A 57,409-nucleotide genomic window follows, 5' to 3' on the forward strand; every position below is an offset into this window, starting at 1 on the left:
GTTTGTTTCTTTCCCAATCAATAAGAAAGAAACCGAATTGACTTCAGGCTATTTTGTTTAGTTTTCAAGGTTCGAAATGTTCTTTGTGTTTCTTCGCTTCAAAACAGCGACTTTATAAATGTAACACGCATTCAAGTTTGCGTCAATACTTTTTTTGAATTTGTGTTAGCAACTTATTTAGCTGTTTTTGCGACGCTTATAAATATAGCATGGAGTATTTATGGAAGTCAATAGATTTTCTCTTCTTTTTTTCACTTTCTTAGATCACCCCCATTAACTACCGGTTCTCCAGTCGTTAAATGATTTCTCATTCTTTCATTCTCGCAACTATTTAATGCAAATGTCTACTCGATGCAACTTCCCTTTCAACTATCGGTCTCCTGATCCTTCTCTCACTTGCTCAATATATGCCGCTTCTTCTTCCTCACTCATAACGCCATAAGCTTCACCGACGGTTCCATTCTGCATTCGCCATATTGTATTATGGTCTTCATCGGCTTGTGAAAAATCTCCATTAGACCAGCGAGTCAGTATATCACGATAGATATCTTCATTATTGATTGATATTTCATCCAACCCATTCAATAGCCAATCAATTCTTTCTTGTGTGATTAAATAGAAGCCCCATTTTTTATTGGCCTTTACTTTTTGGTGCGACATCCCATGAATATACTCTCTGTAATACGCTTCGTTCAATTCGCTTTGCTCGCGTTTTTGACCGAAAGGGTTTTTACCTTCTTTTTGATATTCTTCAATCTCTTCTTCTGTTACATCTTCTTTTGCTTGTTCTCTTGCTTGCTCAATTTCTTCATCCACTTCTGGTTCGGTCTCGTTACTTTCCCCTAAAAAATTTGGATTCATCCAATAGTATGTACCAGCAACGACTATTGCAACAATCAAAATTGGTAAAATCCATTTCCATATTCCCTTCAATATGATCCTCCTCAATGTGTCCTTGGTGATTGTGTAGGATGTTTTTTCATAATTGGTAGATACTTTCATTCTAGACAAAGCCAATTCAAAACGAAACCATTTTTTAGAATTCTTTCCTATAGGTAGGGTCTTTTTATCTTTTCGACAATCTATTGAATGTTCATTCTTCCATTAACAAGTTATGAGACAAATATGCTATACTTCTTGTGGAAAGAAGGAGGTTCACCATGGGGTTAAAATACAGTAGTAAAATTAATAAAATCCGGACAGTAGCTTTAGGGCTAATCTTTGCCGGAATGATCATTATGTATATTGGACTTTATTTCAGAAATATTGAATGGTTGTTAGTCACGTTGATGATTCTTGGCCTAATAGCCATTGGGTTGAGTACGGTTATTTACTTATGGATTGGCATGTTATCGACAAAAGCCATTCCGATTGAATGTCCGGAATGTGGAAAACCAACTAAGATGCTCGGACGAGTCGATGCTTGTATGCATTGCAAGCAGCCTCTCACATTCGACCGCAACCTTGAAGGTAAAGAATTTGATGAAAAGTATAATTCCAAAAAGTATTGGAAAGAACAACAAGACAAATAACAACTTCATTCATATTTATTATGTGCATATGTAAAAAAGGGCTAATTAGTTAGCCCTTTTTTTGTGTCTTTCGTTATTACTCTAATGCTTTGCCAGTTGCTGGCAATCTTCGCAAGTGCCGTAAACTTCCATCCGGTGGTTCGTTACATCAAATCCTGTCACTTGTTCAGCAAGTTGTTCCACTTCGTTTAATGAAGGGTAATGGAAGTCGACAATCTTCCCACACTCATCACAAATGATGTGGTAATGATCGGATGTGTTGCAATCAAATCGACTGGAAGAATCTCCGTATGTTAATTCTCGAACAAGTCCGATATCTAAAAAAACGCGAAGGTTATTATAGACGGTCGCAACGCTCATGTTCGGAAACTTGTCTTCCAATGCTTTATAAATTTCATCTGCAGTTGGGTGCTTCATGGATTGCATCAAGTATTCCAACACTGCATGACGCTGTGGTGTAATACGTACACCTGATTTCTTTAAGGTTGTTAATGCTTCTTGTAATCTTTGCTCAGGCACCGTCATGCACCTCGCTTTCCTAAATAATAATATTCTTACATTAGAATGCTTATAATCTAGTTTACTAAGCGACTCCCATGATTGTCAATTAAATTGTATTCTTTCTAAATAAGCTAAGCAGTTCATTGCTTAAAAAGAGAGGATTGGATTACTTGAGATGATCCATTCTGTATCTAAGATTCCGTTAAATATCTGTATGCAAAGGTAGTTCCTCGCCACCTAAATGATAATTCACATATCTAGCTGCGACAAACAAGAAATCAGAAAGGCGATTTAAATAGGATTGTACCAATGGATTGGTCAAGTCATCACCCATGGAAATCGTGACACGTTCCGCACGGCGAGCAATCGTCCGAGCTACGTGCAGGCTCGCTGCTGCTGGATGGCCAGATGGCAGGATGAAATTTTTCAATTCATCTAGATCTTGATCCCATCGATCGATTGTTTCTTCCAAATGATCGATATGCTCTTGTTTCAACTTCCACATGACCTCTTTATCACTAGGTGTTGCAAGTTCTGCGCCGACATGGAATAAAATAGTCTGCACTTTATGAAGTGCATCAATGACTTCCTGCTTCCCTTCCCACGTTTCATTCACCAATTGACTAAGTGCCATGCCAACCATTGAGTTTGTTTCATCACAGGTTCCGTAGGCTTCAACCCGGACATCATTTTTAGGAACTCTTTTCCCATAAATCAAGGAAGTTTTTCCTTTGTCACCTGAACGTGTATATATACGCATATTAATACCCCTTTCGAACATCAATTTGATTGAGCGGAAAAGCTTCCTTTTTTAAGTAAGCATCCAAGTTTTGTTTAAAAATCTCAAAACCCCGCGGTTGATAATGTCTAGAGATTCCAGATAAGTGCGGTGTAATAGTGGTATTTTCTAAACTCCACAATGGACTACTTTCATCTAGAGGCTCTTCTTCCATTACATCCAAAATCGCATGTCTTATTCTGTCTTCTTTTAAGGCATCGATTAACTCTTGTTCATTGACAGTTGTTCCGCGACCCATATTTAGAAAAACTGCATCATTTTTCATCGCGTTGAACTGTGTACCAGTAAAAACTTTCTCTGTCTCTTCTGTTGCCGGCAAAACATTAATTACATAATCAGCATTCCCTAATTGTGCATTCAGTTCATCCATTGTGTACGTTTCATCAAAGTTTTCTTTCGCACGCCCACTTTTTGAAATACCAATCGTTTTCATGCGAAAAGCTTTCACCAAACGTGCGACCTCCTGACCAATTGCACCCGTTCCAGCAATCAGCATCGTTTTCCCAGAAATCTCAACCATTTTTACCGCGCGTGACCATTCATGAGCTTTTTCTTGTTCATAAAGCTCCTTCGCTTGTCGTTCAACTTGGAGTAACATCGCAATTGCATATTCACCCATTGGCCCCGCAGAGATTCCTCGTGCATTTGTCACATCGATACCCTTCTCAGCAATCTTCTTTAACGGCATGTCATCAAGCCCTGCTGAGACAACCATCATCCACTTCAGCTTCTTTGCTTTCTCAATATGTTCTTCAGTCAAGTCCACACCATAAGTGACAACCACTTCTGCTTCATGCAATTCCGTTTCCGCTTCCTCAATCGATTCTTTCCATAAAAACTCGACTTGAGGGAATGTTTTTTCCATATCTTCCTTGATTGCTGCTTTCGTTTTGAATGTCGTTAGTACTTTCATATTGTTTTTACTCCTTTAAGTAGCATGTCTTATTGCAAATTGTTTTCGATGTATTGTAGTGCTTCTTCTACGTGATCCTTCACTTTAACTTTTCGGAATTCCTTCACTAGATTCCCTTCTTTATCAATGATGAAAGTAGAACGTTCAATTCCTTCATATTCTTTTCCGAAATTCTTTTTCAACTTCCAGACGTCATAGGTTTCAGCGACTTGATGGTCTTCATCTGCGAGTAGTAAAAACGGCAACTCATGTTTTTCAATGAATTTGTTGTGTCTATCAACTGAATCCGGGCTTACACCTAGAATAACTGCATCCAACTCGCTAAATTTCTCATATTGATCTCTGAAATCACAGGCTTGAGTCGTACAGCCTGGTGTCATATCTTTTGGATAAAAATATAAAACGACGTATTTCCCGCGATAATCCGCTAAGCTGACGGAATCACCGTTACTTGCTGGTAGTGTGAAATCAGGCGCTGTTTGTCCTACTTCTACTGTCATATAAAACATCCCCTTTATGATTGTTTGTACTATAAGATTACCGAAGTTTTCTGACAGTGACAAATATTTATATCGTTTACCGCAGCTTCATCGTCCGTTCGACAAACCTCCAGTGAACCTGGGAAATTTCCCGGGAAATAAGTTGCATCATGGCGACTAACCGAGGAGCTTGTACAAAAATGCTGCAGGGAGTAAATAACCGATCATCGCTTCAAATAAAGCGATTGGCTTACCGATGCCGATTGGTGTTACATCACCATAACCGACAGTCATTAATGTAACACCACTAAAATAAACCGAGTGAAAAAACCGCTCGAAGGACGTACCAGCTTGGAGCGGCTGATCGATGAGCAATGAAAACCCTGCTTCGGAAAGCAAGAAATAGAGCAGCGCAAAACCGAGCATCAAGATGAAGTAGATGGCTATAAACGAAGTGAACAGCTCTTTTGAAAAAGCACCCCGCACATCTTGATAATTTTTTATAAACACAAATAAGCTACTAATGATAATCAGTATGACGAGTATAGCAAATAAACGATCCATGTAATCACCAGTTTCTTCGTTAGTGCTTTATTATATGAAGTTTCTCTTCAAAAGATGTTCGCGAATCGTTATGCTAGAATGGTTAACGAGAATCTTTTAGGAGGTATGTTGTTATGAACCGATCTACATCTGAAAAACTTTATCAAGAAGCAAATGATTTAATCCTCGGCGGTGTCAACTCGCCATCACGTGCATATAAAGGGGTTGGAGGTGGAACTCCTGTTTTTATGGAAAAAGCGAAAGGCAGCCATTTTTGGGATGTCGATGGGAATGAGTATATCGATTATTTAGGTGCTTATGGTCCAATCATTACAGGACATGCACATCCACATATTGCTGAGGCGATTTCTACAGCCGCTTATAATGGTGTACTATATGGAACGCCGACAAAATTAGAGAATCAGTTTGCGAGAATGTTAAAAGATGCAATTCCAACGTTGGAAAAAGTACGTTTTGTAAATTCCGGTACGGAAGCAGTGATGACCACCATCCGTATCGCTCGTGCGTATACGAATCGAACGAAAATCATTAAATTTGCTGGTTGTTACCATGGTCACTCTGACTTAGTGTTGGTTGCTGCAGGTTCTGGACCCGCTACTTTAGGAACTCCTGATTCTGCTGGTGTACCTCAAAGTATCGCACAAGAAGTAATCACAGTTCCTTTTAATGACGTGGAAGCTTTCCGTGATGCATTAGATCGTTACGGCGATGAAGTGGCCGGTGTCCTAGTAGAACCGATTGTCGGTAATTTTGGCATTGTCGAACCCGCAGTTGGTTTCTTGGAAAAAGTGAAAGAGCTGACACATCAGAATGGTAGTTTGTTAATTTTTGATGAAGTCATTACCGCTTTTCGCTTTCATTATGGCAGTGCACAAGAATTAACCGGTGTGAATGCTGATATGATTGCGATGGGTAAAATCATCGGTGGAGGCCTTCCGATCGGTGCTTATGGTGGACGAGCGGATATCATGGAACAAGTTGCGCCGCTCGGACCTGCTTACCAAGCTGGAACAATGGCTGGAAACCCAGCATCGATGGCCGCAGGAATTGCTTGTCTTGAAGTTTTAAATGATCCAGCCCACTATGAGCGGTTAGACGAGATGGGTGCAAAATTGGAGAAAGGAATTTTAGCAAGCGCAAGCAAGCATGGTCTTCCGGTAAAAATTAACCGATTAAAAGGAGCATTTACCGTTTTCTTTACCGATGAAGAAATTACAAATTATGATCAAGCGGAAAATACCGATGGCGAAATGTTTTCTCGATTTTTCAAATTGATGTTGGATCGAGGAATCAACCTTGCGCCGTCAAAATTTGAAGCTTGGTTCTTAACGATTGCTCATACCGACGAAGATATCGAAAAAACATTAGACGCAGTTGATGATAGCTTTGCAGAAATGGCGAAATCCTAGTTTTATGTACTTTTATATGAAGCTCGACTAATCCGTAGTAATAATTGCTGATCATCTGCAATCGCAAGTAGGAGAACTCCAAGTCGAATTGATCACACTGAAGCGATGCTGATTAACACTGAAGGTTTGCGTATTAACACTGAAGGTTTGTGAATTAACACTGAAGCCACGCCGTTTAACACTGAAGCTTCGTGAATTAACACTGAAGCGACGCCGTTTAACCCTGAAACTTTACGAATTAACACTGAAGCGACGCCATTTAACCCTGAAGCAGAAGAAATTAACACTGTAGCGCAACGTCTCAGCCAAGAAAAATAGAAGAGTTTCAATCCGAGTGTTCGTGCAAAATACAAACATAAAAAAGTTTCCCCAAAAAAGCAAAAATAGTCTTGTTTTTTTCATTTAATGTGTTAATATATAGATAATTCAGAATTATTGGATTACCCCTTATTAAAGGAACGATGTTATGAAAACTCCCTTCCTTTCTGGTATTGCCAGATTGAAGTGTTCGCAATTTGTGCGGACGCTTCTTTTTTTGTTGCATATCAGATTGTTATAGGTAGTAGATTGTTATAAGATAAAAAGAGATACGACATTCGTTATAAACGAGAAAAAATTCTCGTCGTCGATATTTGAAAAGAAGTGGAGGTTGATTTAATGAAATTAGGTGCACGTGCATTCAAGACAGGTGTCGCAATTATGATCACGATGTATATCGCCACCTTGATTGGTTTTGAGGCTGGATTCTTTGCTGGAACAATTGCGGCCGCAACGTCACTACAGCCCTCCATCTATCGTTCCTTTCAAACGATGGCAGAGCAGATTCAAGCGAACATTCTAGGTTCAGCTATTGCAATCACGCTCGTCTTGACAGCTGGAAACGCTCCCTTCTTAATTGGTGCAGGTATTGTGCTCGTTATAGGTATATGTACGTTTTTCAAAATGAAGGAAGATACTACCTTTATCGCTATTATCGCTGTTCTCGCATTGATGATGGACTCTTCTAATGTCGTTTATTTAGAGTTTGCCGGAATGCGGTTCACGACTATTTTAATTGGTATTTTTTCTGCGTTCTTGGTGAATTTGGCTTTCTTGCCGCCGAAATATGAAATCCAATTGTTTAACCAAATCAGTGAGTTAACCTCCGATCTTTTGCAGTGGATTCGTGTGACGACAAGGCATCTAGCCGATCAGCCTGCTCTCAAAAAAGAAATTGAAATGCTAAACACGGAACTTTGGCAATTGGAGAACACGTATTTGTTATTCTCGGAAGAACGGACATATTCAAGAACAAAGGGAATCGAACGGGCAAGAAAGTTAGTCATTTTCCGTTCGCTTATTTCACTATCCCGAAAGTCTTATGATTTATTGACGACACTACACCGACTGGATTACGATATCGAGCATATTTCCAAAGATATCAGTAGGCGAATTTTAAAAGAAGTCGATAAAGTCATGCATACACATGAGAAGTTGATGCTGATGTATCAAGGCCGGATCCGCTCAAAGGATACCGACCCGCTCCATAGTGTTTCAACTCCTGATGTTAAGGGGTTGATTGTTGAATTGATCAATTATTATGATGAAGGTGACGAAGAAGCGCGGTTAAAATTAATCCCGCTTGCGTCGATGTTATATGATTATCATGAAGAAATGATGCATTGTAAAATGTTGATGAAAAGTTATTTGAAGAAAGCATCTGACCATGATTTCGACTAAACAAAAAAGAAAAGTAACACCATTAACGCTAGGTTCACAAGGTATGAATATTCGATTTGTCGTTCCGCTGACGTTGTTGCATCTGCAAATTTATGAACACCGGTGATCAATAGCAACTGCCATAAAAACGTGAAGTAATACAGTAATGCATAAAAACTAACACGGTGATTGAGCAATTCTGTAAATGAATCATTTTCAAAAGCAATGATGAGAGCAATGAACGATATGGTGAACCAAGCAAATATAATTGGTAACATTTTTTTCCAAGCTGGATGTTGTAAAAACGTCTGGCTTTTCTTTGTTTGAAAGAGAAAAATCAAGCACATGAGACCACTAATGAAAAGAAAACCGATCATAACCAATAACTGAGAAGTAACCATTCCCATCGAATCACCTATTTGATAATGGAGATCAACATCCAACTGATTAAAAATAATAGCACTTATGACTAAAGTGATAACGACGATTACTTGATAGATGGACCATTTATTCATTGTTGCTCTCCTTCTTGCCTTTTAACATTTGTTTCAGTACGGAAATGTCATTCTGAAATGATTTTATTTTGTTCTCATCATTTTTTTCGGCATAACGTATTTTTTCATAACGTTCGATTACTTGCTGCCGCTCTTTACCAAAGATTTGTTGCCGGTCAAGCCACTCGTCGATTGTTTCATCAGGGTAACGACCGAGCTTTTGGTTTGCAGCCCATTTCTCTAGTTGATAATAAATTTTTCGGATGGCATGTTTCGGTGCCTGTTGACGATTGCTCTTCCACAAGTGTTGCTCGGTCGTACGATTCTTTTGTACCGTAACCGTCTTTTCCTTCTGTGAGGCTTCTTCTGGTGTCAACTTTTTTCGATGCCTTAAAATTAAAAATAGAAGGATTAAGATCACTAGCCCACCGATTCCATATAAAAACCATTCAATATACGTACCAATCATCGTTGTCTCTGATTCCGGTTGTTGGGGACCTGTAACGATTTCAGTTTCATTTTCGATGGAAATAGGTTCCGGCGGCTCGATATCAATGTACTCTGTCAGCTTCATGATTGGTGAAACAATCCAAGCAAGAGCCATCAGCACGCCGTAAAAGACATATTCAAACAAAAAACGTAGATACGGATAAAGAAACGTTAGCAAATAGGTACCAACAAACAATACGAATCCAATACCTAAAAACCAAACCACTTTCTTTTTGCCGACACTGTTTGCGCCATCCGGGTCGCTAAGATAATAAAGCAAAAATCGTCCAAGCAAAAACGTAAACAAAAAGACAGCCGCCATCAATAAGTAGTCGTTCGCAAATGGGTAGCCATTCCCTATACTGAATAGATATGCGACTACGCTTAGCACCAACGTACTGACGAGAATGGTTTCTTCATGGTCTTGATCCGGTTTCATTAAATGAGATTCAATCCGAACGAATAAAACAACGGCCATGAATAACACCAGCAAAAAATGATAACCGAACAAAAATGCCAAGCCACCCGCCAAAATCGGGCCGAAAGCAATCAACGGTCTCCCTGACTTCAAAAAAACAAGCGTACTAACTGCATAAGCTACGATCGCTAGACAGAAAAGAGAAATCAATGACACCCCAAGATCATTTTGCATATGGAAAAAATAAACAACAATCCATAAAGGGAACAACTCTAAGACGTATTGATAGAATTGAGCATAACGATTAGGCAAATGATCCATCTGCAGCCACCCCCTCTTCTTGGAGATCTTCATGCTGCAAATGATGGACCCGAGATCCTTTTAGTTCGAACAAGCGATAATAGTAGCCATAATCCGGGTGATCCATCCCGGCTTGAATCACATCTGTCGTTAATGGTTCCTTCGATATGATTTGATTCAGCATGTTTTCAAACGGTACGGTAAATGTTCCTCCTTGGATGCGCGCCAATAGTTCAAGCGTATTCCCGAGATGCTTCTCCCCTTTTCCTTCAACTTGATGAATAAACGGCACACGATTCATCGATAAAATATTAATATATAAAGAGTAAGGAATCCCTTTTTTAGTAGCGTCAAACGCCAAGTAAGCGATTTGCTCGATCATATCTTCAAATGCATCTTTGTTCCCACGTGTTACCTTTACATTGATTAGAAACATCCGTGATAAGTGACTAACTCGCTCGTCAACTTTTACTTGGAAATCACCTGTCCTTGCGCTTGCTTTCCAATGGATTTGATTAAATGGATCACCAAATTCATACGGTCTTGTGCCAATGTTTCGAGCTCGATCTATGTATAAGGATTGCTGAGTTACATGTTCACCTTTACCTTTTGGCTGCTGAAGCAACAAATTGTGAACAGCTTTTTTCTTTGGAAAAACAACAACTTCCGTTAAGTTCAAATCCTCCAACTTCAAATAAATCTGATTCAAGTTGAATGGATTTGGTAAACTAATCTCCAGGCTACGAATATGCGATACGCCACGCTGCTTCGCCGTATAAGGAAACTCTATTGTTTTCTCTTCCCAAAACAATAGGCTGAATGGCTTTTCGATAAATGTTCGTTCTCTACGACGATGCATTTTACCCCCACTTAACTCAATGGCATCATCCATTTCCAACGAAATTTTGCCCATCAATAAAGGTAAAATACCCTTTTGCCGAATTGTCAACTCAATTGAACTGGTATCCCCCGGGTCCACTCGCTGCTGTTTTTGTGTAACTGAAACCTCCAAAAAGTCATCCACATGTTTTTCATAAAATAGACTCAATGCATAAATAGCAATGATGAGTATTGCCAGAAACAATAACAAAAAAGCATGCCCGGCTGAAGTGATTAACCCACCAACCAACAATAGTATAGAAATCACTGTTAGTGGACGAAATATACTATTTTCGAGAATGGATTTATGAAATGACATATCGCTCTTCCTTATGTAAGCTTTTCCCATACTATATCATGAATTCAATCATTTCTGAAAATAAATTTTATGATGTGGAAGCGTTCGGTTCCGTTTTGGAGGAATAAAAGAGGTCCCTGATCGGTTGGAAGTTTACACTGTTAAACAGTACTTTAATTTCAATATCACGACTGCCAGGAAGCGCATGGCGACTCCGATTTTAGAGTAACTTGCAATTATTATTCACAATCACACTCAAATTCCTTGAATTTATATTCCTTGTACAGTGTTAATTCCCCAATATCACTTGAAGCCGTCTCGTAAACTTTGACTAAGGGAGCAATGTCTTGTTCAGCAAACCTTTTTACTTGCTTACCCATATCAACAGAAGAATCTAAATTATATTCATTCATATCTTCATATAAATCATTATGTTCACAAACATCATATGTAACGGCAACATAACTTTTTGACATGATTAACACCTGCTTTGTCATTACTATTTAATAGTTGAGCAAGATTGTCTATTTTCTAATTTCATAGGTAAGTAACTTCATTATATAAAAAGATAGTCCAATTAAAGCTGTAATTACGCCGCCTATAAATGTTATTAAGGGTATAATGCTACTTTCTTCCTGGTTTACATAGAATTCTGGTAAACCGATCATAAGTATTTTTCCAATACCAGATAAAGCTATAATAATGAAGCCTGAACAAGTAAATATTGCTGCGATGTATTTATTCATTTTACTCCCACCTTATCTTTCAAAATGACTTGCTTATATAATTTCTTTTGAATTTCTTAATATCCTTCTTTAATAATTCTGTTCCGTCATAGTTCAATAAGTCTGATCCTGTTAAATGGCTAACAATTGAAAATTATGGGCTATTCGTCTCCAGATTTGCTTTCCGTAGTCCAAAGTGACATTCATTTTTGATAACAAGTTTCATATTCATCTTTCATAAGCCAACTCTGACAGGCTAATCCTCTGTCATGATAAATTTCTCTCTCCACGTCTAATTTAATACTTTTATTTAGTTCGGGGTACTCAGATGATTCATTTATAATGAATAGCGTATCTTTATCTACCCATTCAATTTTAAAGTTATTATTCACATCACTATAATAGATCGTTTTCTGTTCGTCTTCATCATTATGTTTTGTTATTTCTACCCATACATTAACTCCACCTGCTGCGCCACCATATGGTTCATAATATGCATTTGCCGTATACTCACCTGTGGGTGAAATTACAGGTCCGGGTCCTGTTTGGGTATATTCTTTATCAATATCGTTAAATGTAAAAAAATACATTATATATATGTAGAGAGAAGATACCAAAACAACTCCTGACAACGTTGCGATCAACATTTTTTTGGAAAAGGTTTCTTTTTAGCAAAGTATGTAAATAATTTTATACATAAAATCAAAAACATTATAATGGTAACAAAAGAAAATAAACCAAATACAATTATAATGATGCAACCTCCCCTTAGTTAGCTACTCAAAAATCGTTCATATATGTTTGTTTTACAATATACTTCGTTCGCTAATATTCGCGTTAATTCAATAAACCTTATTCCTTAATTAGTATCTTTATTAAAACAGCTTTCACAAATAAATTTCCCTTCGTTACTTAAATACGCCTTTATTTCAGTGAACCCCTTACGCTTTGGGTAGCGCATTCTTATAAAAACAACGTCATCAGCTTTAATCTCTTTACCACATTCAATACATTTAGGTTTATCCTCTAGCAAAATATCACTTCTTTCCTTTAAATTTCTTTATCATCTGGCTGCGTTTGATGAACATTTCAATTAAATGTTATATACATTTTATCAGAAACCCTCTATTTATCTGCAAAGAATTTAGCAAATTTTTCAGTCAATTGACTAAACCTCGCATTCCTGCTGGTCACGAAAACATTTATAACGCCAAAAAATAGAGGTCCAAGCCGTACGTGGCTTAGACCTCTTATTTGTAGGTTATTCTAACTTTAGCTTTCTTGAAGTACTCTATCGAATATTTCTCACTTTATTTTTCGTTAGCTTACCTTCATCATCCAGTTCTTGTACTTGATAAAGGTTATAATAAATTCCTTTTCTCCGCATGAGTTGCTCATGGCTGCCTTGTTCTTTTATTTGTCCATCTTCAATCAATATGATTCGGTCCGCATGGGTAATCGTTGATAAACGGTGAGCCACGATAAATGTCGTGCGGTCATGGGCAAGTTTGTTCATTGCCTCTTGAATTAAGTGTTCACTTTCTAAGTCAAGCGCAGATGTTGCTTCATCCAACACAAGTAGTGGTGGATTTTTCAAAAAGACACGCGCAATCGCAACACGCTGTTTTTGACCACCGGATAGTTTGACACCACGTTCTCCAACGAGCGTATCATAGCCTTCTGGAAGTTCCATGATAAAGTCATGGGCGTTTGCTGCTTTTGCCGCTTCAATCACTTCTTCATCAGTTGCATCAGGATTTCCCATTCGAATATTTGTCGCAACAGAATCACTGAATAAAATCGTGTCTTGGAGAACGAGTCCAATTTGGTCACGCAACGTTCGTGCTTGTACCTTTGTAATATCTATTCCATCAATCGTAATTTTCCCAAGACTTGGATCGTAAAATCGAGGGATCAAGCTGACAAGCGTTGACTTTCCTCCCCCACTCATTCCGACTAAAGCAACTGTCTCGCCTTCAGCGACTTTTAGATCGATATTTTTAAGTGCGTATGACTCATTTGGATTATATTTAAATGATACATTTTCAAAATGAACATCACCTTTGACAGCTTGCATTGGTTTGGCATTCGGTTCATCGGTAATGTCATATTCTTCATCCATGAATTCAAATACCCGGTCCATCGAAGCATGTGCTTGCGTCAATTGGGTCGAAGAGTTGACTAATCGTCGAAGTGGATTATATACACGGTCCATATATGCTGTAAAGGCAACCAATGTACCGAGCGATACGTTTCCATCGATGACAAAATACCCACCGACAGCGAGTAACAATAATGGCGCCAAATCTGTAATCGTATGCGTTACTGAATAAGATTTCGCATTCCAACTTGTAAACGCTAATGCGCGGTTTAAATAGTTAGCATTTCGATCATCAAATTGTTTTTGTTCATGATCTTCCAACGCAAAGCCTCGTACGACTGGCATTCCTTGTACACGCTCAGTCAAATGACCTTGCACTTCAGCGAGTGCTTGTGACCGTTCTCGTGTTAAGTTACGTAAACGTGAGTAAAAGTATTTTACCGAAAATCCGTACACAGGGAACAAAACGATTGCGACTAATGTCAACAATGGATCAAGCCAGATCATAATACCAATCGCAATTAGGATGGTCACCATGTCCAACCACAAATTCATGAGCCCTGTCATGATAAACGTTTTCGTCTGTTCAACGTCGTGAATTACTCGAGAAATAATCTCTCCAGTTTTCGTTCTGGAATAAAAGTTCAAACTCAACCGTTGAATATGATCGAATAATGTATTTCGAATATCATATAAAATTTTACTGCTTACCCACTGGGCGTAATATTGACGGAAATATTCAACTGGAGGACGTATAATTAGGAATAAGAAGAATGCAATTCCCATCGTCCAAAGCAGTTTATCTAACTTTTCACTGTTGCTCAATGCTTCAGCACCAACGATGTCGTCAATTACATATTTAATAATTAACGGCATCAATAGCGGGATACTGAATTTCACTATTCCAATTAAAATTGTAAAGAAAATTTTCCATTTATATGGCTTAACAAAGGCCAAATACCTCTTAATACTATCCATGTCTTCACCTGCTTGTAAGTTCAAAACAACTATTTATTTTTATAATCATGATATTTTTTCAAAAAAAGACTGCCTTTAGTACGATCCAGCAGTCTGTAGCATATTTATTATTGCACAATTCAATAAGTCAGATACTGTTCATACCAACGTTCTGTAAAATCAGGTGCAAATGGACCTTTCCGTTGTAGAATCCATTGTTCCAAAATGCCTAACTGCTTGTACAAAATCCGTTCAAGTACTACCGGATAATTCATTAACTGTTTATGTTCGATAAATTCATCTTCATCCAATATTTTATAAGTCATATCCGGAAAAACTTTTATATCCAAGTCATAGTCGATATATTTAACTGCGCCTTCATCGAGTACGTAAGGCGAGCCGATATTCGAGTAATAATGGACACCGTCATTTCGTAACATACAAATAACATTAAACCAATAATTCGCCGTAAAATAAGCAATCGCTGGTTCGCGCGTAAACCAAGTCCGACCATCATTTTCTGTCACCAACACCCGATCGTTCGCTCCGATTAACATTGAAGAAGTACTCTTTAAGACAGTCGTTTCTTCCCAAACCCGGTGGATGGCGCCATTATGTTTGTAACTCTGAATTTCAATAACTTCACCAGCCTTTGGGTTCTTCATGATATACCTACTTTCCTCACAATTACGTTTCAAAATTTATTTTGAATTAATTGTAACACAGGACATACACCATAGCGATTAAGATGCGTTCGTTGTGAGGTGCCGCTTCGTATGTACAATTTATTGTTGGTAATTGTTGATAAATGCTTGCTGACTGTTGATATGACGCTCCTAACTGTTGATAAACAAGCGCTGACTGTTGATACGGTGCGCCTAACTGTCGATAAACGAACGCTCACTGTTGATACAGCGCGCCTGACTGTTGATAAACGAGCGCTAACTGTTGATACAGCACGTCTAACTGTCGATAAACGAGCGCTAACTGTTGAAAAAGCGCACCTAACTGTCGATAAACGAACGCTCACTGTTGATACAGCACGCCTAACTGTCGATAAACGAGCGCTGACTGTTGATACAGCACGTCTAACTGTCGATAAACGAGCGCTGACTGTTGATACGACGCGCCTAACTATTGATAAACAACCGCTGACTGTCGATACAACGCTCTTAACTGACGATAAACGTCACACTGACCACCAAAATGTTTAAAAAACCAGCCGCGCTTGTTCGCACGACTGGTCGCATCATTACTATTTTACTTTTTTTGTTCAGATTGCTTGTTTCGACGACGTACTTCCTGAGCATCCGTCTCACTAGCAAATTCTTCTGCAAATTGGTTTCCTTGAGCAGATTGATTTTGCTTCTGCACCTTTTTGATATTTGTTCCTGCAGCAGTTTCGTTTGGCTGACGTTTGTTTTTAGCCATTTATATCACCTCCGCAATGATTACTTTGTCCAATCTTTGCGGAGGTTATCCATCGAATTTTACTGTCAATTAATACAAGTAGCAAAGCTATTTTTAAGTGGTGGCAATTTGTTGTTTTATTTTATGCTGAACTTTTGAGAGTGGATATTGGTCCATATCTTCCAAAGTAACAAATTGCCCGTGATCTGTTGAAATATCTCCGTCCGAAACGCGGCAAAAAATTGGGTAGACTACCCATATGACATGGCTGAATACGTGTTTCACCTGCTTACCTTCATGAATCATTTCGAGATTCAAACCGTATTCCAATTCGATATAGTGGATGGCTTCATCTTTCGGAAACTCAGCTTGCTCGACCAAGGGAAATTGCCATAAATTTGCGAGCAGTCCTTGTGCTGGTCGCTTTTGAATTAGGTACTGTCCATCAGCTTCAATCACCATCGCGAAATAAGCAATCGTTCGTTGTTTTTTCGCTTTTGTTTTAACAGGCAGTTCTTCTTGGATACCTTTTGAGAATGCCGTACAATAGTATGAAACAGGGCATTCATTGCATTTTGGTTTTTTCGGCGAGCAAATTAAAGCACCGAGTTCCATCAATCCTTGATTAAAGGATGACGGATCCTCTTTTGAAATAACCGCTTCTACGACTTGTTCAAATTTTTTCTTCGATTTTTGGTCGGCAATATTATCATACATCTCAAATATCCGCGACATAACACGCATCACATTACCATCAACAGCAGGGATTGGCTCATCAAAAGCGATGCTCATGATTGCTCCTAACGTATATGGACCTATCCCCTTCAATTTTTTCAGTTCGGATGACTCTGATGGAATTTGGCCATCATATGTAGCAACGACTTCTTTTACTGCTGTATGTAAATTTCTAGCGCGTGAATAATAACCAAGACCTTCCCATGCTTTTAACACATCTTGTTCATCTGCATTGGCTAAGTCTTTAACAGTTGGAAAGCGTTCCATGAACTGATTAAAGTAGGGAATCACCGTATCAACACGCGTTTGTTGTAGCATGATTTCAGAAACCCAAATTCGATATGGATCTTGGTTTTCTCGCCAAGGAAGTTCTCTCCTAATACTTTGGTACCAGTTAATTAGGTCTTGTTGAAATGAATGTTTATCAAAGCTTTCGGGTATATATGTGGTTGACGTGTTATTCATGATTCACTCACCATTCTTTGTGTTTACATAAATAATCTTAAAGGAGGTGCACTGTTGGATACTGCAACTCACTTGACGATGGGAGTCGCATTAAGTGGTCTTTCTGTAATAGATCCGGTCGTTGAAGCCGACCCTAGTTTATTTACTGCTACTTTTTTCGGAGTTGTCATTGGCTCGATCGCCCCAGACTTCGATACGATTTTTAAATTAAAGGACAATGCAACGTATATTCGACATCATCGCGGCTATTCTCACTCACCGCCTATGCTTATTTTCTGGAGTTTTTTCGTTTCGCTTCCTATTTTATTTTTCACACCGGAAATTTCTTATCTTCATTTATGGCTTTGGACGATGCTCGCCATTATTTTACACGTCACGGTCGATATTTTTAATGCATATGGCACACAAGCGTTCAGACCGTTTAGCCATAAATGGTTAGCTATGGGATTCATCAATACGTTTGATCCGTTCATTTTTTATCTTTTCGTTGCAGGTATTTTCGCCTGGATGCTCGGTGCGAATCCTATTCATACATTCACGATTGTCTTTTTCATCAACATTCTTTATCACATTAAAAGATATTTGGACAAAAAAGAAATTGTTGATATTTTAAAGCGTCATTTTCATGATAGAAACATCGAAAGAATTATTACGCAGCCGACGATCAAGCATAATTGGTGGCGGATTGCCGTCGTTGCAGATGATCAATTTTTCATTGCTGATAGTGTTGATGGCCATATTGAAATTCTCGATATATTCGACCGGAAGTCATTACCTGAAACAGCTGAGATGAATGCGGCATTACTTGATAAAAACGTGCAAGCATTCGTCAACTTTTCCCCGGTTTATCGTTATGAGATTGACCGGCACGACGATTATACAGAAATCCGCTTCATCGACTTAAGGTACCGTTCGAAAGGTCACTATCCGTTTGTTGCGGTCGTTACGTTGGATAAGTTTTATAATATCCTGACTTCGTATACTGGTTGGGTTTATTCTGAAGAAAAACTACAAAAAAAATTAGATGTTCTATCTTAAAGTAAGGCTGCCTAGCGATTGGATTTCAAGGCAGCCTTGTTTTTGAATTAATACAGCTCAATTTTATTTTTCAACAAGGATATTGGAAGGGCTTCTTCTTCATCGATGATATCCCCTTCTACACTTCTTCTCGTTCCCCAAGCAAAGACGCCTTTCAGGTAGCTAATCGTGAACGTTTCACCAACCGCACCTTCTAGCTCGTATACATCACCTTTATTGTAATCCTTTGGGTCCATCATATAGGCTTCAGCCATGACCATTTTTCGTTGATATACTTCAAACTCATTGATCATACCGAGTTGTTCGGCATTTTGTGCCCTTGCCTTCAACCGACCGATCTCAGAACGCAATTCCGGGATCGTGTATTCACTATATCTTTTTTCCATTATTTTCACTTCCTTTTTAGGATTCTATTTCTTCATTCATTTTTTCATCGATAAACTGTTCAATCAACTCGCCTTGAAAACCTTTCTGATAAAGGGATGCCTTCACCTTTTGAATCAACATGCCACCTTCATGCTTCCGTGCTTGTTTCGTCCAAATTTTCTCTCCTTGATAAAAGACAGCTTCTTTTTCCGCATCTTCATCTTTTTCCAAATCAATTTCTTCGACTGCCATTTGGATCGCATCCATTTGATAGCCTTGCTGCAGCATCGATTGCTTGGCTTTGTTCAATTGCGTATGGAATGACTCCCTGTTGGAAGAACGTGTCTTTTTCTGTAATAGTTTGGCTGCTTTTTCAACTTCTATTTCTTTTGAGTACTTTTCCATCGCTCCGTCAATCGTAGCAGGCGAAATCTTTTTCTGCATCAATTCTTGCTTAATTTTATTTGGTCCTTTACTTGTCGTGTTTATTTTCGTTTGAACATAAGCTTCACTAAAGGCTACATCATCGATTAATTTCTCTTGAATTAATTTTTCCATCACAAAAGCGATTTCTTCTTCTGTCGCTTCCTTTTTCACTAAATAATCAACCATTTCAGATTCTGCTCGCATTCGGTAGCTTAAATAATTGATGGAAAGGGTATAGTATTGGTGGATTGCATCTTGTTTTTTTATTTCATCTATTTCGGATTGGGAGATTTCCATCCCTTTTCGAATCGCATGTCGGATCAGCAAGTCCTCATGAACGCCAAATCCGAACGATTCTACTTCATTCGTTTTTATAAAAACATTATATCGGTTTTTATTCTTCTTTTGCGTTGTTATCCGACTGACTATCATATTGACACCTCATTTTAAATTACTTCCATTATAATACACGATAGGAGGGACTTCCACTTGAGAATCATGATTGCTGGTGGCACCGGATTTGTCGGCAGACGATTGATTGACCATTTTCGGAATCCGGAGAATATGATTTACGTACTAACGCGTCAACCAGAAAAACATAAAGATGAACCCTATGTAAAATACATCGAATGGTTAACGCCAGATAGCCAACCAGAAATACCCATTCAGCACGTTGATGTTTGCATTAATTTAGCTGGTGAATCGTTGAATAGTGGTCGCTGGACGGAAGAAAGAAAACGTTCAATTTTGGAAAGCCGCATGACGACGACAAGAGAGTTCATTCGCGTGATGGACGCTTTAAAAGAAAAGCCTGAAGTGTATATTAACGCTTCAGCAATCGGCTATTATGGAACATCGACCGAAAAAATTTTCACGGAAAATACGATGGTCGCCGGACGCGACTTTTTGGCGGAAGTTTGTGATGTGTGGGAGGCTGAAGCCCAGGCAGCCGAAACGATCGGTGTTCGAACTGTTTTCGCCAGATTCGGACTGATTCTGGATCGGAACAACGGGGTATTGCCGTTATTCGCACTACCTTATCAAATGATGATCGGCGGAAAAATTGGTTCTGGTGAGCAGTGGATGTCATGGATCCATATCCAAGACGTCGTCTGTGCGATTGATTGGATCATTCACCAAGAAGAACTGTCGGGACCTGTGAATTTTACAGCACCTAAACCGAAACGAAACAAGGATTTCGGCAAAAAATTGGCTGAGACATTGAATCGACCGACATGGCTTTCCATCCCTTCTTCCCCCGTAAGAGTAGCGTTAGGTGATATGAGTGATTTAATTTTAAAAGGTCAATATGTTCTACCAAGGAAGCTGCAGGACAGCGGTTATTCGTTTAAATATCGTTCACTGGATCGAGCACTTGATAATATTTATAAATAATTGACCTTCTCATTAAAAAAATTCGCTTTTCGACTTAAAAAGCGATTGGCAAACGACCGAAAAAAGTGTATGATTTTCTTAAAGAAATAGGGAAGGCAAATGGTGCGCCACCGCTTGATATCATGCGGTTCTAGTGGGTTCGATTCCCACCCCGGATTTTTGTTGTAACAGATAAAAATTCGAGGGTGAAACGAACGCCACACATGTGCCGTTTTCTTTGACACCCTCATAAAAATGGAGGGTGTTTTATTATGCTTAAAAAACGTGATTTACAAGACGCGCACATTCTCTTCCCCCTATTGAATGACCGAGCGGTAAAACCATATGTCCGTGAAAAAGCCGATTCATTGGAAGCTTATTATTTCTTGATGAACCGGTTTGCCCAGCAAGAGGACAATGGCGAATTGATTTCAAGAACAATTATGGATGATTGGGGCAGCCCGATTGGTGCGATTACTTTATATGATATTGAGGATCGCGCTGGATTTTTGGCCACATGGCTAGGAAAACCTTTTTTCGGAAAAGGCTATAATCAATACGCCAAGGAACAATTTTTATATGAACTGTTCGTCGAGCACGACATCGACCTAGTATTTTTGAAAGTTAATCAATTGAATGCCCGGTCCATCGCAGCCATGAATAAAATACCATACGCCGTTATTGCCAATGACACTTTTCCACACGTTTATGAAAAGATCAACCAGGGGAATAAACGTTACAAACTGTACGCCATTCATAAAGAGGCCTATCTATTGTTTATGAACGAGCGAGAACAACTTGTTGTGGATGAGTTGGAGGCTTAAGTAAATGATCTGGCACATATTTATTGACGTATGTATGTAGGATGGGCGCATATTTTATAGAATGGGGTGCATATTTCGTCGGTTTGGGCGCATATCTTACCAGTTTGGGAGCATATCTCCCGGGTTTGGGCGAATATCCTTCCAGTTTGGGCACATTTACCGCCGAGTTGGGCGCATATCCTTTTGACTTGGGAGCATATCTCACCAGTTTAGACACATATCCCACCCGGCTGGGCATATACTTTCAATTGGGTGCATATCCCGTCGGTATAGGCGCATATCTTACCAGTTTGGGAGCATATCTCCCGGGTTTGGGCGAATATCCTTCCAGTTTGGGCACATTTCCCGCCGAGTTGGTCGCATATCCTTTTGAGTTGGGAGCATATCTCACCGGTTTGAGTGTATATAATTTTGATTAAGCTAATATACCATCAGTTTGGGCATATCTTTGCGACTGGGCTCATATCTCGCTGACTTGGGTGTATATCCTGCCGACTTGGGAGCATATCCCATCGGGTTGGGCACATATCCTTCCAATTTGGGTTCATATCACACCGGCTTGGCCGTATATCCCGCTGACTTAGGTGCATATCTTAATCTTTTAGTTGTATAAATCAGTCCATCGGTATTCTGAAATGATTTTCTGATCAAAAACAACTAAGTTATCCACAACTGTCCACAAATTGTGAGTAACTCTGTGAATGCCTGTTTTTTCAACTCCTTTTATTCACAAGAACATACGCTCTTGCTTGTGGATAATGTGAATAAGTCTGTGAATAGTTAAATAAATCCCATTTCTATTGTGGATAACCTGTATATAGAGTCATTGACGGAACAACCAATCAGTGGCTCTTTTTTCATGACTTTTTGTTCTTATTTAGAACAATTTCTCCATTGTGAAGAATAAGAACACGAACTGCCTCCCTTTCCGTTTTTTTTAGTGATAGCATGATGAGATATAACGTATGTTTCCAGTATCCTGGTTGCTTGATCAAGCGGTTGTTACCGTTACTTCTTAAACGGAAAGCGTGTGTGTAAATGCCATTCAATTTAGCAGCAAATATCCGATATTTTCGCGAACAGAATAACTGGACGCAACAATATGTCGCAGACGCTCTGAATGTCTCTCGTTCAATGATTGCCAAATGGGAAAACCAATCAGCGCAGCCCGACTTACATATGTTGATCAAGCTCAGTGAACTTTTCGAAATTTCCCTTGATCAACTCATTGGACGATCAATCACGAAAGAACACGTTCTCCGCGAAATTGAACGCATTTATTCATTGGAAGAAGAAGTTTCACAACAAGATGAAAACATTATCCAACTCATAGATTTCATCATACGCAACAAACAATTCAACGAACGATTTCGCGAGCTTGCTAGAATGCCTGTAAAAAAGCAACGCATCGTATTGAACATGCTTGAAAAATTAATATCTGATTTAAATAAAATATAAGTTATGAATAGAGGAATGATAGTCGATACTAGTATTGGCTATCTTTTTTTATGTTAAATATTACATTAAAAGTTCAATAGAATGACTTGAAACCTTTTTGAATGATTAACCGTACGTATATTATAGCGGTTCAGTCCGTTGCTTGAGTGAAGGTGTTGGTTTGCATGAGCGGTGATGTGCTTTTTTTGAACAGTCTGCGCAATTCTTTGAACGGTCAACACGCAGCTTTGAACAGTCTGCGCAATTCTTTGAACGGTATTCACTCATCACACCATGCAGTTTAGAGAATTATAGAATCTATCAGCAAAAGGATGGGAGATCAAATGGAAGGGTTAAAAATTATTCAAGAGAATTTAGCGATTCTTGCACCGCTGTTTGTACTGCAATTGATTTTAATGGTCATTGCCTTGATTGATTTGGCTAAAAATGAAGTTCCGCGGGGACCGAAGTGGGTTTGGGCGCTTGTCATTATTTTCGTCAATATTATTGGTCCAATCGTTTATTTTATCGCTGGAAAGAGGAGATAAAAAATGGAGTTAGTGTCTGTGAATGATTTAACGAAAACTTATTCGAAGCATGCTGTCGTGGATCATGTCAGTTTTGATCTTCAACCGGGAAAGTGTGTCGCTTTGCTTGGACCGAATGGTGCGGGGAAAACAACGACCTTACGTATGTTAGCTGGGTTTATTCAACCGACTAGTGGCTCAATTTCATTTAATGAAGATACCCTTTCAAAAGACTTCAGAAAATTTGTCGGTTATCTTCCGCAGTATCCAAGCTTTTACCCGTGGATGTCTGGTGAAGAGTTTTTACACTATGCCGGTCAGTTAGCTGGATTGACTAAAAAAGAAGCATCCGACAGATCAAATGAACTTTTACAACTTGTCCATTTAACGGAATCTGGCAAAAAGCGAATTGGAAAATACTCCGGTGGAATGAAGCAACGACTCGGGATTGCTCAAGCGTTGATTCATGAACCAAAACTGATCATGCTCGATGAACCGGTGTCGTCTCTCGACCCAATTGGACGCCGGGAAGTTTTGAACTTAATTCGTGAATTAAAAAAAGACGCGACGGTTTTATTTTCAACTCATATTTTAAATGATGCTGAAGAAGTGAGCGAAGAGATCCTTCTCATGAATGATGGGAAGTTAATCGAGCAAGGACCGATTTCAGAGATTCGTGGGATGCAGCAAACGGTTACAATCCGTCTTGCCTTTGAAAAAGAACCTAAATTCATTCATGAAAAATTAAAAGAAATTGATTCCGTGTACCAAGTGACTGAGGAAAACGGGACTTTTGATGTTTCAGTACATGATTTAAATGCTGCTCGAGATACGATTTTCAGTCGTGTTCAAGAAGAGGGTTGGGAACTTTCATTGTTTGAGATCACTTCAGGGACATTGGAAGATATCTTTATGAAGGCGGTGAATAAATAATGCAATGGACCGTCATTCTGAAAAAAGAACTCACCGAAAACTGGCGAAATTTCAAATGGCTCTGGGTGCCGATTGTGTTTATCCTTATCTCTATTATGGATCTAATTTCTACTTATTATATGCCAATCATCATCGAATCTGCCGGTGGACTACCAGAAGGCACCGTCATCGACATACCAATGCCAAGTCCGTCTGAAGCGATGTTGATGAGTTTTTCCCAGCTAAATATGATAGGAGTTTTAATACTGACCGTCATGTCGATGGGAACCATTTCCGGTGAAATCAAAAGTGGTGTATATGAACTGATCCTCGCCAAGCCTGTAAAGTATACGAATTATGTCACAGGAAAGTTCTTCTCCTACTGGTTACTTATGATGGTTTCGCTTTTACTCGGTCTACTCGCAAGCTGGTATTATACGAATCTTCTTTTCGGAGAATTAGCGCTTAGCCAAATGTTCGTTGCTGCTTTGTTTTATGCATGCTGGTTAACCTTGGTCATCGCTATCGTCATTCTTTATAATACTTGGTTCAAATCACCCGGATTGATTGCTTTCTTATCGATCATTACAGTCATCATTTTGACAGTCATGACGAACATCTTTGGCCACGTACTCGGGTGGAGCCCGGCTAAAATAACCGAATATATTTCCATCTACTTGCATACAGGCGATTTAGATATCGAAATTTGGTTCAGTGCAATCGTCACATTATTGCTTAGTTTGGCTTGCATACTATTCGCCATTGTATCGTTACGAAATCGAGCAATAGATTAAAAGAACGGGTTTTTGAATTAACACTGAAGCTTTCACAATTAACACTGAAGAAATCTGATTTAACCCTGAAGATTGCTACTTTAACACTGAAGAAAACCTATTTAACACTGAAGAAACCGAAATAAACACTGAAGTTCGCTCCATTAACACTGAAGCTCAACAAGGTTTGGGTGAAATTCCGCTGTTTGACTCCATTAGTCGCGAGCATATCTCCATTATCAATAGTAAAAGAACCAAAAAAAGCTGAGTGATCGATTACGAGAATCGACTGCTCAGCTTTCTTCTTGTTCCTCTTCCCCATTCACGAGTTCACCAGTTCCATAGATGATGACGCCAGCCTGGAAGCTAATTTCTTCAGCGTCCTGCTCTTGGTAAGTCAATCGGCTTACTTGAATGATTCGTTCTTCGGATTCCAATTGTTGAATGAATCGTTCAATGGCACGTATCGAATTGGCTTGTCCATTCAGTGTCACGGTCTGCTGGATGATTTCTTGATCTTCGAATACGGCTGCTGGTTCTTCAAAAAGGTACTCTTCAATTGAAAGACGCTCCCCGTTTGCTGCGCGTTCGACCGTTTGTACAAATCCTTTTTCATTCAATCCCTCTGGCAATTGAACGAGTAAATCATCAATCGTAATTGCTTCCATATCTTCTTGCTTATTCTTTGCTTGCTTAAGCGCTTCTTCTCGCTGTTCTTCAATCTTCAGTTTTTCATTCGCACGGTTTAATTCGTCCGCTTGACTACTATAATAAAAAAAGTAAAATGCCGTCCCACCTACAATGAGTAGGGCCATCCAAATGAGGATGATTTTGATTTGACTTGGCTGAAGCTTTATTTTCATGACGATTCACCTGCTTCAATTTGCATCGTATAAGTTGCGGAGTAATAATCTTCTTCTGGAATTGCCAAAATTGAGTGTAGTAACACATCATTCACGCCTTGAACCGCTCTCAATTGATTCAAGTATTGTGTCGCTTGGTGGCTCGTACGTACGTTTATTGAGACTTCAATAGAGTTATCAATATACGTAAACTGTTCAATCGCTGCTGAACTTGGCAATTGATTGGAAATTTCCTGAATGGATGAGCTAACCTCCGGATGTAACGGCAAAACTTGATCGATATAGTTTTTCCGTTGCTGAAGTTCGCTATCATTCACCGGGCCTTCCACTTGTTCCATCAAAGCTTGGTTCAATTGCTCCTGTTGCTGAATACGGTTTTCGACTGAGCTTATTTCACTACCTTGTTGCCAGGCGAGTAAAAAACAGATGGCAACCGCTAATACAGTCGTTATCGTCAATAACGCACCAACGAGAAAAGATCCTTGATTTTTCGGTTCTCTTTTACGTAATAGATTAATTTCGGCTGCCATCTATATCCCTGCTCTCATTGCTAGCCCTAGTGCCTGATGAAAACGCTGTTCGACCTTCAAACCCTTTGGTCCGGAAAAATGGTCTACATCCAATTCAATCACCGGGATTTCATAAAGCTCTTCCAATTGGCTATGAATCTCACTTAAAAATGGTGTGTCACCAACCAATGCCATTTTCGTAAATTGCTTTTTACCATCATTCATAGAATAACGGTAGAATCGTTGAATTCGTTCAATCTCCGTGTTGATTTCACTGAATTGCTCCATTACCTCTTGGCGGCTAAAATCCTCTTTATGCAATGTTGGTCCATAGCTTTGTGGATCCGTCGTGTCATCGAATAACGAAAACTGTTGGATAAAAATTGGATTGCCATCTTCTATTGCGGTGAAAACGACATTTTCTACATGGTATTGGATTAACAATAACTCATCCGACGATTCAAGAAGTTGCTGTTCCTCGAAAAGACGATAATAATTCAACGGTGAAATATCGATCGAAACAAGCTTTAAACCTACCTCTTGAAAGCAAGTGGAATAGTCATGGACAAGTTCTTCATCTGTTGAAATCATGACAATTTCCTTTTCATCCGTGGTGTCTTCTTCATTGTTTGTCCCTAAAGAAAGAATTTCAATCACCGGTTGGTCAAACGGCAAATGAATCGACTCACCTAACGCAAAGGTTACGTATTGCTGAATTTCATCCTCAGCAACCGTCGAAGGAATGGACTGTTTTCGAATAATAACCGCTGCATCAGGCATCGTCATTCTGATCTGTTTACGTTTCAAGCGCCATTTTTTGGACAGCATGCGAATAATCTTTAAAAACTCATCTCGGTCTTCAATCATTCCATTCGAAATAATTCCACGCGAAATATAATGCTCGCCGAATTTCACGATCTTTCTTGTTTCTGCATTCCATTCAACGAATCGAATGACATAGTCTTTAATTTCCAAGTTGATGAATAGATTGTTTTTCATGTTTTCACCTTTTAGTAGAAGAATGTTGTAACATACCACTCAATCATCGAATCGCCATAAAAATAGGCCAATAAGGCACCGAGTGCAATAAACGGACCAAACGCAAAAGGTATTCCTCGCTTGATCTTCCCAAGTGGCATTAATATCAAGCCAACGATCGTACCGAGAAATGCGGCCAATAGTAAAGATAGAATCGTATTTTGCAAACCGAGCGCGAGACCAAGGACCGCATATAATTTAATGTCGCCACCACCCATGCCTCCACGACTGATGACTGCCAGAATCAGTAATAATAAGAACCCTACCACTGCACCAAGGTAGGCATCATACCAAGGATCCGTTGGAATGAATATGCGTAATGTCCCGATTAATATAAAGAAAAAAATGAGTACCCGATCGGGAATTAATTGTGTATGTAGATCAGAAATCGAAATAATGATCAATAAACTGATTAAACTCCAAGCGTTTAATAGATTCCAATCAAATCCTATCTGATAAAAGGCAAATACGAATAATGCTGCTGTCAACGCTTCAAAAAATGGGTAGATCGGTGAGATTTTCGACCGACAGTTTCGGCACTTTCCACCAAGTGCGATATACGAAAAAACTGGGATGAGTTCAAGTGGTGTTAAACGGTGTTGGCAGTTTGGACAATGGGATGGCGGGTGGACGATTGACTCTCCATTTGGAACGCGTAAACCTACCACATTATAAAAAGAGCCCAAGATTAACCCAAGGACCGCTATGTAAAGATAAATTCCTATGATCAAAAGCCATCATTCCTGACTAGGTTAATAGGAAGCGCGGCGTAATGCCGCGCTTTTAATCAAATCCTATCTGCGTTTATCTTAATTTCCATCGCCTGTAGAAGTACCATCAACAGTTGTACTATCAGATTCATTTATATCATTAATAGTAGCTTTTTCAAAAGTAACTGTCACACCATCAATCTCACCAGTTCCAGTTATAGTAATCTCATCATCGCTATTTACGCCAAAGGTTGGAAAAGCAGTGTTAGTTGTATTGTCTGAGGCTACCCACTCAAATCCATCCCGATCCTTAACATATTCACCTTCAATCTCACTATGAGCCAAATCAGATATTGCATCATCAGACAGATCGTTAGTTACTGAATACAATTCAACTGCATTAATCGTGTTAATCGCTGTAGACTTAATACTACTCTCCTTCGAATCATCAATCACCCCTGCAATTGCCGGAACAGCAATCAATGCAATAATCCCCAAAATAACGAGTACTGCTAACAACTCAACAAGTGTGACCCCTTTTGAATTGCTGACGCGCTTTCTTAAAATAGCTTGCATGAAATCCTCTCCCTTAAATAATTTAATTATATTCAAACATCGATAAGGTTATAGCGCGGTAGTTATCGATGTGATGAAAAACTTGGTTAATTAATTTGATTAAACAGCTCAAACATTGGCATGATGATCGATAAGATGATCGTACCAACGACTACGGATAAAGTGATGATCAGCAATGGTTCCAATAATGATTTCAGCTGATCGTTAGCTGTTTCCAAATCTTCTTCGTAAAAGCTTGCAACTTGTTTTAACATGTCTGGCAGTGAGCCGGTTCGTTCGCCGACGGCAATCATTTCAGTGAACATATATGGGAATGCCCAGTGCTGCTTCAGTGGTTCTGCGAAAGACCCACCTTGGATAAGCGAATGTCTTGTCCGCACAAGGGCTTGCTTGAAAATGCGATTGCTCGTCGTGTTTTCAGTCAGCTCCATTGCCTGGATAATCGGAACCGAATTTCCTAGCAGAGAGCTCATCGACCGGGCAATCGATGCTAAGTTTGATTTAACTAATATACTGCCAATGACAGGTAGTTTTAATAAAAATCGTTCCATCTTTATCCCAGTATTTTCTTGATGAAATAAGTAATAAATTAATGAAATAATACCAATTATTAGAATTAATAGCAACCACCAAAAGTTGCCGACAAAGTCACTTGCTCCGAGTACAAATTTTGTTACACTCGGCAGCTCCGCTTCGTACGAATTAAACATCGCGACGAATTGTGGAACGACATAGATTAATAGAAATACAACAACGGCAATGGCGACGACTAGCACGGTAACTGGATAAGCAAAAGTTGATTTCATCCTCTGACTCGTCTGGTGCTGTTTATGATAGTAATCCGCTAATGCATTCAGTGTCGGTTCGAGTGATCCGCTCTCTTCTCCGCTATGAATCATATTCCGAAAGAATTCCGAGAAGATCTTTGGGTGATTTGCCATTGCTTGTGTCAATGACTTTCCTTGACGGAGATCAATTTCGATATAATACAGCGCTTTGTGAAAATATTTATTTTTCGTTTGTTCTCTTAATAGGTAAATTGCTTCAACAATGGTCAGTCCCGCTTTCAGTAAAGCTTGGAATTGCCTCAGAAAAACGACGAATTCACGCGGTTTAACGATTTTACCAAAATGAAGATCCTTGTTCCAGATTGTTTCTTTTATTTCATTAATGGCTTCAATTTTATAGCCTTGATCTCTTAGCATCTTTCTTGCTTGCTCTTTGTTATAGGCTTCAAGTTTCCCTTTTTCAACTTTTCCTTCGATATCAAATACGGTATAGCGGAACGATGCCATGATCGATGCCCCCAATTATTCTTGAGCGACTCGGAAGACTTCTTCGGTCGTCGTAAGTCCTTGTTTTACTTTGTGTAATCCATCCTCGAACAAATAGGTAAACCCTTTCTGTCTCGCTAATTGTTCAATATGAACGGATGTTTTTTCATTTAATATCGCTTCCCGGATCTCATCATCAATGTATAACACTTCATGGATCGCTGTTCTGCCACGATAGCCTGTCTGATTACATGACGGACAGCCGGCACCCCGTTTGATTGCCTCTATCTCTATATTATACTTACTAAAAATAGCTTTTTCCCGAATTGATGGTTCAACAACCCGTACGCATTCACGACAAACCGTCCTCACTAAACGCTGTGCAACAACACCATTGATGGAGGATCCAATCAAAAATTGCTCGACACCGATGTTTTTCAATCGGTCGATCGCTCCAATCGAATCATTTGTATGAAGCGTACTAAGGACTAAGTGTCCTGTAATTGACGCTCGAACTGCCATGTTTGCCGTTTCTTGGTCACGAATTTCACCGAGCATGATAATATCCGGATCTTGTCGGAGGATCGCCCGCAAACCATTCGCAAACGTTAGATCAACTTTCGGATTGACTTGAATTTGATTAATGCCATCCAATTGGTACTCTACCGGGTCCTCGACAGTGATGATGTTGATCGATTCATCGTTTAACCGAGTTAGTGCGGCATACATGGTTGATGTTTTTCCAGAGCCGGTTGGTCCAGTCAATAGCACAATGCCAAAAGGTTCTTCAATCATCTTGATGAACTTCTCATAATTTTTTTCAGAGAAGCCGAGTTCTTCCAAGTTGTTTGAAGTAGCTGCGGTATCAAGCACCCGGATAACGACTTTTTCACCAAAAATGGTTGGTAAAGTACTGACTCGAAAGTCGACCTTTCTTCCTTCAATCTTCATTTTGATCCGTCCGTCTTGCGGGATCTTTTGTTCCGTGATGTCAAGCCCGGCCAAAATTTTCACTCGGGTGATCATCGACGCTTGTACACCTTTAGAAAATGTTTGCTCTGTCCTTAACGCTCCATCAATACGAAGCCGGACGAACACTTTCATTTCTTGGGGATCAATATGAATATCACTCGCCTTTTGGACAACGGCTTGCTGGAAAAGCTGGTTTAAAATTTTTACGATTGGCGAACTGGCTTCTTCCATCGTTAAATCATGAACCGCTTCTTCTCGAAATTGCTCTTCCAGTTCTTCGGTAAAATCTTCTTGTTCATAAAGTGTTAAAATCGCTTGTCGTATTTCATCTTTGACGACAATTACAGGCTCGACTTCAAATCCAGTCATTAACCGGACATCGTTGAGTGTAAAATAATCCAATGGATCGGAAATGGCCAGAAAGAGTTTGTTTTTTTCACGCTTTAATGGAACAATATTTTTTTCCTGGACATACTCTTTTGGAATCAACTTCAATAATGTCTGATCGAAAGGATAATTGTGTAAACGAATATGCGGATAACCCAGCTGCTCTTCCAGCAATTCAGCAACTTGAACATCTGTGATTAAGTTTTGCTCAGTCAAATAGTCTCCGAGTTTTTGACTGGAGTCTTTCTTTTCAAGCGCTTCATTCAATTGTTCTTCGGAAATCAACCCAGCTTGAACAAGTAATTCCCCGAGTCGAAGCTTCGTTTTCTTGACCACTTGTCATTCCCCTTAAATTGTCATCTTTTATGTGACTTTTAGAGCTATATCTAGTAGTTTTATATTATATTACACTTTATAATTACATTATACTAAAGTACTATGTTTAAATCGAGGTTATTCAATAAATAAATATATTTTCCTTGACTATAATCGACGTTTCACGCTTATTGAGATGTGTAGGGCAATCATGATTTTCCCCATCGTATTGCTGGGTCTTTTTCCTACCCCCCGCAAATGCTAAGCAGGCGTTTCACAAGCGAGGGTAAATTTTGTGGTAAAAAAACCTGCAAACAAACATTTCATTTCATCGTGCTTATCTTGAGTAATAAGAGAAGTGGGGTTACTATGGAGACTCTAGTATTCTTGCTAGTGGAACTGTGGGAAGATTCCACGCTCGAAATCTCAAAATCGAGGTTCATCCTGGTTTACGAGGCTTCATCCTCAATAGCAACTTGGATGGTTTTCATTTCTTCCACTAGGTGATTGGAACGATAATCTCCATTGATGGTTGGCGCAACGGCATAGTTGACAACAATGTTTTGACCGTTCGCTATCTTGATGTCTGATATGGAGATCCGGTAGCGGATTTGGTCAGTCATTGAAATTTCAACACCATCAATCAAACCGTTTTTCCTGAATTCATTTTCCAGTGAGTTTTTGAATTGGCGAACGATCACATGATGATTTGGTGCGCTGTCTAAATTTCCTAACCAAGTTTCAATTTCGCCTGAAGCGACTTCTTCACTTTGTATAATCGCATTTTCCATATATGTAAGACCCATGTCTTCCAACTTCGAACGCTGTACACTTTCTTCGGTTCGTTGATATTGTTCGATACTGCCTAAAATATTTGAAATAATTGGTGGGGTGATGATTCCGATGACGGTGATGATCAACAGTACGATAACTAATGCTGCACCGTTTTCGTTTTTATGAAATTGACTCATTGATTCCCCTCCAGTTCTATATACCCATATAATTGGGCTGATAAACGACTTGATTCAGAAGGTGGTTTTTCTGCATAAATCTTGATGAGGATACGTGTAAGTCCGTACTCAATTTCTGTTGGGTCATGATCTGATTGGGGAACCATCTCGATTATAGGATAATAATTTTGCTGATTTTCTTCAATGGGTCCCCATTCTTCATCAATCAATTGGGGATCAGCTTTTACTTCCGTCAAAACACGCTCAGCAACATTGATCGCTGTCAGTTCGTCTTCCGCCTTCTGAGACATTAAAATAGATTGTGGAAAAAAACTCATGAAACCGATCAAGACGATACTCAGAATTGTGATTGCACCGAGAATTTCTATTAAAGTCATTCCTTGGTCATTATACATAAAGTTTAGACGTTTCATTCGTGCACCTCTTTTAATACTAGCTTAATAGAAAATGGGTGATGATATGTTCAAAAACCACTTAGATAATCAGAAAGGAATCACATTAGTTGAAGTTCTCGCAGTTCTTCTATTGCTTTCTATTATCTTAACACTTTCGTTCTCAATTTTCATTAATGTCGTCGAACAGAACGCTCGGTCAACTTCTCATGTGAATGTTCGCCAAGAAGCCAATCTTGTGATTAGCCAGATTCGGAACAAGCATCACACAGAAGAGAGTGAAGAGTACGCTTTGTGCTTAGAAGATGTCCAGCCAAGTCAACAATTCGAGTTTGATTCGTTCAGTATAGATGGAACTCCTTTTGAAAATTGCCAGAACAAAAACCCTCATGAAGATCTGCTCGTGAGCTTTACCTTATTGGATGAATTTGACAATGATTTCACCATCGATACAACTATTGAAGCGAAGAAGGAAATTATAGAAAAAAGTAAAGTAAGTATCTCTTTGCCGAGCTTTCAGAGAGATTTCTATACTTATCTGAAAGAGGAAAATGTATTTGTCTATGGAGCTGGTATAGATATTGGTGGTGGAAATAACGTTAAAAGCCATGGTGGTGAGGGACAAATCGTGATTGATAACTCTAACAAGAAAGATTTAGAATTTACTAGAGGTGGACAGACTGTATCTGTACCTAAAATCTATATTGATAAAACTGGGAATACAATCCGTTATAAAGGTGGTTCAGGCATGGGAGAATCAGGAATCACCGAATTAATTAGTATCAAAGGGGATTTGGAGATTAAGTATGGCAATCCGAAAATCATTTCAAAGGAAATCTTCATTGATGGATCAATAATCTTTGATGGAAGTGCAAAAATTGAGTCTCAAGAAAAAACATATATAAAAGGAAATGTAGTAATAAATAACGGTAATCCTACATTAAGTTCAAAGGAAGTCTATATTGATGGCAGTGTCACTTTTGATGGAAGCGGCCGTATTAATGCAGACAAAGTATATATTAGCGGCGATGTGAATTTCAATAAATGGGATACCTATATAAATGCAAAAGAAATCTATGTTGAAGGAAATGTTTACTCAGCGACAAACAATGATGCCCATAAAAACATCCCTCATGGCGAGTTCATTTCAAGCGACTTACCAAAACATCCGAAAATTCAAATCCCTAAGCTAAGAGGGGAAAATTGGTACTCGAACAACGGTTATGAACGTAAAGATACATTGGAAGATAATGTTAAAATTTTTACAAATGATTTCACTTTTCGTAAATTACAAGGCGAGGACCAGGACTATGACCTGAACAATGTCACTATTGTCAGTAAGGGAGACATCGATTTGAGTAATATGGGAGGAATCTCCCTCTCTGGAATTTTATTTGCACCGAACGGTAAAGTGATTTTTAAGGGAGAATCTTTTAAAGGTATGGTTATTGCAAAAGATGGATTCGATACAAGCCGCGGAGGAACAGATATAACGTTCAGGAACATTCAACATTATTTTTCTTCCTCAAAAGACGTTCCGTTTAAATAATAGAGGAAATGTGACTTAACTTTTATTATAATAAGACTCTGTGCATCAGGGCTATGCGCCCTATTTGAAATTATATGCTCCCAACATGCTGCGATATAAGCCGTATAAGAGAAGATATGTGACCAAGGCTAGATGATATGCGACCAAATTCAAGGTATATGAGTCTATAATTAAATAATATGAGCCGACCACAAAATAGGCTGCGGTTCTGATTATGATCCTATTGGAATCAGCGTTATGAACCGTATTTGAAATTATATGCTTCCAACATGCTGCGATATGATCCGTATAAGAGAAGAAATGTGGCCAATGCTAGAAGATATGCGACCAAATTAAAAATATATGAGCCCATAATCAAAATGTATGCGCCCAGCCACAAAATTCTTTTAATAAAACAAAACAAGAGACCAAGTCTTCAGACGACTTGGTCTCTCATCTTTTATCCGCTACCTTATTCTATACTTCTCCAAAGAGTAATGGCCGCATAACTCCGGTACGGCGCCCAATCCTCGGCTTTTTCTTCAATATAATCTTTCAATGGTTTCGTTTCCATTTTCCAAAGTCGCTTCAAAGCGTTTTGAAGCCCAATATCTGCTCCAGGCAAAAGATCATCACGACCTAGGCCGAACAGCAGCCAGCTTTGCACTGTCCAAGGACCAATGCCGCGAATGGCACCTAACTTCTTGAACACTTCTTCGTTCGTTAAGCGGCTAATTTCTTTCAAATCAAGCTCGCCATTTGCGATCATTCGTGACGTATCGATAACGTACTCGGCTTTACGCTGACTGAACTGAAGTTCCTTCAAGTCTTCATAGTCAAGTTCCGCAATCTTTTCTGGCGATGGATAGAACCAAGAACCGTCGATTTCTTTTCCATATGCTTTCACAAACCTCGAAGTCAATTCATACGAAAATCGCAAATTAAGTTGCTGATGTATTAATGTTTTCATTAATGAACCATACAAATCAAAATCGCGCACAATCGGCGTGCCTGGGTATGTGAAAAATAACAACGATAAATCGGTTCCTTGGAAATAATCATGAACTTCCTGTAGATCTTTATCCCACTGGAAAATATTTCGGATGTGCTCGAAGATGACATCTTGTTGTTCATCATGATCAGACATGACAGAGAAAACAGGCTTCTCGATCGTGCCCTCTGCTTTCACTCGAACAACACAATAATCGTCCTCAGCCAACTTCAACGGTACATCGACATATCGTTCTTTTTTATTTACTTGAATTAACGGATCTAGAGATAATCGCTTTAAAGCATAATCAAAATCGTATATCCCCGTCACGTGATAATATTCTTTCCACATTCATTTTCTCTCCCTTTTCAAACTATCCTATAGTTTACATGGTTAACAGCTAGCTGACAAAAAATTGATTTACTACATTAGCTGAGAAAGGAGCTTTGAAAAGAGCGAGCAAACATAATTCGGGTGGTGACTGTTGATAAGCGTTCTCTAACTGTTGATAAGCGACAGCTAACTGTCGATAAAACGCACCTGACTGTTGATAAGCGACAGCCAACTGTCGATAAAACATCCCTGACTGTTGATAAGCGACAGCTAACTGTCGATAAAACGTCCCTGACTGCTGATAAACGCCAGCTAACTGTCGATAAAGCGATCCTGACTGTTGATAAGCGCCAGCCAACTGTCGATAAAGCTGCCTCTCACCTTAAAACGGCACCAGTTCATCCCACAATAATTCATCGAGTGAAGCAAATTCATATCCTCTTTTTCGCAAATCATCAATTAAATGGCTAAGTGCTTCGGCGTTGTCTTCAGAGACGGCATGTAATAACACGATGGCGCCTGGATGAATTTGATCGATGACACCGCGATAGGCTTGCTCCCACCCTTTTTTCTCTCCTGTATTCCAATCAACTAATGCGACGGTCCAGAACACATTGACATAGCCTAGTTTATTCGTAAGGTCGAGTGTTCGTTCACTGAAGACGCCTTTGGCTGGTCGGAAAAATTTCACATGGTCTTGTGAGGTCACCTTTTTAACTTTTTCATCTAGTGTTTGAAGATCTTTTTTTACTTTGTCGTCACTTGCTTCTGTGTAATCCAGGTGTTTATCCGAATGATTTCCAATAATATGTCCTTCATTTACCATGCGTTTTGTCAGCTCTGGCTCATCATCGACATAATGGCCGGTCAAAAAGAATGTTGCCGGTACTTGTTTTTCTTTTAAAACGTCAAGAATCATTCCGGTGTAACCTTCTTCGTAGCCATTATCAAAGGTTAGATAAATTTTCTTCTCATCTGGATCACCCATATAATAACCATTATATTTTTCAATTAATGGGGCGTAGAAACCTAAGTCGGGCGGTGATTCTCCCTCACTTTTTTTATAACCATACCCATGAGATTCATTAGAGAGAGCTAAAATGGGCAAACTTTGTGCAATGACAAAAACAATGATTAAAAAAGCAGTTGATATTTTTTTCATAAAAAATCTTCCTCCTTCTCTGCCTATAGGTTTCGCAGAAAGAAGAAAAACCATTCAAAAAGGTTGGCATCCCTTTTGAAAAGAGAAACCAACCTAGTCTTCATTTTATAAGAATAAGGACGCGGCCCAACCGAAAATAAGCAATGGAATGTTGAAGTGGATGAATGTCGGTACACATGTATCCCAAATGTGATTGTGTTTTCCGTCGACATTCAAACCAGCAGTCGCGCCGAGTGTACTGTCAGATGCTGGTGAACCTGCGTCACCCAAGGCTCCAGCTGTACCAATCAGAACGGCGATCGCCATTGGTGAAAATCCAGCTGCTAAAGCAATCGGAACGTACAATGCCGCAATGATTGGAATCGTACCGAATGATGTACCAATTCCCATCGTGATTAGTAAACCGACAAGCAGTAAAATCATTGAGATTAATGCTTTGTTTCCTTCCAACATACCCGATGAGGCGTCTACTAATGCTTCGACAGATCCTGTCTGTTTTAAAACTTCACCGAAACCTGACGCAGCAAGCATAATAAATGCAATCATGCCCATCATACCGATCCCTTTTGCCATAACCTCTTCGCCGCGTTTAAACGGTACAGCGACCAATATAAACATAAGGAGCAATCCCGTTAAGGCGCCGAGTACCATTTCACCTGTTAGGATTTGTACCACTAACGCAGCAACAATGGCGATCAATGTCATAAAGTGTTTTGTTTCGAATTGGAAAGGTGCATCACTTTCTTCTGCTATGCTTGAAGCCGTCTCACTCGCTTGGATTTGGCTATAATCACGCTTTTTACGGTATGTGATGAATAGCGCAATTAGCAAACCGACAATCATTCCTGCTCCTGGAATCAACATGGCTTGAGTCACTTCATTCAATGAAAACTCAATGCCATTTTCAACCATGTTATCTCGGATGATTCCTTGGAATATCAATCCGAAGCCAATCGGTAGCATGACGTATGGAGCTTTTAACCCGAAGACCAAAGAAGTCGCTACGGCACGACGATCCAACTGCATTTTGTCGAACAAAGCAATTAATGGCGGGATTAAAATCGGAACAAACGCGATATGCACCGGCACTGCGTTCTGAGACAAGGATGCGATGAGAGCAATTGCGATTAACATAAACCCGCGCTTTCCTTTGACTGCCTTCCGTAAAAATTGAACAAGTCCTGTTGTGATACCTGTCAAACTAATGGCTACTGCAAATCCACCGAGCAACACGTAGCTGAGTGCTGTATTTGCACTTCCTCCCATGTTTTCGACGAATAATGCAACCGTATCTGCGAGCGACAAGCCGGACATGAGCCCTGCTGAGAGTGCTGAAATCACGATTGCCAAAAGTACGTTTACTTTCAATAAACTTAAAATAACCATGATTAATACTGAAGCGATGACAACAAATGCCATTGTAGTTCTCCCCTTTAACGATTCATCTCTTTATCTGTTTACTAGAGTAAAGGATTTCTTAAAGGAATACAACCCTTTTATCAAATTTATTCATTTTATTTTTAAATATGCTTTTAAGGGATGTGTTTTTCAGATCTTTTCGGATGAGCCGATACAAAAAAACTCATCCTAGCATTAGCTAGAATGAGTGTGTCAATCGTTTTATAACGTTATGCATCTACGACCTCTACTTTTTCTTCTACTTCAATTGTTGGTACAACGGATTGAACCATTGAACAGTTTTTCGAAGCAATCTCTAAACTTTTTTGTAATTTTTCTTGTTTCAAGTCTTTGCCTTTCACCTTAAATAACAGCGTCACTCTTTCGATGCGGTTGACTTCGTCTTCACTTCGAATGACGTCCGCTTCAACAGTCATTTCATCCCATTCGATCTTTTGCTTCGCCAAAATACGTTTATATACTAAGCTGCTGCAGCCTGCCAAAGATGAAACCATTAACTGGAATGGACGGAACCCTTCATTTTCATCTCCGGAAATCGTCAGTTCGCCTGCTGGTAGCTCACTTGTTATCTTTTCGTCAGTCACTGTAAATTTCATTCGAAACTCACCTATCCTTCTTTTTTCGTGATTTTCAATTGTATCTATTTTAACATAGAGAAGTAGTTCGTCATTCAATTTGCTTACAAACATTGGAGGATTGCATATGTCCTATTCCGCAAGAAGATTTGCCGTGCTCGTTGGGCTCGTCGGCATTTCGGGTTTTTCTCAAGGCTTACTTCTACCACTGATCTCAATCATTTTTGAGCAAAATGGCATTTCTTCCGCTTTAAACGGATTACATGCTACAGCATTATACATAGGTATTTTAATCGTTTCGCCATTTTTAGAACCACCACTACGTAAATTTGGCTATAAACCGGTCATTTTACTCGGTGGAGCCGTTGTATTTATCGCATTATTTTCATTTACGCTTTGGGAATCCATGTGGTTTTGGTTCGCTTTACGATTGCTCATCGGCATCGGGGACAACATCCTCCATTTCGGTACACAAACATGGATTACGACAACAACACCTGATCATAAACGCGGAACTTATATTGCCATTTACGGACTGATGTTTGGTTTGGGTTTCACGATTGGTCCATTATTTACCCAGTTAGTAGAAATCCATCAAAATCTTCCGTTTATAATAAGCTCTGTATTATGCCTGTTTGTTTGGCTATTTATGTTCTGGATTCGAAATGATTATCCAGTCGACGAGACAGAGTTTGATATTTCCTCTAATAATACATTAAAGCGTTTTACCAACGCGACGAAAATTGCTTGGATTGCCATGCTCGGACCGTTCGCTTATGGATTTTTAGAAACTGTTTTGCACAGTATCTTTCCGATTTACGCCATGCGTATTGGCATTGACGTAGCATTGATTTCGATTATCGTACCTTGCTTCGCTGGTGCAGGAATCATTTCCCAGATACCGCTCGGCACACTAAGCGATCGTATCGGCAGAAAGAAGATGTTAACGATTGTTTTATTTGGTGGGACCGCAATTTTCTTAGCGGGTACATGGTTCGACCAATATCTCATCGGATTGTTTGCTACATTCATTATGGCGGGACTTTTATTAGGTTCACTTTTTTCCCTAGGGATTGCTTATATGACGGATCTTTTACCAAAGATGCTCCTGCCTGCTGGGAATATTTTATGCGGTGCAGCGTTTAGTATCGGAAGCATCACTGGCCCAATTGTCGGCGGTTTTTATCTCGATTATTTTGCGAATCAATCCTTCTTCCTGATGCTTGCATTGTTTATGGCAGTCGTCAGTGTCATGATGTACTTCTTTGGTCCGAAAAAAATGAAAAAACCGATTAACGCTTAGCGCTTATTATAGAGATTCTATTTTTTGGGGCTGCCAATGATTAGATCACTTCTATTCGGAGATAGAGCTCATTTTTTGGTCGCTTCCTCCGATTAGAGCGCTTCTATTCGGGGGTAGAGCTCTTTTTTTGGTCGCTATCTCCGATTAGAGCGCTTCTATTCAGGGGTAGAGCTTTGTTTTTGGTCGCTACCCCCGATTTGAATGCTTCTATTCGGGGGTAGAGCTCATTTTCTGGTCGCTATCTCCGATTAGAGCGCTTCTATTCGGGGATAGAGCTCTTTTTCTGGTCGCTTCCTCCGATTAGAGCGCTTCTATTCAGGGGTAGAGCTCTTTTTTTGGTCGCTATCTCCGATTAGAGCGCTTCTATTCGGGGGTAGAGCTTATCTTTTGGGGCGCTACCGCCGATTTGAGCGCTCCTATTCAGGGATAGAGCTCACTTTTTGGGCGCTACATCCGATTAGAGCGCTTCTATTCAGGGGTACAGCTCTTTTTTTGATCGCTACCGCCGATTAGAGCGCTTCTATTCAGGGGTAGAGCTCTTTTTTTGATCGCTACCCCTGATTAGAGCGCTTCTATTCGGGGGTAGAGCTTATCTTTTGGACGCTACATCCGATTTGAGCGCTTCTATTCGGGGGTAGAGCTCTTTTTTTGGGCGCTACCTCCGATTTGAACGCTTCTATTCTGGAACGCAAAAAACAAACCCGAACGAAGGACTGTCCATCCTTTGTTCGGGTTTATTTCGATTAAAGCCATTTGCTTACTGGCTATTCCACTATCTGTTTTTTTCTTGAAAGCAGGCGGCGATTATTTCGATCAAGAATTGCGTTGACCTCACCACCGATAATAATCATCATGCCTGATAAAAATAACCATACCATCAACACGATGATCCCGCCGAGGCTGCCGTATGTCGCTGAATAGTTACCGAAATTGGAAACGTAGTAAGAGAATCCCCATGAAGTGAGCATCCAACCTATTGTCGCGACAGTAGCGCCAGGCAAGGTGTGCACAAGTTTCAGCTTTTTGTTTGGACCGATAAAAAATAGAATGGTTAACACGACAATCAAAATAAGTGCCGTCAATATCCAACGAATGATAAACCAGACTTCGACGAATTGTTCCGAGAGCCCAATCATCCCGAATACATTTTCACCAAGTACCCGGCCAAACACAGGAATCATCAGTGCAACGGCAATCAAAAATAAGACCAATAGCGTGAGGCCGATAGAAAGTGTTCTTGCAACAATAAACGAACGTGTTTCTTCGATTTCATAGGCACGATTAAACGACCGCAATAACGCATTGACACCGACGGATGCGGACCAAATCGTACCGATAATACTGAAAGATAATAAACCGCCTCCTCCGCCATCAATCACTTGCTGAACGTTATTTTGAATCAAATCTTGCGTATTCGGTGGTAAATACTCTTGGAGCATATTAAAAATGTCCTCTTGAGTAACCGGTAAAAATGAAACGAGTGATAGCAAAAAAATCAGTAATGGAAATAACGATAGCAAGAAAAAATAAGATAATTGAGCGGCAAGGCCAGTTACGTCATCATTACTGAATTCCGAAAACAGTTCCTTCCAAAATTGCTTTTCAAAAATCATTTTGTCACCTGCAATATCTATCATTTTTACTAACTAAAAAAAGTAACGATAAGTTTTTGAGAATAATACTCGTACTTATCGTTCACTATATGCATGTTTATTTACGGTTATCATACTTATTAAAGAATGACTCTAACTGATCCAGTTGTTGGATGACACGATCAGTGCCTCTTGTGACATCATGTAACTTTGTTCGTAATTGCGTGATGGCTTGTGATGGTTGTGAATACACTTGGCGCACTTCATTTTTCATGTTTCTTGAATAGTCTTTGACTTTTTCTCTCTCTTGGCGATCAATTAACGAAACCAACAGTCCAAGTGCAGCTCCAACTAACATACCTTTTTTCCATTTTTCCATTAGTATTCCTCCTGTAATGGTTCAAGTTTTACTTTTACATCGTTCAATAAATGTTGACAAGCTTCAAAAACTAATTCATATGTTTCGTCAAAATCTCCCGTAAAATACGGATCTGGTACGTTTTTCACTTTAGAATCCGGCACGAAATCCAATAATTTTTTTACGACGATATTTGTATCATCATCGATTTGTTTTCTTATGTTTTCCAAGTTATCGTCGTCCATTGGAATAATATAATCAAAATGAAGAAAATCTTCCTCGCTAATTTGCCGAGCAACGAGACCATTGGAATTGACGCCCGCATCCGTTAATTTTTTTATTGTTCCTTCATGTGGCGGTTCACCAACATGAAAATCGCCTGTTCCGGCAGAGTCGATGACGACTTGATCGTCCAACCCTTTTTCACTCACTAATTCTTGAAAAATTGCTTCTGCCATCGGTGAGCGACAAATATTTCCGAGACAGACAAATAATACTTTCACCATTCCATCACCTGCTTAATTATAATATAAAATAAAAACGTTACATTCATAATATCTATTTCCTTCGAATAGTGCTAGTAAACAAGTTTTTTTGAGTAAGTTCACAAATTATTCAAAAATTACTTGACATTTGCCTTGATTTTTCTGAAAATTTAGTTGATGACAAATTATCAAAAAAAGGAGGAATACGAATGGGACAGTTAAATGATATTCTCAGTAAGGCAAGTGACATTGTTTGGGGGATTCCCCTTCTTGTGCTGCTCGTTGGTACAGGACTTTACTTGACGATTCGTCTTGGTTTTCTGCAATTCCACAGCATGGGTTATGCACTTAAATTATCTTTTTCCAAAGGAAAGCAAGACAAAAAGTCAGATGGGGACATCTCTCACTATCAAGCATTGACAACTGCGATGGCGGCAACAATTGGTACCGGTAACATTGCCGGGGTTGCTACAGCTGTCGTGCTTGGGGGACCAGGTGCTGTTTTCTGGATGTGGATCACGGCATTAGTCGGTATGGCGACCAAATATGCAGAAGCATTACTGGCCGTTAAATACCGTGTCCAAAGTAAAGATGGAACGATGTCTGGTGGCCCGATGTATTACTTGGAAAGAGGCTTGAACGCCAAATGGCTCGGTGTACTCTTCGCTTTATTCGGAGCCATTGCTGCATTCGGTATCGGAAACATGGTGCAGTCGAACTCGGTTTCTGACGTTCTTGGCAGTAATTTTAATGTTCCTGGTTGGATTACAGGTGTTGTGCTGGCAGTATTAGCTGGTTTGGTCATTATCGGTGGAATCAAAAGTATCGGAAAAGTCACCGCTTTTTTTGTACCGATTATGGCTGCTCTTTACCTCTTAGGTGGAATCATCATTCTTATTGTAAACTTTGACCTAGTCCCGACAGCGCTCGGTTTGATCTTCACAGATGCCTTTACTGGTAACGCAGTTGCTGGTGGCGCGATCGGTGCTGTCATTCGTTATGGGGTTGCTCGTGGGGTCTTCTCTAACGAAGCTGGTTTAGGTTCTGCTCCGATTGCGGCAGCTGCTGCAAAAACGGATTACCCAGCTCGTCAGGCGTTAGTTTCCATGACACAGGTATTAATTGATACGATCATCGTGTGTTCTGTTACAGGAATTACAATCGTTATGGCCGGTTCGGAATTTTTCGCAGGAGGATATGATGGAGCGGATCTAACATCTGCTGCATTCGGACACTTCCTAGGAGATTTCGGTAGCTACATTGTTGCGATTGGTCTCGTATTCTTCGCATTCTCTACCCTGCTCGGTTGGTCATACTATGGGGAGAAATGTTTCAACTACTTGACCAATGAACGTGGTTTGGTTGGTTATCGTGTTGTCTTTATCACATTAATTTTCGTTGGGGCAGTCGCACAACTACAAACCGTTTGGGTTTTTGCAGACGTGATGAATGGTCTTATGGCCTTCCCGAACTTAATCGGATTACTCGGACTATCTGGAATTGTCGTCGCAGAAACAAGACGATTCTCATCCGTTGCCAAAGAAGAACGAAGGAAAGCCAGTTAACCGAATATACATGAAACAGCCAGTCTTGGGTCGAGCCAAGACTGGCCTTTTTATGCTTCAGATTTATGTCGCCAAGGGAGCAATGCAGTTTTCATCGTTATTTTTAGGAGAATTGACGTAAGAATCGACTTCATAGCGATCGAATGTGACATCGTCTAATGATAACAACCAATCACGCATTTCCGTCGCATCTTTTTGCTCATACGAAATCCATTCTTGTTCGTGGGATTTTGGCAATATGACTGGCATACGATGATGAATTGGTTGCATAAAGGCATTCGAGTCTTTTGTTAAAATCGTACATGTAATGTATTCTTGATCACCTTCTCGATAGCGATCCCACAAGCCTGCAAATGTAAAGAGCTGCTGATCATCCCGAAAAATCCGTTGCGGCTTTTTCGTTCCATCCTCTTTCATCCATTCATAAAAACTATCTGCCACAATCAAACAGCGTCTTCGCTCCATCAACCGTTTAAAGCTCGGCTTTTCATTCGCAGTTTCCAAGCGCGCGTTAATCATCTTACTGCCAATGGATAAATCTTTTGCCCATGAGGGTACCAATCCCCAGCGCATCGTCCCTCCCCGATTTTTCTGACCATCATTTACAATTGTCAGCACTTTTTGTGTCGGAGCAATATTATAGCTAGGATCCCAATCCAGCAACTCATCTAAATCAAACGTTTCCATGATTTCTTCTGGTGAAGCAGTTAACGTAAAGCGACCGCACATACGAGCACCTCTCTTTTAATCAAGTCAATTCCAGCCCTGATCGACCGGTGGTTTTGCTTCTGGTCCTCTTTGAAACATCGATTGCTTGTTGAACATTTTGCATCTGAACATATATCCATTCGCCGTGAGTTATATCAACCGATCGACCTACGCTGTCGTCTGGTCCATCGCCTCTTGGATTCGTTTTTTCGTTTCATCTGCTAGCTCGTCGAGACTCAAGTTTTCATATTCCTCAGGCATAATCGGGTCACAAACCGTCAAGTAAACCTTTCCTTTACGAATCCGATTGTTGTTAACTTCCATAATGTTATACGTGCCATTTACCATCACTGGTTGGATGGGAACATTCGCCTTTTTAGCCAAGGATAAACTTCCACTTTTAAATTCAAGCAGTTCATCACTTCTCGCTCGTGTACCTTCAGGAAAAATTAATAGGCTATGTCCTTCTTTCAGCAACTCAATTCCTTGTTTAAATGTTTTTAAAGATTGACGACGATCTTTTCGGTCTAAAAACAGGCAGTCCATTTTCTCCATCCACGTGCGAGCAATTGGAATCTTTTTCACTTCAATTTTTGAAATAAAGCCAAATGGTTTCTTCAAGAAACCGAGAAGCGCAAAGATATCAAAGTTTCCTTGATGATTCGATACGAACAATACTTGTGAGTCACAAAGTTTATCTTCCCCATTAACGACAATCTTGCTTCCAGTAGACTTAAAAATCTTCCTCCCGATTTTTTTCGGACGTTTATGCACGATTTCATTATATTCTTCACGACCATAGTTCTTTTTGTCCATCTTCTGTATTTTCTTCAATCTTGGAACAGATCGAAGCACTAAATAAATGCTCACGATCAGTGTTTTTAATGTGCGCACCTTTATCCATCCCTCTTTGTTGTATGATTTAATAATTATCGAACGATTCACCTTTAATTGTATAGAAAAACATCCATGAAAAAAAGCACTTTTGATTAACATACGGTTTTATTACCAAGCCTATCATTCCTATGGTAAAATAATTTTTAGAATATACGAAGTGAGGGATTTTGGCATGTATCGAAATATCATCGAACAAGCAGATGTAGTTATTTTTGATTTGGATGGAACGTTGTATGAAGGAAAAGGGCATTTTAAATTACATACTGAAAACTTGAAGTCTCGTGTACGTGAGGATTTACAAGAAGCCTTTCAAGAAAAATATGATCAATATGAAAATGGGGAGTCGCCTCTTCAAATCGGTAAAATTTATGACGGCGAAAGGGATTTAATCTGGTCTTGGGATCCATTCCAAGAAACGTTGACGGAAGCTAGAAACTGGGAAAATGAAATTGTGGAAGTCGAAAACGCACCTTCTTATATGCAAGCGAGTGACTTTGACTTTGACAAATGGGTGCCAATTGGTGATGGTTGGTGGCCACCTTATGCCGTTGCACGTCATTTTGGCGTTACTGTAGAAGAAATTAAAGAATCGTATGATCAAACAAAAGTCCAGATGGCAAAGCTCGAAGGATTTTTGAATCATACACCTGGTTTGAAAGAATATTTGGAAGAACTTTCGAAGCGCAAGACATTACTTGTTTGTACGAACAGTGATTTAGAAGATGCCAAAAGGCTGCTAAGCTTTTTAGAGTTAGAACAGTTTTTCGTTGAAGTAATTCCATCTGCATTGAAGCCAGTAAATACAAAGAAACACTTTAATTATGTCATCGAAAAATACAACGTGGATGCTCGGAAGCTTGTTTCTGTCGGTGATAACTTTATGAATGAAATAGCACCAGCCTTACAGCTTGGAATGAACACTGTTTGGATTACTGATGTTGAAGAAGCACCTGTCGATGATGATCGTCTGATTTTGACCAATACATTAGCAACATTTGAATAAATGACTACCCGAAACCTGTTCTTTTAATGAGCGGGTTTCTTTTTTTATGATAGTTAAGAATTATTACATGCATTTTCATGATGTAATTTATTTGTTATCTATTTTTAACAAAACCTTTTTAAAAAAATGTTAAACTAACGTGGTACGGGAAATGGGTATATAGAAAACATTTCCTCAATAGACAAAAGGATATCAGTTGACACAATTCGTCACATAACGAACAATAAAAATGAAGCATATCAGAGTTTAATTTCGTTAACTTCGAGAAAAATTACCACACAAGAGAGATGGAGGCAACACAATGTTTTCAAATACTGCAATTGGAATTGATTTAGGTACTGCGAACCTATTGATATATACAAAGAATAAAGGAATTGTTTTTAATGAACCTTCTGTTGTTGCAATAGACACACATACTGGAAAAGTATTGGCAGTAGGTAATGAAGCGAAAGAAATGATCGGGAAAACCCCACATAATATTCAATCGATCCGTCCATTGAAAGACGGGGTCATCGCTGATTACGAAATCACGTCACAAATGCTCAGTACAATGCTGAAAAAAGTAAGCAAAAAACTTGGCGTCTCATTGAGAAAGCCGAATGTCATCGTTTGTGCACCGACAGGATCTACTTCTGTTGAACGTCGTGCCATCGATAATGCTATTCGCGAATATGGCGCCAAACAAGTACACATTATTGAAGAACCTGTCGCTGCTGCTATTGGTGCTGGACTACCTGTTGAGGAGCCTGTTTCCAATATGGTTGTTGATATTGGTGGAGGAACGAGCGAAGTAGCGATTATTTCCTTCGGCGGTGTCGTTTCAGCGAAATCAATTCGCACAGGCGGGGACCATATGGACAGCGCGATCATTCAGCATGTTCGCAAAAAATACAATGTCCTAATCGGTGAACGAACAGCTGAAAACGTCAAAATGGAAATTGGTTATGCTTTAGTTGACCACGATCCGCTCACTATGGAAGTACGTGGGCGAGACTTGGTGACAGGTTTACCAAAAACGATTGAACTCAACTCACATGAAATTCAGCAGGCACTCCGTGAGTCATTGGAAGCCATTTTGGAGGCCATCCGTGACACCCTTGAAAACTGTCCACCAGAATTAAGTGGTGACATTGTCGATCACGGGATTATGCTGACCGGTGGCGGCGCACTCTTGAAAGGCATGCAAGACTGGTTATCCAACGAAATCGATGTTCCTGTGCACATTGCCGAGAACCCGATTGAATGCGTTGCTGTTGGTACCGGGAAATCACTGAGTATCATTCATAAACTTCAAAAAGCGACAAAATAATTAGCTTATCAATCACATACGTCACATTTGCATATCATCCTGTGGGTGGTGTGCTTTTTGGCGTGGATTGAATAAGCTATTTTTATCGTCCATGTGTTGTACTTTCGTCGTATTTGTTTTGTAACAAAAATCCCGCTACCTTTTCAATCAGGTAACGGGGTCCGGTTAATTCGTCGTTTCAATTGCTTTCTTATCTTTTTTTGAAAATCGCTTGATGTTCTTCAAATTCAAATTAACGAGTAGGACGCCACCGACCACAAGGATTCCACCGAAAATTTGAGCTGGAACAAGTTTTTCATTTAAAAATATGACAGCCATGATTGTTGTAAAGACAGGTAACAAGTTCAAGAAAATGCTCGCTAACGAAGGACCTAAATTCGAGACGGATTTATTCCAAAAAATAAGTCCAATTACTGACGGAAAAATCCCTAGGTATAACAATCCGGCTATGCCCTTATAATCCGTGAGTTCAACATGAAACCCATTGATTATCCAATTCGCAATGGCAAACGGCAAGATAATCAAAAAGCCCATTCCCAGCATAATCACTACACCGCCATACACAGGGAATTTGTGGTTATGCTGCTTGACATACATTCCATAAATCGCCCAAATTAGAACAGCAATGATCATGAAGATGTCACCAATATTGAAATCGAGCGCAAATAAAACTTCCAAGGAACCATTCGCAATGACCCAGATTGCTCCAACAAAGGAAATTCCTGCTCCGATTAATTGCCGCTTCGTCAACCGTTCCTTTAATATGAAGTAACCTAGAAAAATAGAAAAAACTGGTGTCGTTGCTTCAACAATCCCAGCGTTCGTCGATGATGTATAGTTTAAGGATAAGTAAACAAAGAAGTTAAAAAATGATATGCCAGTCACAGCAAACGCAAATAAGTATTTCCAATTTTCCTTCCATATGTCCATATGATGTTTCACCTGTTTGTAACCAATAGGCAAAGTAACGAGGAATGCAATGAGTAAACGAAAGAACACAAGAGTTACAGGTGACATATGGCTAACTGCTTTACCGACTACCAAGTTGCTGGAAAAGATGGTAACCGCAATCAACACAAATATATAAGACCTAACCACCAAATCACCACCTAAAGACTATCATACTCTTTATTAATATATGGTCAATGGTGCATAACTGTTTTAACTTATGCTTGCTAGGCTAACCACTACCTAACAACCGCCGTATTTCGACTGAAATCAAATTCGTGATTGCGTTTCGGGTGATTAGGCGCTAGCTATTCCACCGAAACTTCACTCTCACTTCCGGTCCGGGTGATTAGGCGCTCTCTATTCGACCGAAACTTCACTCTCGTTTCTGATTCGGGGGATTATCGCTTCTGTTCTAGGGGATTAGATGCTTTATCAACGACATTTGGCGCTGCGTTGAGTGCCGTTCGGGTGTTGAGACCGCTCCTCGATGACTTTTCACGTTTCATAAGCTGCCATTCGGATATCGAGACAGCTTCTCGACGACTTTTTGCACTTCATAAGCCACTGTTCGGGCGTTGAGACGGCTTCTCGACGACTTTTCACGCTTCATAAGCTGCCATTCGGGTATCGAGACAGCTTCTCGACGACGTTTCACACTTCATAAGCCACTGTTCGGGCGTTGAGACGGCTTCTCGACGACTTTTTACGCTTCATAAGCTGTCATTCGGGTGTCGAGATAGCTTCTCGACGACGTTTCGCACTTCATAAGCCACCGTTCGGGCGTTGAGACGGCTTCTCAACGACTTTACACGCTTCATTAGCTGTCATTCGGGTGTCGAGACAGCTCCTCGATGACATTTCACGCTCGTTCAGTCCAAACTCGAACTTTGATAAAACCAACCGATGATCAAAAAGCTTACATAACAGAAAAACTATTGAAGATTTCCTGTACGAACCATGCGAGCCATTCTCTCGTCGTATTTTTGAATAACTGCAAATGATTCTTTTTCCAATATTCCTTCTATGTAACTATGTATGCGCTTATCAATATAATCATTGGAATGGATGAAAGGTTTCATATTCATATACTTATCTTCGACTGCAAAGACGATATGGCGTATGTTCGTGATTACAATCGTAGACAAGCACATAATACAAGGTTCCAAACTTGTATAAATCACACACTCCCTAGCATTTCTTTGTGAAAAAGCCGCACTGTTATTTATAGCAGTCATTTCGGCGTGTAAGGTGTTGTTTTTATTCGTATGAATTCTATTGTTTCCACGCGAAATAATTTTTCTATTGTGTACAATAACTGCGCCGACAGGTAAGTCTCCTCGTTCACCAGCAATTACCGCTTCATTAATAGCCTCTTTCATAAAATATTCATGATCTAGCTCTTCAATGTTTATCAAGTCTTCTACCCCCAACGTAGCTCATATTTAAAAAGCGACCGAGAGGATTCTCCCTTGGCCGCTTCCTAATAAATCAGATTAATAGTTCCCTAGCAATCCTCTTGACATCGCTATTTTTTCACACTTCAAGTAGAAGAATATGCCGATGAATAAATATACCACTGAATTGACGATTAAAGCGGTGTAATCCATCGCTGTAAAATCTGTCCACGAGTAGCCTTGAATCATAACATGTCGGATCATGTCTACCCCTTTAACGAATGGAGCTAATATTAAGATTGGGGCGACAGATAGTGGCACAAAAGCAAGTGCAGCTAAAATAAACTGAAGGATTTGCATAAATGCTTGAATTTGTTTAAATATGACACTCGCTCCAGCAATCATAAAACCTACACCAACGATTCCGACCAACGTTATTAATAAAATGGTCAAGGTTAAATCAGGTTTTAAATATAGCCATTGATTCGCGGTTGCCATACTTAAATATAATAAACCAACGACAATTACTCCATGTAATGCCATATAACCGATCAATCGTGATAAGAGGATCTTCCACATCCCTAACGGTGACATATACAATTGTTCTAACGTACCTCTTGTGGCTTCCATTGTAATCGTAAAGCCGATATTCGTTAATGTTACTAAAGTCAAATACCAAAAAATATAATTCACAATGACATGTTGGATATTCGCTTCTGCTTGTGCCGGGTCTCCGATAACGTTGATTCCCAAAAGCATTCCTAAAAAGATGATATAAATTGTTGCGATCATGCTGAGTGTATTAGGAAGATAACGCTTCATTTCAATGAATTCCATTCGTGTATTTGCTTTAATTAATTGAATGAATGGCATGGTTCTTCTCCTCCTGAATCAAATTCATGAACACTTCTTCAAAATTGATGGTCGTTCGGTCGATTTTTTCAATGATTGTATTTTCCTTTTTCAATAAATCCATCAAATCATAAATATCGTTATCTTGCTCTAAAGTGATCGTCAACTTCATCCCATCCAGTAATTCATTCATCGGAAACTTTACGTCTAATTCTTTCTGTTGTTGTTCTGTAAGTTCATTTCCTAGCGTTAAAACATAAGCACTTGTTTCAAACAAATTCATCAGTTCCTCTACTTTTTCATCCGCAATTACTTTTCCATCGTTGATAATTACTGTCCGCTCACATAAGTCTTGGACGACAGGCATGTCATGTGTACTAATGATAATCGTCTTCCCAGCCTCTGAAATCTTCTTCAACAATTGGCGCACTTCATACCCTGTTTCGATATCTAGACCTAATGTCGGTTCGTCGAGTAAAATCACGTCACTATCTGCCAATAAAGCAACAGCTAATGCCAGCTTCTGCTGCATACCACGAGATAAATTGCTGACGAGTTCATTTTCCTTTTGTTTCAATTTAAACTCATGCAATAGCTCTTCAATTTCGCTGGCCTTTTCCTTCCGGCTATTCCCACGGTTTCCTGCGAAATATTCTAGGTTTTCTCTCGCAGTTAAGCGCCAATATAAATTCCGGTTCCCCTCTAATACAGCACTAATGTGTTCCAATCCTTTTAGACGATTCTTTTGCATCGTGATGCCGTTAATGACGACTTCCCCTTCATCAGGGACGATGAGTCCACAGATCATTTTGATCGTTGTCGTCTTGCCAGCACCATTCGGTCCGAGTAAGCCGAGAATTTCTCCACGTTTCACAGTGAAATTCACATCGTTAACAGCTTGAACCCACTCTTTTGTTTTTCTTTTTTTGTAACCTTTTTTTAGACCTTTCACTTCAATTAAAATTTCTTCCATTGACTCTCACCCTTCTTTTACGACTATATCTAAAGTTTAGCAATCCCATCCCCACAAGCGAACAGACTACAGCACTGTATTGTTTCCGTCTATAGTCTGAATGTTCAAACAACCCTCGTTACTAAAAATATGTAAAAAAGTTATAGTAATTATTATACTAGATAAAATTCTAATTGTTAATTATTTTCAAAAAATATAAAACTGGCCAATCACCTGATAAGTAAAACAATAATAATTATGATAAAATTAAAAACAGAAAATTAATGGAGGATTCTAATGTTTTTAGATTCAGTAGGAAATGATCAATTAATTATATTAGTCGCTTTTCTTTTAATTAGCGGTGTTCTTGCTGCAAAATTCTCCAGCCAAATGGGGCTCCCCTCCCTTGTTTTATTTATTGCCGTCGGTATGGCGATCGGAAGCGATGGCTTTGGTTGGATTTATTTTGATGATGCGGATATCGCTCAAATTATTGGTGTTGCAGCACTTGTGGTCATTCTGTTTGAGGGTGGACTCCAAACCAAGTGGAAATCCATGCGTCCAGCAATTGTTCCGGCACTGTCATTGGCGACGGTCGGAGTCTTTATCACATCTGTTTTAGCTGGTCTTGCTGCCCACTATTTATTAGATGTTCCTTGGCTTCATGCATTATTACTCGGTTCCATTGTCGGTTCAACTGATGCTGCAGCTGTCTTCGCTACATTCAAAGAACGAAATGTAAAGCCGAAAATCGCTTCAACACTTGAAGCTGAATCGGGTACCAATGATCCGATGGCCGTTTTTTTAACACTTATTTTCATTGAAATGATTGTAAATGATTCAAGTTTATTCGTAATGATCCCTGCATTTTTTTGGCAAATGGGTGTTGGTTTAATCCTCGGTATTTTATTAGGACGATTTTCATCATTTATCATTAATAAAATTAGTTTGGAATCGAGTGGTTTATATCCGATTTTGGCCTTAGCTTTTGCATTCATGATTTATAGTGCAGCTTCTCTCATCGGAGCAAGTGGTTTTTTAGCAGTATACGTTGCTGGTGTAATTGTTGGGAATTCTGAATTGACTTACCGCTATCCTATTTTCCAATTTAATGAAGGGCTTGCCTGGATTGCACAAATTTTCATGTTTATGATTCTTGGATTACTCGCTTTCCCGGAACAAGTTTTTGAAGGCAGTATCGTCTTCTCTGGTGTCATGATCTCTGTATTTCTTATTTTAGTTGCACGCCCAATCGCTGTCTTTATCTCTACGATTAAGATGGGCTACACGTTTAAAGAGAAAATCTTTATTTCTTGGGCCGGTTTACGAGGGGCTGTTCCAATCGTTCTGGCGACCTTCCCGATTGTTGCAGGTGTAGAACATTCAGAAACGTTTTTTAATATTGTATTCTTTACAGTATTAATTTCTGCACTCGTACAGGGCTCAACGATAACGTTGTTTGCCAAAAAGCTTGATTTACTAGGACCGAAGAAAGTAACGCCTGAACATTCAATTGAATTGATTTCATTGGGCAAAGCGAATGCTGAGATGGTTCAGTTTCAAACAAATGAAACACATGCCGTCGTCGGTAATAAATTGCGAGATATTAATTTTCCAAAAAAAGCTTCCATTGCAGCGATTGTTCGTAATGGAAATTTAATCACCCCATACGGCGATACAGAGATTCAAGAAGGGGATTACTTGTATATATTGGTTACACGTAAATTCAAAGAAGATTTGCGCGTTATATTGAACCAAAAAAATGAAGATCACCACGATAACGGTGTAGTTCCTAAAAAAAATAAAACAAAATAAATTGGCAATGCTCAGGATTACATGCTCTAGCAAAAAAGCTGACATGTACTTCTGAGCATTTTTTATGTAGAAGTTTTATTGTTACGAAATTTTTTGTTTATAACTTCGATTTTCGGATAAATATATAGAATAGAAATAGCACCTATAGGAGGTAACAGCATGAAAGACAGTATGAGTTATGGCGATGATTACAAATATATCCCAACCACTTCCACAGAAAGTGGACATTTTGAAAAAATTGCCGAAGACCTTTGGTATCAAACAATTCAAATTGTGAATCTATACTACGTAAATAACCCGTCAGATGATGAGTGGGTATTAGTAGACGCTGGCATGCCTAAGTCAGCTAATAAAATCATTGATACGGTTAATGAAAACTTTTCAAAGCCCCCTGTCGCAATTGTTTTGACACATGGACACTTTGATCATGTCGGAGCCATTATAGAACTCGTTGACTACTGGAAAATTCCTGTTTATGCACATGAATACGAGCTTCCATATTTGCAAGGTGAGTTGAAATATCCAGAACCGGACCCTACAGTTGAAGGTGGCATGGTCGCCAAACTATCGCCTCTATTCCCTGTAGAGCCAATTAATCTTGGGGATAAAGTTCAACCGTTGCCAGAAGACGGCAGTATTCCACACATGAAAGATTGGCGTTGGATTCACACACCCGGGCACACACCTGGTCATATTTCTCTATTCAGAGAAAAAGACAGAACGTTAATTGCCGGAGACGCATTCGTCACTGTCAAACAGGAAAATTTATATGACGTATTTACACAAGAGAAGCAAATTAGCTCGCCTCCACGTTATTTGACACCGAACTGGGAGGATGCAGAAACATCTGTATTAAAATTAAGAGACCTACAACCAAAACTTGCCATCACAGGACATGGACATCCAATGCAAGGTGAAGAATTACACAAAAGCTTGAATTATTTAGCGGATAATTTTAAAGAAGTCGGCATCCCAGACCACGGCCACTACGTCGATGAAGACGATCAAAAATAAACGTAAATTCAAATCGAAACCCGATCGATGAAGTAAAGAAATCGATCGGGCTTAATTTTTTTCATATATATTTTTAATTCTCCCAACAAAAATTAAAGAGCTGGCAAAGGATACTATCCTTTAACCAGCTCTTTGTATCTAGTAGACGCTATCAATTTCTGCACTTCTTGGATGTTTAAGTCATTCCTTACTTTACTAAGGAAGGAACACATATAGTTTAGCAGATAAACTAACGTCTGAACGTTACATTTTGATTACTATTTCGTTAAGTTAAATATAAAATGATGCCTGCCAAAATGACAATCGCGAAGAAAGCAATATAAATAAATGTCAGATTAGGAATATTTCTATTCAACGCCGTTTTTTCATATTCCCAAGAACGTTCCAGTTCATCTCTAAACGTTGCATTATTTTCACGCAGCCGTTCTTGCTCTTGTTCCTCATATTTCTTTCCGATCATCCACGTAGCAATTAACGCAGCAATTGAAACCAACGCAATAAGAATAACTAATGTGACAACCATATTATTTTACCTCCTCAGATGAAATACGAATACCATCTATATATCTATATTTCCTCATCTGCGGTAAGTAAAACTTCATATGTGTTTTTACCGGATTGCTTCGCTTGATAAAGTGCCTTATCAGCCTGTTTAATCATTTCTTCTTCCGTAAATGTAAGGGTCTTCGGCATCGTTAGTCCCATGCTTGCTGTCAACGTTAATGTAACGCCTTTAATTTTAATCGGCTTGCGAATATTATTGTGCAGTCTTTTGACGACATCGACACAGTCTTTCTTGGATTTCACATGGCTTAACAGAATGATGAATTCATCACCACCAAGACGAGCTACTTGGTCATCACTCCGTAAGCTATTTAAAATTCGCCGACTGAATACGCGTAATGCTTCATCTCCAAAATCGTGGCCGTATTGATCGTTCAATTCTTTTAAATTATCCATATCGACCATAATGACAGCAAAATTAGAATGATCTTGTCGACGAGCTTCTGCTAATCGTTCTGACAATCGATCTTGGAAATACCTTCGATTCGGTAAGTTGGTCAATGGGTCTTGATAAGCGAGCGTACGCAATTTCTCTTCATATTTCTTTCGTTCGGAAATTTCTCTCGTCACAACAACCATGTGGAGAAATCCGCCACTTACATCAAAAATCGGTTTGCCTTGCAATTCAAACCATAGCCATCCTTTTTCCGTATGTCGTTGCTTAAATTCCAAGGTGATTGGTACGTTTTCATTGATCGATCGAATGAATTCACTGATGATTTTGTTTTTGTCTTCTTCATGAATATTGTACAAAAGTGATTGACCAACATATTCATCTGGGTGTATGCCTAGAATAAATTCATACGAAGGCGACGCATATAAAATATTACCATCATGGTCCAACAAAGTGATCAAGTCATGTGAACTCTCAGCAATCATCCGAAAGCGTTCTTCACTTTCTCTCAATTCACGTTCAGCTTTTCGTTGCTCACTGACATCTTTCATAATGACATAAATCCCGACAAATCCCTCTTCAATAACTAATGGCGTCATCGTCACGTGAAGTTCTTTTTTCACTGTACTCTTTACTGGAACGGTCAGTTCGAAAACTTGTGCATCCCCACGTATCGTTTTGATAAAATGCTTTTTAAGTATTTGCTGCAGTTTTCGTTCGATATAGCTAAAAGCAGAGTTGCCAATTAATTCGCACTTCTTATACCCTGAAAGAACTTCAAATGCTTTATTAACCTCTAAAAAGTTACCATCTAAATCCAATGAAAAAATAGCATCTGCATTATTCTCGAAAAGCGATCGATAACGCTGCCTACTCAATTCTAGATTTTGATCATCCAACCAAAACTGACTTTCAGCAGGTTCTATATAATCCATTTGACGTGCATGGACAAGGATAAAATTACTCTCTTGTAATTCGATTGGCTGCAAAGTCACATGAAGTGCTATCGTTTCCTTATTAGGTTGTGGAAAACCCATTGTAAATGAATATGGTTGCTTTGTATGAACAATTTCATCAAATTTATCCAATACAAAAACGCGAGAAATTCCAGGTACTTTTTCAGTAAGCTTATCTCCAAGATTCTCTTCTGAAAGTCCTGTTAATTCATATGCTTTATGATTGATCATTTCATAGTAGTAATCTCCTTGCTCCCCTACACGAATGATAATCATAGCGTCTTGGATTCCATCAAAGAAAAGATCCTGCAATAACTTTGTCTGGACCATAGCCACCAATCTCCTTCAATAACTTTTAGACCTGAATAAATTTCATAAATCTTAGCCCTTACAGGGCAAGGGTTTCAAAACACAAAAAAGGAAGTACCTCCCCAAAGTC

At 39.4% G+C, this 57,409-nt stretch carries 63 protein-coding genes; 18 read left to right on the forward strand and 45 right to left on the reverse strand.

Annotated features, from left to right (window positions below; all coding sequences use genetic code 11):
* Positions 1 to 369: 369 nt before the first annotated feature.
* Positions 370 to 933, reverse strand: a complete 564-nt coding sequence (locus KQ486_RS11085) for a DUF6241 domain-containing protein (RefSeq protein WP_144163822.1) — start codon at positions 931 to 933, stop codon at positions 370 to 372.
* A gap of 227 nt (positions 934 to 1,160) precedes the next feature.
* Here KQ486_RS11085 and KQ486_RS11090 point away from each other — a divergent pair, with 227 nt between their 5' ends.
* Complete coding sequence (locus KQ486_RS11090) at positions 1,161 to 1,532, forward strand: YgzB family protein (RefSeq protein WP_144163821.1); 372 nt, start codon at positions 1,161 to 1,163, stop codon at positions 1,530 to 1,532.
* Between the two features lie 81 nt (positions 1,533 to 1,613).
* On the opposite strand, the gene perR is transcribed toward KQ486_RS11090, so the two are convergent.
* The 5 genes from perR to KQ486_RS11115 all read right to left on the reverse strand — a co-directional run bounded on the left by perR (position 1,614) and on the right by KQ486_RS11115 (position 4,788).
* On the reverse strand, positions 1,614 to 2,057 hold the full coding sequence (gene perR / locus KQ486_RS11095) for a peroxide-responsive transcriptional repressor PerR (protein ID WP_144163820.1): 444 nt from the start codon (positions 2,055 to 2,057) through the stop codon (positions 1,614 to 1,616).
* Between the two features lie 178 nt (positions 2,058 to 2,235).
* Entirely contained in the window at positions 2,236 to 2,793 is a 558-nt protein-coding gene (locus KQ486_RS11100) for a cob(I)yrinic acid a,c-diamide adenosyltransferase (RefSeq protein ID WP_216687657.1), read from the reverse strand.
* A 1-nt stretch (position 2,794) separates the two neighbouring features.
* A complete protein-coding gene (locus tag KQ486_RS11105) occupies positions 2,795 to 3,745 on the reverse strand; it encodes a D-2-hydroxyacid dehydrogenase (RefSeq protein ID WP_216687658.1) in 951 nt (316 codons plus the stop codon).
* A gap of 29 nt (positions 3,746 to 3,774) precedes the next feature.
* Complete coding sequence (gene bcp / locus KQ486_RS11110; protein ID WP_216687659.1) at positions 3,775 to 4,245, reverse strand: thioredoxin-dependent thiol peroxidase; 471 nt, start codon at positions 4,243 to 4,245, stop codon at positions 3,775 to 3,777.
* Positions 4,246 to 4,401: 156 nt separating this feature from the next.
* Positions 4,402 to 4,788 (reverse strand): potassium channel family protein, encoded by a 387-nt coding sequence (locus KQ486_RS11115; RefSeq protein WP_144163816.1) that lies wholly within the window; start codon positions 4,786 to 4,788, stop codon positions 4,402 to 4,404.
* 113 nt (positions 4,789 to 4,901) lie between these two features.
* Between KQ486_RS11115 and KQ486_RS11120 the strand changes: the two genes are divergently transcribed.
* Positions 4,902 to 6,197 (forward strand): glutamate-1-semialdehyde 2,1-aminomutase, encoded by a 1,296-nt coding sequence (locus KQ486_RS11120; RefSeq protein WP_216687660.1) that lies wholly within the window; start codon positions 4,902 to 4,904, stop codon positions 6,195 to 6,197.
* A gap of 657 nt (positions 6,198 to 6,854) precedes the next feature.
* Positions 6,855 to 7,916, forward strand: a complete 1,062-nt coding sequence (locus tag KQ486_RS11125) for an FUSC family protein (RefSeq protein ID WP_144163814.1) — start codon at positions 6,855 to 6,857, stop codon at positions 7,914 to 7,916.
* Here KQ486_RS11125 and KQ486_RS11130 read toward each other — a convergent pair.
* From KQ486_RS11130 to ntdP, 9 genes are all read right to left on the reverse strand, one after another.
* A complete protein-coding gene (locus KQ486_RS11130) occupies positions 7,913 to 8,410 on the reverse strand; it encodes a hypothetical protein (protein ID WP_216687661.1) in 498 nt (165 codons plus the stop codon). The two genes, KQ486_RS11125 and KQ486_RS11130, sit on opposite strands and share 4 nt — an antisense overlap.
* Positions 8,403 to 9,617 (reverse strand): MFS transporter, encoded by a 1,215-nt coding sequence (locus tag KQ486_RS11135; protein WP_216687662.1) that lies wholly within the window; start codon positions 9,615 to 9,617, stop codon positions 8,403 to 8,405. Before KQ486_RS11135 ends, KQ486_RS11130 begins: the two co-directional genes overlap by 8 nt.
* On the reverse strand, positions 9,601 to 10,794 hold the full coding sequence (locus tag KQ486_RS11140) for a DUF58 domain-containing protein (protein WP_216687663.1): 1,194 nt from the start codon (positions 10,792 to 10,794) through the stop codon (positions 9,601 to 9,603). Before KQ486_RS11140 ends, KQ486_RS11135 begins: the two co-directional genes overlap by 17 nt.
* Before the next feature lie 218 nt (positions 10,795 to 11,012).
* Positions 11,013 to 11,249 carry a hypothetical protein gene (locus KQ486_RS11145; RefSeq protein ID WP_144163810.1) on the reverse strand — a complete coding sequence of 79 codons (237 nt, stop codon included), beginning with the start codon at positions 11,247 to 11,249 and terminating at the stop codon, positions 11,013 to 11,015.
* A gap of 48 nt (positions 11,250 to 11,297) precedes the next feature.
* Positions 11,298 to 11,519 carry a hypothetical protein gene (locus KQ486_RS11150; RefSeq protein WP_144163809.1) on the reverse strand — a complete coding sequence of 74 codons (222 nt, stop codon included), beginning with the start codon at positions 11,517 to 11,519 and terminating at the stop codon, positions 11,298 to 11,300.
* Between the two features lie 182 nt (positions 11,520 to 11,701).
* On the reverse strand, positions 11,702 to 12,130 hold the full coding sequence (locus KQ486_RS11155; protein ID WP_246569302.1) for a DUF5412 family protein: 429 nt from the start codon (positions 12,128 to 12,130) through the stop codon (positions 11,702 to 11,704).
* A gap of 227 nt (positions 12,131 to 12,357) precedes the next feature.
* Entirely contained in the window at positions 12,358 to 12,531 is a 174-nt protein-coding gene (locus KQ486_RS14400; protein ID WP_144162230.1) for a Fe3+ hydroxamate ABC transporter substrate-binding protein, read from the reverse strand.
* Positions 12,532 to 12,789: 258 nt separating this feature from the next.
* The gene (locus KQ486_RS11160) at positions 12,790 to 14,577 is read right to left on the reverse strand and encodes an ABC transporter ATP-binding protein (RefSeq protein WP_216687664.1); all 1,788 of its coding nucleotides are present in this window, start codon (positions 14,575 to 14,577) and stop codon (positions 12,790 to 12,792) included.
* A 119-nt stretch (positions 14,578 to 14,696) separates the two neighbouring features.
* Entirely contained in the window at positions 14,697 to 15,221 is a 525-nt protein-coding gene (ntdP, locus tag KQ486_RS11165; protein WP_144088169.1) for a nucleoside tri-diphosphate phosphatase, read from the reverse strand.
* A 111-nt stretch (positions 15,222 to 15,332) separates the two neighbouring features.
* On the opposite strand from ntdP, the gene KQ486_RS11170 reads away from it, so the two are divergent.
* Positions 15,333 to 15,770, forward strand: a complete 438-nt coding sequence (locus tag KQ486_RS11170; RefSeq protein ID WP_216687665.1) for a hypothetical protein — start codon at positions 15,333 to 15,335, stop codon at positions 15,768 to 15,770.
* Positions 15,771 to 15,816: 46 nt separating this feature from the next.
* Here KQ486_RS11170 and KQ486_RS11175 read toward each other — a convergent pair whose 3' ends face one another.
* Both KQ486_RS11175 and mutY read right to left on the reverse strand, forming a co-directional pair.
* The gene (locus KQ486_RS11175) at positions 15,817 to 15,987 is read right to left on the reverse strand and encodes a gamma-type small acid-soluble spore protein (RefSeq protein ID WP_144088170.1); all 171 of its coding nucleotides are present in this window, start codon (positions 15,985 to 15,987) and stop codon (positions 15,817 to 15,819) included.
* Between the two features lie 93 nt (positions 15,988 to 16,080).
* Positions 16,081 to 17,166 carry an A/G-specific adenine glycosylase gene (mutY, locus tag KQ486_RS11180; RefSeq protein ID WP_216687666.1) on the reverse strand — a complete coding sequence of 362 codons (1,086 nt, stop codon included), beginning with the start codon at positions 17,164 to 17,166 and terminating at the stop codon, positions 16,081 to 16,083.
* 54 nt (positions 17,167 to 17,220) lie between these two features.
* Between mutY and KQ486_RS11185 the strand changes: the two genes are divergently transcribed.
* Positions 17,221 to 18,204: a metal-dependent hydrolase gene (locus tag KQ486_RS11185; protein ID WP_216687667.1), complete on the forward strand. Its 984-nt coding sequence runs from the start codon at positions 17,221 to 17,223 to the stop codon at positions 18,202 to 18,204.
* A 47-nt stretch (positions 18,205 to 18,251) separates the two neighbouring features.
* Here the strand turns inward: KQ486_RS11185 and KQ486_RS11190 are convergent, their stop codons facing one another.
* Both KQ486_RS11190 and recX read right to left on the reverse strand, forming a co-directional pair.
* Entirely contained in the window at positions 18,252 to 18,590 is a 339-nt protein-coding gene (locus KQ486_RS11190) for a YfhH family protein (RefSeq protein WP_144162212.1), read from the reverse strand.
* A 16-nt stretch (positions 18,591 to 18,606) separates the two neighbouring features.
* On the reverse strand, positions 18,607 to 19,428 hold the full coding sequence (recX, locus tag KQ486_RS11195) for a recombination regulator RecX (RefSeq protein WP_216687668.1): 822 nt from the start codon (positions 19,426 to 19,428) through the stop codon (positions 18,607 to 18,609).
* 57 nt (positions 19,429 to 19,485) lie between these two features.
* Between recX and KQ486_RS11200 the strand changes: the two genes are divergently transcribed.
* The 6 genes from KQ486_RS11200 to KQ486_RS11225 all read left to right on the forward strand — a co-directional run bounded on the left by KQ486_RS11200 (position 19,486) and on the right by KQ486_RS11225 (position 24,864).
* Complete coding sequence (locus tag KQ486_RS11200; RefSeq protein WP_216687669.1) at positions 19,486 to 20,391, forward strand: TIGR01777 family oxidoreductase; 906 nt, start codon at positions 19,486 to 19,488, stop codon at positions 20,389 to 20,391.
* Positions 20,392 to 20,642: 251 nt separating this feature from the next.
* Positions 20,643 to 21,194 (forward strand): GNAT family N-acetyltransferase, encoded by a 552-nt coding sequence (locus KQ486_RS11205; protein ID WP_216687670.1) that lies wholly within the window; start codon positions 20,643 to 20,645, stop codon positions 21,192 to 21,194.
* Positions 21,195 to 22,232: 1,038 nt separating this feature from the next.
* Positions 22,233 to 22,652 carry a helix-turn-helix domain-containing protein gene (locus KQ486_RS11210; RefSeq protein WP_144162201.1) on the forward strand — a complete coding sequence of 140 codons (420 nt, stop codon included), beginning with the start codon at positions 22,233 to 22,235 and terminating at the stop codon, positions 22,650 to 22,652.
* Positions 22,653 to 22,975: 323 nt separating this feature from the next.
* Positions 22,976 to 23,179, forward strand: coding sequence for a PLD nuclease N-terminal domain-containing protein (locus KQ486_RS11215; RefSeq protein WP_216687671.1), 204 nt, complete (start codon positions 22,976 to 22,978; stop codon positions 23,177 to 23,179).
* 3 nt (positions 23,180 to 23,182) lie between these two features.
* A complete protein-coding gene (locus KQ486_RS11220; RefSeq protein WP_216687672.1) occupies positions 23,183 to 24,091 on the forward strand; it encodes an ABC transporter ATP-binding protein in 909 nt (302 codons plus the stop codon).
* Positions 24,091 to 24,864: an ABC transporter permease gene (locus KQ486_RS11225; RefSeq protein WP_216687673.1), complete on the forward strand. Its 774-nt coding sequence runs from the start codon at positions 24,091 to 24,093 to the stop codon at positions 24,862 to 24,864. The genes KQ486_RS11220 and KQ486_RS11225 overlap by 1 nt, the downstream gene beginning before the upstream one ends.
* A gap of 97 nt (positions 24,865 to 24,961) precedes the next feature.
* On the opposite strand, the gene KQ486_RS11230 is transcribed toward KQ486_RS11225, so the two are convergent.
* The 10 genes from KQ486_RS11230 to KQ486_RS11275 form a co-directional block, all read right to left on the reverse strand.
* A complete protein-coding gene (locus tag KQ486_RS11230) occupies positions 24,962 to 25,165 on the reverse strand; it encodes a hypothetical protein (protein ID WP_216687674.1) in 204 nt (67 codons plus the stop codon).
* Positions 25,137 to 25,706, reverse strand: coding sequence for a type 4a pilus biogenesis protein PilO (locus KQ486_RS11235; protein WP_216687675.1), 570 nt, complete (start codon positions 25,704 to 25,706; stop codon positions 25,137 to 25,139). The genes KQ486_RS11230 and KQ486_RS11235 overlap by 29 nt, the downstream gene beginning before the upstream one ends.
* A complete protein-coding gene (locus KQ486_RS11240; RefSeq protein WP_216687676.1) occupies positions 25,703 to 26,236 on the reverse strand; it encodes a PilN domain-containing protein in 534 nt (177 codons plus the stop codon). Before KQ486_RS11240 ends, KQ486_RS11235 begins: the two co-directional genes overlap by 4 nt.
* Entirely contained in the window at positions 26,237 to 27,214 is a 978-nt protein-coding gene (gene pilM / locus KQ486_RS11245; protein WP_216687677.1) for a type IV pilus biogenesis protein PilM, read from the reverse strand.
* Positions 27,215 to 27,225: 11 nt separating this feature from the next.
* On the reverse strand, positions 27,226 to 27,984 hold the full coding sequence (locus tag KQ486_RS11250; protein ID WP_216687678.1) for a prepilin peptidase: 759 nt from the start codon (positions 27,982 to 27,984) through the stop codon (positions 27,226 to 27,228).
* Between the two features lie 78 nt (positions 27,985 to 28,062).
* Positions 28,063 to 28,539 carry a type II secretion system protein gene (locus KQ486_RS11255; RefSeq protein ID WP_216687679.1) on the reverse strand — a complete coding sequence of 159 codons (477 nt, stop codon included), beginning with the start codon at positions 28,537 to 28,539 and terminating at the stop codon, positions 28,063 to 28,065.
* Between the two features lie 86 nt (positions 28,540 to 28,625).
* Positions 28,626 to 29,834: a type II secretion system F family protein gene (locus tag KQ486_RS11260; RefSeq protein WP_216687680.1), complete on the reverse strand. Its 1,209-nt coding sequence runs from the start codon at positions 29,832 to 29,834 to the stop codon at positions 28,626 to 28,628.
* A 15-nt stretch (positions 29,835 to 29,849) separates the two neighbouring features.
* Positions 29,850 to 31,508, reverse strand: coding sequence for a GspE/PulE family protein (locus KQ486_RS11265; protein WP_216687681.1), 1,659 nt, complete (start codon positions 31,506 to 31,508; stop codon positions 29,850 to 29,852).
* 428 nt (positions 31,509 to 31,936) lie between these two features.
* Positions 31,937 to 32,458 carry a hypothetical protein gene (locus tag KQ486_RS11270; RefSeq protein ID WP_216687682.1) on the reverse strand — a complete coding sequence of 174 codons (522 nt, stop codon included), beginning with the start codon at positions 32,456 to 32,458 and terminating at the stop codon, positions 31,937 to 31,939.
* On the reverse strand, positions 32,455 to 32,871 hold the full coding sequence (locus KQ486_RS11275; protein WP_144162160.1) for a type IV pilus modification PilV family protein: 417 nt from the start codon (positions 32,869 to 32,871) through the stop codon (positions 32,455 to 32,457). Before KQ486_RS11275 ends, KQ486_RS11270 begins: the two co-directional genes overlap by 4 nt.
* Before the next feature lie 46 nt (positions 32,872 to 32,917).
* Here KQ486_RS11275 and KQ486_RS11280 point away from each other — a divergent pair, with 46 nt between their 5' ends.
* On the forward strand, positions 32,918 to 34,399 hold the full coding sequence (locus tag KQ486_RS11280; protein ID WP_216687683.1) for a prepilin-type N-terminal cleavage/methylation domain-containing protein: 1,482 nt from the start codon (positions 32,918 to 32,920) through the stop codon (positions 34,397 to 34,399).
* Between the two features lie 451 nt (positions 34,400 to 34,850).
* On the opposite strand, the gene KQ486_RS11285 is transcribed toward KQ486_RS11280, so the two are convergent.
* The 5 genes from KQ486_RS11285 to KQ486_RS11305 form a co-directional block, all read right to left on the reverse strand.
* Positions 34,851 to 35,720, reverse strand: coding sequence for a DNA-3-methyladenine glycosylase family protein (locus tag KQ486_RS11285; RefSeq protein WP_216687684.1), 870 nt, complete (start codon positions 35,718 to 35,720; stop codon positions 34,851 to 34,853).
* A gap of 49 nt (positions 35,721 to 35,769) precedes the next feature.
* Complete coding sequence (locus tag KQ486_RS11290; protein ID WP_216687685.1) at positions 35,770 to 36,060, reverse strand: hypothetical protein; 291 nt, start codon at positions 36,058 to 36,060, stop codon at positions 35,770 to 35,772.
* A gap of 24 nt (positions 36,061 to 36,084) precedes the next feature.
* Positions 36,085 to 36,864, reverse strand: a complete 780-nt coding sequence (gene pdaA / locus KQ486_RS11295) for a delta-lactam-biosynthetic de-N-acetylase (protein WP_216687686.1) — start codon at positions 36,862 to 36,864, stop codon at positions 36,085 to 36,087.
* 105 nt (positions 36,865 to 36,969) lie between these two features.
* Positions 36,970 to 38,283, reverse strand: a complete 1,314-nt coding sequence (locus KQ486_RS11300) for a Na+/H+ antiporter family protein (protein WP_144162142.1) — start codon at positions 38,281 to 38,283, stop codon at positions 36,970 to 36,972.
* A 209-nt stretch (positions 38,284 to 38,492) separates the two neighbouring features.
* Positions 38,493 to 38,879, reverse strand: coding sequence for an OsmC family protein (locus KQ486_RS11305; protein WP_144162139.1), 387 nt, complete (start codon positions 38,877 to 38,879; stop codon positions 38,493 to 38,495).
* Positions 38,880 to 38,985: 106 nt separating this feature from the next.
* Between KQ486_RS11305 and KQ486_RS11310 the strand changes: the two genes are divergently transcribed.
* Positions 38,986 to 40,161, forward strand: a complete 1,176-nt coding sequence (locus tag KQ486_RS11310; RefSeq protein WP_144162136.1) for an MFS transporter — start codon at positions 38,986 to 38,988, stop codon at positions 40,159 to 40,161.
* 764 nt (positions 40,162 to 40,925) lie between these two features.
* Here the strand turns inward: KQ486_RS11310 and KQ486_RS11315 are convergent.
* The 3 genes from KQ486_RS11315 to KQ486_RS11325 all read right to left on the reverse strand — a co-directional run bounded on the left by KQ486_RS11315 (position 40,926) and on the right by KQ486_RS11325 (position 42,617).
* Positions 40,926 to 41,774, reverse strand: a complete 849-nt coding sequence (locus KQ486_RS11315) for a YihY/virulence factor BrkB family protein (RefSeq protein WP_144162133.1) — start codon at positions 41,772 to 41,774, stop codon at positions 40,926 to 40,928.
* A 97-nt stretch (positions 41,775 to 41,871) separates the two neighbouring features.
* Positions 41,872 to 42,132 carry a YtxH domain-containing protein gene (locus KQ486_RS11320; protein WP_144162130.1) on the reverse strand — a complete coding sequence of 87 codons (261 nt, stop codon included), beginning with the start codon at positions 42,130 to 42,132 and terminating at the stop codon, positions 41,872 to 41,874.
* Positions 42,132 to 42,617 carry a low molecular weight protein-tyrosine-phosphatase gene (locus tag KQ486_RS11325; protein ID WP_144162127.1) on the reverse strand — a complete coding sequence of 162 codons (486 nt, stop codon included), beginning with the start codon at positions 42,615 to 42,617 and terminating at the stop codon, positions 42,132 to 42,134. Before KQ486_RS11325 ends, KQ486_RS11320 begins: the two co-directional genes overlap by 1 nt.
* 188 nt (positions 42,618 to 42,805) lie before the next feature.
* Between KQ486_RS11325 and KQ486_RS11330 the strand changes: the two genes are divergently transcribed.
* Positions 42,806 to 44,161 carry an alanine/glycine:cation symporter family protein gene (locus KQ486_RS11330; RefSeq protein ID WP_216687687.1) on the forward strand — a complete coding sequence of 452 codons (1,356 nt, stop codon included), beginning with the start codon at positions 42,806 to 42,808 and terminating at the stop codon, positions 44,159 to 44,161.
* 63 nt (positions 44,162 to 44,224) lie between these two features.
* Here KQ486_RS11330 and KQ486_RS11335 read toward each other — a convergent pair whose 3' ends face one another.
* Positions 44,225 to 44,890 carry an SOS response-associated peptidase gene (locus tag KQ486_RS11335; RefSeq protein WP_216687688.1) on the reverse strand — a complete coding sequence of 222 codons (666 nt, stop codon included), beginning with the start codon at positions 44,888 to 44,890 and terminating at the stop codon, positions 44,225 to 44,227.
* A 147-nt stretch (positions 44,891 to 45,037) separates the two neighbouring features.
* Entirely contained in the window at positions 45,038 to 45,763 is a 726-nt protein-coding gene (locus KQ486_RS11340) for a lysophospholipid acyltransferase family protein (protein WP_274236792.1), read from the reverse strand.
* Positions 45,764 to 45,938: 175 nt separating this feature from the next.
* Between KQ486_RS11340 and KQ486_RS11345 the strand changes: the two genes are divergently transcribed.
* Positions 45,939 to 46,769, forward strand: a complete 831-nt coding sequence (locus KQ486_RS11345; RefSeq protein ID WP_216687689.1) for an HAD family hydrolase — start codon at positions 45,939 to 45,941, stop codon at positions 46,767 to 46,769.
* A 301-nt stretch (positions 46,770 to 47,070) separates the two neighbouring features.
* Positions 47,071 to 48,078 carry a rod-share determining protein MreBH gene (gene mreBH, locus KQ486_RS11350; RefSeq protein ID WP_144162115.1) on the forward strand — a complete coding sequence of 336 codons (1,008 nt, stop codon included), beginning with the start codon at positions 47,071 to 47,073 and terminating at the stop codon, positions 48,076 to 48,078.
* A gap of 165 nt (positions 48,079 to 48,243) precedes the next feature.
* Here the strand turns inward: mreBH and KQ486_RS11355 are convergent, their stop codons facing one another.
* The 4 genes from KQ486_RS11355 to KQ486_RS11370 all read right to left on the reverse strand — a co-directional run bounded on the left by KQ486_RS11355 (position 48,244) and on the right by KQ486_RS11370 (position 52,248).
* Positions 48,244 to 49,176 carry a DMT family transporter gene (locus tag KQ486_RS11355; RefSeq protein WP_216687690.1) on the reverse strand — a complete coding sequence of 311 codons (933 nt, stop codon included), beginning with the start codon at positions 49,174 to 49,176 and terminating at the stop codon, positions 48,244 to 48,246.
* 785 nt (positions 49,177 to 49,961) lie between these two features.
* Positions 49,962 to 50,444 carry a nucleoside deaminase gene (locus tag KQ486_RS11360; protein ID WP_216687691.1) on the reverse strand — a complete coding sequence of 161 codons (483 nt, stop codon included), beginning with the start codon at positions 50,442 to 50,444 and terminating at the stop codon, positions 49,962 to 49,964.
* A gap of 78 nt (positions 50,445 to 50,522) precedes the next feature.
* Positions 50,523 to 51,296 (reverse strand): ABC transporter permease, encoded by a 774-nt coding sequence (locus KQ486_RS11365; protein ID WP_216687692.1) that lies wholly within the window; start codon positions 51,294 to 51,296, stop codon positions 50,523 to 50,525.
* Positions 51,274 to 52,248, reverse strand: a complete 975-nt coding sequence (locus KQ486_RS11370; protein ID WP_216687693.1) for an ABC transporter ATP-binding protein — start codon at positions 52,246 to 52,248, stop codon at positions 51,274 to 51,276. The genes KQ486_RS11365 and KQ486_RS11370 overlap by 23 nt, the downstream gene beginning before the upstream one ends.
* 276 nt (positions 52,249 to 52,524) lie before the next feature.
* On the opposite strand from KQ486_RS11370, the gene KQ486_RS11375 reads away from it, so the two are divergent.
* Together KQ486_RS11375 and KQ486_RS11380 are read left to right on the forward strand one after the other, a co-directional pair.
* Complete coding sequence (locus KQ486_RS11375) at positions 52,525 to 54,042, forward strand: potassium/proton antiporter (protein WP_212371382.1); 1,518 nt, start codon at positions 52,525 to 52,527, stop codon at positions 54,040 to 54,042.
* Positions 54,043 to 54,201: 159 nt separating this feature from the next.
* Positions 54,202 to 55,056: an MBL fold metallo-hydrolase gene (locus KQ486_RS11380; RefSeq protein WP_212371383.1), complete on the forward strand. Its 855-nt coding sequence runs from the start codon at positions 54,202 to 54,204 to the stop codon at positions 55,054 to 55,056.
* 265 nt (positions 55,057 to 55,321) lie between these two features.
* Here KQ486_RS11380 and KQ486_RS11385 read toward each other — a convergent pair whose 3' ends face one another.
* Entirely contained in the window at positions 55,322 to 55,579 is a 258-nt protein-coding gene (locus KQ486_RS11385) for a hypothetical protein (RefSeq protein ID WP_144162097.1), read from the reverse strand.
* Between the two features lie 44 nt (positions 55,580 to 55,623).
* Positions 55,624 to 57,300 carry a sensor domain-containing diguanylate cyclase gene (locus KQ486_RS11390; protein ID WP_216687694.1) on the reverse strand — a complete coding sequence of 559 codons (1,677 nt, stop codon included), beginning with the start codon at positions 57,298 to 57,300 and terminating at the stop codon, positions 55,624 to 55,626.
* Positions 57,301 to 57,409: the final 109 nt, after the last annotated feature.

Origin of the sequence: Allobacillus halotolerans, assembly GCF_018967645.1 — a bacterium.
Classification (GTDB): Bacteria; Bacillota; Bacilli; order Bacillales; family Alkalibacillaceae; genus Allobacillus; species Allobacillus halotolerans.

Bases quoted from the DNA above. Each gene is read 5' to 3' on its own strand.
- KQ486_RS11105 (WP_216687658.1), bottom strand. From the start codon at position 3,745: ATGAAAGTACTAACGACATTCAAAACGAAAGCAGCAATCAAGGAAGAT.
- KQ486_RS11330 (WP_216687687.1), top strand. From the start codon at position 42,806: ATGGGACAGTTAAATGATATTCTCAGTAAGGCAAGTGACATTGTTTGG.
- pilM (WP_216687677.1), bottom strand. From the start codon at position 27,214: ATGAAAAACAATCTATTCATCAACTTGGAAATTAAAGACTATGTCATT.
- KQ486_RS11320 (WP_144162130.1), bottom strand. From the start codon at position 42,132: ATGGAAAAATGGAAAAAAGGTATGTTAGTTGGAGCTGCACTTGGACTG.
- KQ486_RS11160 (WP_216687664.1), bottom strand. From the start codon at position 14,577: ATGGATAGTATTAAGAGGTATTTGGCCTTTGTTAAGCCATATAAATGG.
- KQ486_RS11325 (WP_144162127.1), bottom strand. From the start codon at position 42,617: ATGGTGAAAGTATTATTTGTCTGTCTCGGAAATATTTGTCGCTCACCG.
- KQ486_RS11275 (WP_144162160.1), bottom strand. From the start codon at position 32,871: ATGAAACGTCTAAACTTTATGTATAATGACCAAGGAATGACTTTAATA.
- KQ486_RS11310 (WP_144162136.1), top strand. From the start codon at position 38,986: ATGTCCTATTCCGCAAGAAGATTTGCCGTGCTCGTTGGGCTCGTCGGC.
- KQ486_RS11335 (WP_216687688.1), bottom strand. From the start codon at position 44,890: ATGTGCGGTCGCTTTACGTTAACTGCTTCACCAGAAGAAATCATGGAA.
- KQ486_RS11270 (WP_216687682.1), bottom strand. From the start codon at position 32,458: ATGAGTCAATTTCATAAAAACGAAAACGGTGCAGCATTAGTTATCGTA.
- KQ486_RS11090 (WP_144163821.1), top strand. From the start codon at position 1,161: ATGGGGTTAAAATACAGTAGTAAAATTAATAAAATCCGGACAGTAGCT.
- KQ486_RS11190 (WP_144162212.1), bottom strand. From the start codon at position 18,590: ATGGAAAAAAGATATAGTGAATACACGATCCCGGAATTGCGTTCTGAG.
- KQ486_RS11170 (WP_216687665.1), top strand. From the start codon at position 15,333: ATGTACAATTTATTGTTGGTAATTGTTGATAAATGCTTGCTGACTGTT.
- KQ486_RS11255 (WP_216687679.1), bottom strand. From the start codon at position 28,539: ATGCAAGCTATTTTAAGAAAGCGCGTCAGCAATTCAAAAGGGGTCACA.
- KQ486_RS11140 (WP_216687663.1), bottom strand. From the start codon at position 10,794: ATGTCATTTCATAAATCCATTCTCGAAAATAGTATATTTCGTCCACTA.
- KQ486_RS11380 (WP_212371383.1), top strand. From the start codon at position 54,202: ATGAAAGACAGTATGAGTTATGGCGATGATTACAAATATATCCCAACC.
- KQ486_RS11215 (WP_216687671.1), top strand. From the start codon at position 22,976: ATGGAAGGGTTAAAAATTATTCAAGAGAATTTAGCGATTCTTGCACCG.
- KQ486_RS11125 (WP_144163814.1), top strand. From the start codon at position 6,855: ATGAAATTAGGTGCACGTGCATTCAAGACAGGTGTCGCAATTATGATC.
- pdaA (WP_216687686.1), bottom strand. From the start codon at position 36,864: ATGAAAAAAATATCAACTGCTTTTTTAATCATTGTTTTTGTCATTGCA.
- KQ486_RS11135 (WP_216687662.1), bottom strand. From the start codon at position 9,617: ATGGATCATTTGCCTAATCGTTATGCTCAATTCTATCAATACGTCTTA.
- KQ486_RS11150 (WP_144163809.1), bottom strand. From the start codon at position 11,519: ATGAATAAATACATCGCAGCAATATTTACTTGTTCAGGCTTCATTATT.
- KQ486_RS11230 (WP_216687674.1), bottom strand. From the start codon at position 25,165: ATGGGGAAGAGGAACAAGAAGAAAGCTGAGCAGTCGATTCTCGTAATC.
- bcp (WP_216687659.1), bottom strand. From the start codon at position 4,245: ATGACAGTAGAAGTAGGACAAACAGCGCCTGATTTCACACTACCAGCA.
- KQ486_RS11370 (WP_216687693.1), bottom strand. From the start codon at position 52,248: ATGGAAGAAATTTTAATTGAAGTGAAAGGTCTAAAAAAAGGTTACAAA.
- mutY (WP_216687666.1), bottom strand. From the start codon at position 17,166: ATGAATAACACGTCAACCACATATATACCCGAAAGCTTTGATAAACAT.
- KQ486_RS11145 (WP_144163810.1), bottom strand. From the start codon at position 11,249: ATGTCAAAAAGTTATGTTGCCGTTACATATGATGTTTGTGAACATAAT.
- mreBH (WP_144162115.1), top strand. From the start codon at position 47,071: ATGTTTTCAAATACTGCAATTGGAATTGATTTAGGTACTGCGAACCTA.
- KQ486_RS11365 (WP_216687692.1), bottom strand. From the start codon at position 51,296: ATGCCATTCATTCAATTAATTAAAGCAAATACACGAATGGAATTCATT.
- KQ486_RS11385 (WP_144162097.1), bottom strand. From the start codon at position 55,579: ATGGTTGTCACATTAGTTATTCTTATTGCGTTGGTTTCAATTGCTGCG.
- KQ486_RS11210 (WP_144162201.1), top strand. From the start codon at position 22,233: ATGCCATTCAATTTAGCAGCAAATATCCGATATTTTCGCGAACAGAAT.
- KQ486_RS11205 (WP_216687670.1), top strand. From the start codon at position 20,643: ATGCTTAAAAAACGTGATTTACAAGACGCGCACATTCTCTTCCCCCTA.
- KQ486_RS11175 (WP_144088170.1), bottom strand. From the start codon at position 15,987: ATGGCTAAAAACAAACGTCAGCCAAACGAAACTGCTGCAGGAACAAAT.
- KQ486_RS11280 (WP_216687683.1), top strand. From the start codon at position 32,918: ATGTTCAAAAACCACTTAGATAATCAGAAAGGAATCACATTAGTTGAA.
- KQ486_RS11220 (WP_216687672.1), top strand. From the start codon at position 23,183: ATGGAGTTAGTGTCTGTGAATGATTTAACGAAAACTTATTCGAAGCAT.
- KQ486_RS11235 (WP_216687675.1), bottom strand. From the start codon at position 25,706: ATGAAAATAAAGCTTCAGCCAAGTCAAATCAAAATCATCCTCATTTGG.
- recX (WP_216687668.1), bottom strand. From the start codon at position 19,428: ATGATAGTCAGTCGGATAACAACGCAAAAGAAGAATAAAAACCGATAT.
- KQ486_RS11260 (WP_216687680.1), bottom strand. From the start codon at position 29,834: ATGGCATCGTTCCGCTATACCGTATTTGATATCGAAGGAAAAGTTGAA.
- perR (WP_144163820.1), bottom strand. From the start codon at position 2,057: ATGACGGTGCCTGAGCAAAGATTACAAGAAGCATTAACAACCTTAAAG.
- KQ486_RS11225 (WP_216687673.1), top strand. From the start codon at position 24,091: ATGCAATGGACCGTCATTCTGAAAAAAGAACTCACCGAAAACTGGCGA.
- KQ486_RS11100 (WP_216687657.1), bottom strand. From the start codon at position 2,793: ATGCGTATATATACACGTTCAGGTGACAAAGGAAAAACTTCCTTGATT.
- KQ486_RS11300 (WP_144162142.1), bottom strand. From the start codon at position 38,283: ATGGCATTTGTTGTCATCGCTTCAGTATTAATCATGGTTATTTTAAGT.
- KQ486_RS11315 (WP_144162133.1), bottom strand. From the start codon at position 41,774: ATGATTTTTGAAAAGCAATTTTGGAAGGAACTGTTTTCGGAATTCAGT.
- KQ486_RS11240 (WP_216687676.1), bottom strand. From the start codon at position 26,236: ATGGCAGCCGAAATTAATCTATTACGTAAAAGAGAACCGAAAAATCAA.
- KQ486_RS11115 (WP_144163816.1), bottom strand. From the start codon at position 4,788: ATGGATCGTTTATTTGCTATACTCGTCATACTGATTATCATTAGTAGC.
- KQ486_RS11305 (WP_144162139.1), bottom strand. From the start codon at position 38,879: ATGAAATTTACAGTGACTGACGAAAAGATAACAAGTGAGCTACCAGCA.
- ntdP (WP_144088169.1), bottom strand. From the start codon at position 15,221: ATGAAGAACCCAAAGGCTGGTGAAGTTATTGAAATTCAGAGTTACAAA.
- KQ486_RS11375 (WP_212371382.1), top strand. From the start codon at position 52,525: ATGTTTTTAGATTCAGTAGGAAATGATCAATTAATTATATTAGTCGCT.
- KQ486_RS11390 (WP_216687694.1), bottom strand. From the start codon at position 57,300: ATGGTCCAGACAAAGTTATTGCAGGATCTTTTCTTTGATGGAATCCAA.
- KQ486_RS11345 (WP_216687689.1), top strand. From the start codon at position 45,939: ATGTATCGAAATATCATCGAACAAGCAGATGTAGTTATTTTTGATTTG.
- KQ486_RS11130 (WP_216687661.1), bottom strand. From the start codon at position 8,410: ATGAATAAATGGTCCATCTATCAAGTAATCGTCGTTATCACTTTAGTC.
- KQ486_RS11120 (WP_216687660.1), top strand. From the start codon at position 4,902: ATGAACCGATCTACATCTGAAAAACTTTATCAAGAAGCAAATGATTTA.
- KQ486_RS11285 (WP_216687684.1), bottom strand. From the start codon at position 35,720: ATGTGGAAAGAATATTATCACGTGACGGGGATATACGATTTTGATTAT.